This window comes from Alteromonas profundi (assembly GCF_010500865.1).
Classification (GTDB): domain Bacteria; phylum Pseudomonadota; class Gammaproteobacteria; order Enterobacterales; family Alteromonadaceae; genus Alteromonas; species Alteromonas profundi.
Genome location: NZ_JAAAWN010000019.1, coordinates 1 through 57,671, shown reverse-complemented (window position 1 = coordinate 57,671; position 57,671 = coordinate 1). Strand labels below are relative to the sequence as shown.

Below are 57,671 nucleotides of genomic sequence, written 5' to 3'. Positions count from 1 at the left end.
GCAAATTGCCCATGGTGGGCACAAAACCCACGCTGTTGCTATCGCACTTCCATTCGTGGGTAAGCGCGCGCATCCCCGCGATATTATCGATAACTTGCATATTAACCTCGTTACTCGAAGCTGTGTTCCGCAGAAGGGAACACGCCATTTTGGACATCAGAAATATATTGTTGAACTGCCTTACGCATGTCGCCAGTATCAGCAAGATAGTTTTTAGAGAACTTAGGCATATAGTTGGCGCTAATACCAAACATATCATGCATAACCAATATTTGACCGTCGGTGTCTTTACCTGCACCTATGCCAATAACCGGAATTGTCAGTGCTTCACTGATGGTCTTTGCAAGAGATGAGGGAACACACTCAAGTACCAATAGCTGAATGCCCGCTGCCTCAAGCGCTTTAGCTTCCTCAAGGAGTTGCTGGGCTTTGTCGGCTTCGCGGCCTTGTACTTTAAAGCCACCAAAAACATGAACCGATTGGGGGGTGAGCCCAAGGTGGCCGCATACGGGTACGCCCCTTAATTGTAGCCCTGAAATAGTGTCACATAACCAACGCCCACCTTCCATTTTCACCATGCTGGCGCCTGCGGCCATAAGTGTGGCGGCGTTAGCGTAAGTTTGTTCGGCACTGGCGTAAGACATAAACGGCATATCGGCTAGAACGAAGGCGCGCTCAGTCCCTGCGCGTACACAGCGGGTGTGATAGGCAATATCATCAATGGTGACGGGTAAAGTGTCGCTTTCGCCTTGCAGTACCATACCCAGAGAGTCGCCGATTAACAGGGCATCAATACCTTGCTCATCAAACATTTTGGCGAAGCTAGCATCATAGGCTGTCAATGAGGTAATTTTTTCTCCAGCTTGCTTTTTCTTTAGCAAACTAGACACAGTAACTTTTTTCATAGCAACTATCCGAGTGTGGGTATTGTGTGGCGAACTATACGGATTTTGCCGCTAATTGGAAGTACGCAGACGTTTTAGGCCGTCTAGAGAGCAGTTTGCCACCCAATGTGAAATAGGCTTCCCATCAGGCATCACCATGCTTGGGGCTATTTCAAACAAGGGTACCATAACAAATTCGCGATCAGCCATTCCTATGTGTGGAACCGTCAAATCAGCGGTTTTTATTTTCTGGCTTCCGTACAACAGAATATCTAAATCTAAGGTTCTTGCCCCCCAGCGCCGGCCGCTTCTATCGCGACCATTTTCAAGCTCTATACGCTGTAATTGCTTCAATAAGCTATGGGGTTTAAGCGCCGTCTCTATTAAGCATACGGCATTAATATAATCGGGTTGGTCTTGCGGGCCCATCGGCTTACTTGCGTATAACGACGACGTTTTAAGAACCCGTGTATCTTCTATACCCGCTATTGCCTCAAAGGCCTCGGTGACCAATTTCGTCGGGTTTTCCAGGTTGCTGCCCAGCCCAATGTAAACATGTTCTTTATGCATCTGGGGCTCGCTTAGCAGGGCGACGCTTACGTTTACGGGGGCCTTTACTGCCTTCGCTACGTTTAAGGTCGTTTAACATGGCTTTTTGCTTTCCGCCCTCGGCATGCTGAAAGTGGGTCCACCATTGCGCCAGTTCGAGCAATTCACCGCCTTCTATTTGGCCTCTTACTAATAAGAAGTCATAGGCTGCGCGAAATTTAGGATGGGTAAGCAATTGAAATGCGCGGCGGCCAAAGCGTTTCGGTAAACGTTGTTGTAATACCCAAATATCCCGCATTACCGTTGAAAACCGCTTGGGGATCATGATGCTTTTCGTTTGCTGGCCAATAACCTCACCCGATGCAATATTGAACGCATCATGGGCATTTAGCCCCGACTCTGCTTGTAATATTTGGCAACGCTCTTCAAGGGGATACCAAAGTAAAGCCGCGTACAAGAACGCAGGGGTAACCCGCTGTGCGTTGTTTATGCGCTCATCGGTGTTTCTTAACACTTTTAAAATAAATTGCATTTCCCGGCAAGAATCATCAGCCAGGAAAGGTTGAATTTGCGGAAACAAAGGAGCGATTAGGCCGTATTCCCGCAACATCATAAATGTCTTTTCACCTTTACCAGAAAGAAACAGCTTCAAGGTTTCTTCGAACAAACGCGCAGGGGGGATATTGGTCAGCAAGTTTGCTAATGGTTTGATAGGCGCTGCCGTTTGTGGGTGAAGGCTCATCGATAGCTTCACAGCAAAGCGTACTGCACGAAGCATTCTCACTGGGTCTTCGCGGTAACGTACCTCAGGATCGCCTATTAGTTTTACTTCACGCTTTTCAATGGCTTCTAAGCCGTTAGCAAAGTCTTTTACCGTAAAGTCAGCCACGCTGTAATACATAGCGTTAAAGGTGAAATCACGGCGTTCCGCATCTTCTTCAATAGAGCCAAACACGTTATCGCGCACCAACTGCCCGTGCGCGTCACGTTTGCCGGTGGCTTTGGCCTTCGGGGTGGTTTCATCTTCGGCTTCTTCGCTGTGGTGTCCTCGCAGCGTGGCAACTTCAATTACTTCCCGGCCAAACACGATATGGGCAAGTCTAAAGCGTCGACCAATCAAACGACAGTTTCTAAATAAGCCTTTAATTTGCTCAGGCGTGGCATTGGTGGCCACGTCGAAATCCTTTGGCTCATGACCCATCAAAATATCGCGAACACAGCCCCCGACTAAATACGCCTCGAAGCCGGCTCCGTTAAGACGATACATTACTTTTAACGCATTAGGACTTATATCCTCACGAGATATGCCATGCTCCCCGCGGGTCATTACCCGAGGCGATAATGCGGAGTTAGCAGTGTTGTCCTTGCTAAAAGCTCGCTTAACAGAATTGAACACACGATGAATGATGACGGATTCTCCGATGATTATAAAGGTTCGCTATAATAAGTGGATTCGTTACGATGGACAATAATTTCAGCCGTATTTGGGACTAATTTTCTATCCCATTCGTTAACTGCCGCGCTAAGCAATGATTCATGGCTGTCATAATCTCCTTGTATAAGAGAGATTACGCTGCCCATGCCTAAAAAGTCTAGTGCCCGCAGAAGATTGCTCATCACCATTTTATTATCAATAGGCTTAGCGTGATTTTGCTTGCTGAGCTTTCTGCCTGGGGCTACGGCGGCCACCGGAATATGACAATAGTCTATTGGCGAGCACGCTAAAGTGCGGTAAACCAAGCGATGCAAAGGCGTTACGTCAAGTAAATCACTGCCGCGGACAATGTGTGTAACACCTTGGTAAGCATCATCTAGCGCCACCACTAGGTTGTATGAGTAGAGGCCATCTCTGCGTTTAATAACCACATCTTCAGGCGTGGTGGTAGTAGGGGATACCTGCCCCATAATACCGTCCTTAAACCCCGTTAATGGTTGCGCTAAAACGAGTCGCACGGCGCACTCTTTTGATGGCGGTAAGGCCAAAGCGCGACAGCGTCCGTCATAGCGACCGCCCATCGCTTTAATTTGTTTGCGGGTACACTCGCAGTAGTAGGCTCGGTTATCTTCAAATAACTGGTCAATTTTATGTTGATAACGTTCATGGTGCTGACTTTGATAGAGCACCGCGCCGTCCCAGTTAAGCCCGTGTGCCTCTAAAGTTCGTAAAATTTCGCTGTCAGCGCCTGCCACACAACGGGGGGCATCAATATCTTCCATTCTAACTAACCAGCGCCCATTACGCCCTCTCGCATCAAGATAACTTGCAAGCGCAGTAACAAGAGAGCCGAAATGGAGAAGTCCAGAAGGGGAAGGCGCAAAGCGGCCTACATATGACGAAGTGGGGTCAATGGGTGATTTCATGAAAATAAAGAAGCCGCACTGCCAGTGAGCGTGTTCACTAGCAGTGTGGTTATTACCAGGCGATTAACCTTGTAATTGTTTTTCTTTAATCTCCGCCATGGTCTTACAATCGATGCAAAGATCGGCTGTAGGGCGGGCTTCTAAGCGGCGAATACCAATTTCGATACCACATTGGTCACAGAAACCAAAGTCGTCTTCTTCAATCCGCTTCAGGGTTTTTTCAATCTTTTTAATAAGCTTACGCTCACGGTCACGTGTACGTAACTCAAGACTGAACTCTTCTTCCTGTGCTGCACGATCTACGGGATCGGGGAAGTTGGCGGCTTCGTCTTTCATGTGCGTTACAGTGCGGTCAACTTCTTCACGTAGTTGGTTGCGCCATGCTTTAAGTAGCAAACGGAAATGTTCCATTTGCGGCTCGCCCATGTATTCTTCATCCGCTTTGGGTTGATAAGGCTGCAAACCTGCAAGCGCTAAAAGTCCCAAGGATTTTGCTTCTTTTCCTGTTGGCATGTGCCACATCTCCTACACTACGACATCCATCTTGTCCCGAATGAATCGCATATCTATAGCAGACTCGCTCATTCCAGGCAATTACTCGTGTCTATGTAATTATTATGTCGAAGGGCGTTTTTACCACTCTTCAACACAGCTACCAGTAAACGCTAAGGTGCGTCCGGCTAGTAAAACAAGGCGCAAATATGAAGGTGAATTAAAAAAAATCAACCTATTTTTTACAATATAATGGGTAGCGATTGATTTATAAGTATTTTTTGTTCATCGATTAAACATGACACTGCCATGATATTTACTCCTGCTTGGGCGGCGTTCGCTACGGCTTGGGCATAATTAGGGTCGATATCATCTGCAATGTGCACGGTTTTTACGCCGCTATGCTGTACGCAAAAAAGTAAACTGGTATTAATACCCTGCAAAGCCAACTTGGCAAGGGTTTCACAGTGTTTGGCGCCCCTGGTGGTAACCGCATCAGGAAAGTAGCCTTGGTTGCCGCGGGCTAAGGTAAGCGATTTCACTTCTATGTAATGGGTGTGTCCAGCGTCGTTACCCGCAAAATCGAATCGGCTGTCAGCCCCCAAAGGGGTGACTTCTGCTTTCCAGCTATCGATATGAGAAAATGCATCTATGGCCTTGTTATTTAGCGCCTCCGCCACCAACTTGTTAGCATTGTGCGTATTAATGCCAATAAAGTCGCCATCAAAGGTTTGCGCTAATTCCCACGTGTACTTGAGTTTGCGTTTCGGGTTTGATGATTCGCTTAAATAAACGGGGTACCCAGGTTCAGCGCATCCGGTCATTGCACCTGTATTTGGGCAATGGGCGGTGACAAGGTCACCATTTTCAAGTTCTACGTCGGCTAAAAAACGTTTGTATCGTTTTATAAGTTTGCCACGTAGTAAGGGGGTTGAGAATTCCATGCTTACAGCCTCCTAGTACAATGGTTACCAGCATTTTAGTATTATTAATACGCAGCAACATAAAAGTACATCTAATAAATTTATAAGGATAAAAGCGCAATGGCAGAATTTACCGTTAGCCTGAGTTATGAAAAGGCAGGTGCTCCATGGGGAGACAACGCACGACTTTCTTTTACTGAAACCGGTGCGGTTATTCACCTTGCCGATGAAAGCCCCAATGAACGAGCCATATCACAAGCTGCGCGCAAACTTGACGGTCTTAACCTTGCAGGCGTTACCCTAACGGGTGAGTGGCAGAAAGAGCAGCAATGGGCGTTTGCGCTTAGCTTCACCCGCGCTCGTAATCCTGCCAGTATCGAGTGGGCAGACAATAGCGATAAAGCCACGTTAGCGCAAGAGTACGCAGCGCTGCTGTTTACCCGTCAATTGGTAAACGACACCCCAGAAGACCTTAGCCCAGAAACACTAGCCCAACGCGCTGCTAACTGGTTGCAAGAACTTGGTGCAGACAAGGTTACGTATTCAATGACAGTGGGTGAGGCGTTAAATGACGCGGGTTGGGTAGGTATATACAACGTAGGCCGAGGAAGTGAGCGCCCTCCTGTGATGTTAGAACTTGATTTTAATCCCACAGGCGACAGTGAAGCGCCCGTTGATGCCGTGCTTGTAGGTAAGGGTATTACCTTTGACAGCGGCGGTTATAGCATTAAATCTAGCGAAGGCATGTTAGATATGAAGTGTGACATGGGCGGCGCCGCCACGGTTACCGGCGCGCTAGGTTTAGCAATAACCCAAGGTATTCAAAAGCGTATTAAGCTTATTCTATGCTGTGCTGAAAACCTTATCAGTGGACATGCCTACAAACTTGGCGACGTACTTACCTATAAAAATGGGGTAACTGTGGAAGTGGTTAATACTGACGCAGAAGGGCGGTTAGTGTTGGCTGATGGCCTAATGGCTGCGACAGAAACCGGCGCCCCGCTTATTATAGATGCTGCCACCCTTACTGGCGCGGCTATGGTAGCACTGGGCTCAGATTACCACGGGGTCTTCTCCATGGATGACAACGCAAGAGCGCAGATGCTTGAAGCTGCACAGCAAGAGAACGAACGCTTCTGGCCGTTGCCACTAGAGCCATTTCACGCTGAGCGCTGCCCATCAGCCTTTGCTGACACTGCCAACAGTCGTCCGATGAAAGGCGGCGGCGGTGGTGGCGCTTCTAATGCGGCAGGCTTTTTATCACGTTTTGTAAACCCTGATGGAAAAGGCTGGGTGCATCTTGACCTTGCGGCCGCTTACCATGGTAGCCCAACGCCAGAGATGCCTGTAGGTGCAACAGCCAAGGGAATTCGCGCCATAGCGCGCATGCTTCATAACTTTAAGTAATCAAAAAAGAGATGCCAGCACAGTGTTGGTATCTCTTTTATTAAACCTTGTTACGCTGTTGGGTTGTGGCCAGCGTTAAAAATAAGATGTACTCGCTATCGGGTTGCCCACATTGCTTGCCCATATTGCGCCGTAACCCAGTGTGGCCTATTAAGTAGGGTATGCAACTACGCGAAGTGTACTACTAGGCGATAGGGATGGTTAAAGGCCACCTAACCGTTCGGCCAATTGTTTGTAACGCTCTACATCTGAATTATCAAACAAGGGGTTACCATCTACATCTTTGCCTTTAGCAACTAATAGGCTTTCTCGCTCTAATCGTTCTACTCGCCCTTCTTGAATATCTAAGTAGGCGGCAACTTCTTTAACCGTCATTAAACTCATTTTCGTATTCCCCTATGTTGGTATTTTTTAATTTGGTTCTAACATCACACACGCACAGGTGTTAATTGCAAAAATCGCGTATTTTTTCGTTTAAGTTATAGCAATGCTGAATTTCTGCGATACCATTAGAGCAAATGTGACCAGTAAATGGCACAGTTTTTACGTGTAATATAATTAGTTAAGCCTAAATTCCAGAATTTACGAGTCGTTTTTTTGCCATTGGTCTTTTCTTCAGGTTACACATAGTTTTATACGCATTAGCACTTACATGTCGGAGATATTGAATTAATGGACACTTGGTCGGCTGCGGTTATGTTATTTTTGATCATGGATCCATTAGGCAATCTGCCCGTGTTTATGTCGGTGCTTAAATCCATAGAGCCTCGACGCAGACAAATTATCTTGCTAAGAGAGTTACTGTTCGCTTTAGTCATTTTGTTTCTTTTTCTATTCAGCGGACAGTCGGTGTTAAATTTCTTAAATGTTGAACAAGAGACGGTAAGTATTGCTGGGGGGATTATTCTGTTCCTTATTGCACTAAAGATGATATTCCCGTCCTCAGGTAATCCCAGTGGCTTAGCAGTGGGTGAAGAACCTTTCCTTGTTCCCCTTGCAATCCCTATGATAGCAGGGCCTTCCACCTTAGCCGCACTTATTCTATTGGCCAATCAAAGCCCTGATAGAATGACAGATTGGTCTATGGCGTTAGGAGCAGCTTGGGGTATAAGTGCCGTAATTTTAATGTTTTCAAACGTTTTTCATAAGCTGTTGGGTGAGCGAGGCCTAGTGGCTATGGAACGTCTTATGGGTATGATTTTGGTAATGATAGCAATTCAGATGTTGCTGGATGGCGCAACTCAGTACTTTATGCACGCCACCGGAGTAGAGTAATGGCAAAGCAAAAACTAAACATATTCGCGCGAGTACGCGAATTAGAAGGCTGGAAGGCGGTTGCGTATAGCGCGGCGTTATTAGAAAGAATGATCCCAAATTATGCACTTTTTTGTGAAGTGTCAGAGTACGAAGAGGCAGCAAACCTTCGTGCCTGTCTTGATTTGATTTGGGAATCCGTAAAAGCACCAAAAAGTAAATTCAACGTTGCCGTGCAACTTGAAAAGGTAGAGCTCGGTACGCCCGATACGCAAGATTTCGATACTTATGGCGTGTATCCGGCCATCGATGCGGCAATTGGTGTGGCAGCAGCACTTAACCTTATTGGCGGTGACGACCCACAAGGGGCAGTAGTGGTAAGTAAACTCTCTCAAGGCAGTGTTGAAGCCTACTTGTTAGCCAGTGGCGAAGCGAGTGATGAAACCGTGAAAGAGCATCCACTAATGATGTTTGAAATAGCGGTTCAAGATGAGTTGTTATCTACTATTGAACAAGCCACCTCACCTCAGCAGGCAGCACAATCTCTTAAACAGGTAGCGTTAGAGGAAGGAATTTCAAATATAGGGCTAGATTTGGCCTAAGCCTCACTTAACCTCACCGAGGTAAAATTCAGCGTAAACTAACCGCTAAAAGGGTTAGTTTACCTGTACCAAGCAATAGCGCAGCGCAGTGGTACGTTTATCTTTTATTATCTGCCAGTTAGCGGGAAGTTCTACCAACGCTAAGTTTGCTTCATGTTCAACGTAAACCACGCTACCAGATTTAACGAGATTGTATTGCTCTAATGCATCAAGGGTAGGGCCGAGAAGACCTTGATTAAACGGTGGGTCAACAAATACCACGTCATATTGACCATTTTCAAGCTGTGCAAGGGTAGTAAGTGCATTGCTATTATAAACATGGGCGTTACGTGCGTTACCAAGACTGCTGATATTGGTTTTTAACTGTTGGCTTGCGGCCTTATCGAGTTCAATAAAGTCACAGGATTTTGCATAGCGAGATAACGCTTCTAGCCCCAAGCCTCCAGAACCTGCAAATACGTCTAAGCATTTTGCGTCGGTAATATGATGCATTAACCAATTAAACAAGGTTTCTTTGTTTCTATCTGTAGTGGGGCGAAGCCCTTGTGCGTTTAACACAGGTAATTTTCTACCGCGAAACTGCCCGCCAATAATGCGAATTTGCCCTGTTTTAGTGGCATTGTTTCGGGTATTTTTATTTTTTGTCGTAGATGTTGCCCTAGTCGGGCGAGAAACTCGCTTCATGGTAGCTGACAATGGTATCATTGGTTCATACAATAGCCGGCCAGTGTAGCCGAATTTGCGCAGAATTTATAAGGATTTGTCCTCACTATGTCGAAACTTTTTGGCTGGTTCAGCAAGAACAAAAAAGCAGATAAGAAAAAAGCTCAAGAAACCCAAGAGCAGAAAACGGTAGATGACGGTGTCATTGATGATTCCGCCCGTGCCGATAATAGCGATACGCGTGTAGACACCAATGTAGAAAGCGAAAACGCAGAACACGTTAACCCCTCTGAAGTAGCAAAGACACCTGCAGAAACCAAGCAGACTGCTACACAAGACGCAGATGAAAACCTTGATGCCTCAGCGGAAATTACCGCATCTGAGAATGTCACATCTGACAACGACAGTTCTCAGAATATTGCTTCTCACAAGAAAGAACAGCAAGATCACGCTGTGCCAGAGCAGGTGCATGAAGACGCCCAGCTTGAAGTTCCTGGCAGTGATGATGAAGACAAGGTATTGCCGGCAGAAGAAGCGGTAGGGCGGTTAGATGATGAAATTCCACCAGAAAATGATGTAACGCTCGCGCCCCCAGTAGAAGATGAAGTTAAGGCGAATAAGCCTGAGGTAGATGATGTCACACTTGATACCTCAAACGTTAGTGAGCAAGTATCTACCACCGAACGGGTAATTGAAGCAACGCCTACAGAAGCCGCCCAAGAGGCTATAAAACAAACGTCGGAAGCACCAATCGCACCGCACAAGCCAGAGAAGAAATCGCTGTTTTCTCGCCTCAAACAAAGTTTGTCGCGTACTAAAGCAAACTTAGGCAGTGGTTTTGTTAGTTTGTTTAAAGGCAAAACTATTGATGATGAGTTGTACGAGGATTTAGAAACCCAGCTACTAGTAGCCGATGTGGGTATGGATACAACCCAGAAAATCATCACCCACTTAACAGATAGTGCATCAAGAAAAGACCTTAAAGACGCAGAAGCCTTGCTTGATATTCTCAAGCAACAGATGTCTGACATGCTAACGAAAGTGCATCAGCCGCTACCCGATGTAATGGCAAGCCATAGTGCCGAAGACGGCCCATTTGTTATCTTAATGGTGGGCGTAAACGGGGTGGGCAAAACAACTACCATAGGTAAACTTGCCAAGCAATTTGAACAACAGGGCAAAAAAGTAATGCTTGCGGCAGGCGATACATTCCGCGCGGCGGCGGTAGAACAGCTACAGGTGTGGGGCGAGCGCAATAATATCCCGGTTATCGCACAGCATACGGGGGCCGACAGCGCATCTGTGCTTTACGATGCACTAGAGGCAGCGAAATCACGTAAATGCGATGTGTTAATTGCTGATACTGCAGGGCGTTTGCAAAATAAAAACCACCTAATGGAAGAGCTTAAGAAAGTGGTGCGGGTAATGAAAAAGATTACTCCTAACGCGCCCCATGAAGTGATGCTTACATTAGATGCGGGCACCGGGCAAAACGCCATTAGTCAAGCGAAGCTATTTAACGAAGCTGTCGGGCTCACAGGTATTACGCTAACCAAGTTAGATGGTACTGCAAAAGGTGGCGTTATCTTCTCTATTGCCGATCAATTTGGTATACCTATTAGATACATTGGGGTAGGCGAAGGTATTGATGATCTGCGTGAGTTTAATGGACAAGAGTTTATTGACGCCCTGTTTAGTGAAATTGAGAATGGTGAGTCAGCACAATAATAAGCCATTGATGGCTAAACAGTAGTGGTTTCACTGACGTCAGTAGGGACAAGGCATGATTAAGTTTGAGCAAGTAAGCAAGACTTACCCCGGTGGGCAACGAGCACTGAGTAAGGTGAACTTCCATATAGCCCCTGGGGAGATGGCTTTTTTAACCGGCCACTCAGGTGCGGGAAAAAGTACCCTACTGAAACTAATTAGTATTATGGAGCGTCCCACGGTAGGACGCGTGCTTATTAACGGCCACGACCTTAATGCTATCACTCGCCGCGACATAGCTTACATTCGCCGTGATATAGGCATGATTTTTCAAAGCCATCAATTGCTGATGGATAAAACCGTATTCGATAATATAGCGTTACCTCTTGTGATTGAAGGCTATACACACAAAGAGATTGGCAAACGTGTTGATGCCGCACTTGATATGGTTGACCTAAGAGACAAGAGCCGATGTTTGCCGATTATGTTATCGGGGGGGGAACAGCAGCGGGTGGGTATTGCCCGCGCCGTGGTGAATAAACCGCCATTGCTATTGGCCGATGAACCTACCGGCAATTTAGACCCTAAACTTTCCATGGAAATTATTCGTCTGTTTGAAGATTTTAATCAAGCGGGAGTATCGGTGTTTATTGCCACCCATGACCTAGGGTTAATTGCGCGCATGAAATACCGCACCTTGACGTTAAAGAACGGGCAAATGATAACCGATGGTCTAAATGACAACATTGATGAAGGTTGGCAATCATGAGTATTTTGTTTTCCAACCGTAGCCAAGGGGCCTCTAGAGTTAAAATTGGCTTGGTGCAGTCAATTGTTATGGTTTTTGTAAGTCATGTTAGGCAAGCACTTTCGAGCTTAGGCGAGCTATGGCGCCAGCCCGCCGCGTCACTCATGACCATTGGCGTACTGGGGTTAAGTATTACCTTACCCAGCACCTTGTATATTATGGTGAAAAACACCGAAAAGATAACGGCAGGCTGGGATCAGGCATCGGAAATTTCGTTATTTTTAAAGCCCAGTATCAGCGCTACTCAATCTCAGCAGCTAGTTGCTAGGCTTAATACGTGGTCAGAAATTGATTCGGTAGTTTATATACCCGCCGATGATGCGCTAAAGGAATTTCAGCATCTATCGGGGTTAGGTGATGCTATTGCTTATCTTGAAAGTAACCCGCTTCCTGATGTTGTACTCGTCACGCCTACAGAAAAGCATGGTGGACCCACATCTGCAAAGGCCTTGTTAGCAAAGCTTAAGCAGCAGCGAGAGGTGGACGTAGGTAAATTAGATATAGAGTGGTTAGAACGTCTTTATGCACTGGTGAATATTGCCGGTGATATGGTGACCCTTATCGGCTTGCTGCTATTTATTGCGGTGGTGTTAATTATTGGCAATACCATTCGTCTTAATATCTTAAACAAACACGACGAAATAGTAGTAATGAAGCTTGTTGGGGCTACCGATGCCTTTATCCACCGTCCCTTTTTATATACAGGGTTTTGGTACGGCCTTCTTGGCGGGCTATTAGCTTGGTTTTGTGTGATTATTATTTTGTGGTGGATGGACGCGAGTATAGCGACGTTCGCGGCTATGTATCAAAAAGAGTTCAATATTACTGGCTTAACCGGCGCAGCGTTACTCACAATGCTAGGCCTTTCCATTGCATTAGGGTTACTTGGCTCATTAATTTCTGTGCAGCGCCACGTAAGGCAGATCGAGCCAAGATAGGCAGAGAGCACCGCCGTCCCCATCGTTAAAGGTGACTACTGTGCTTTTACGGTAGCCTGCGGATAGTGTTCAGTAATGGCACTACGCACCCCATTACCCCATATAATGGCTTGATTGTAGAGGGCGTGCAGTTGCTTTTGCTCGATATCCAGTATCTTTGCTTGTTTAATTACATTCATCCATAGAGCGCTTTCAAAGGCTCTTACCAACACCATGTAATTCGCAAATTCGGCATTTTTACCCAAAAGCGCATTGTTTAGCTCATCTGATAGCGGCAATTGCTTCACAATGTCAGACATCGATTGGTCTAATAAACCCTCTAGCAGCGAAAATAAGCCCACTAAAAAGCCAATAGGCGGGTTCGCTTTTAACCCTCTGCGCTGAGAAAGTAAGTCAAAGAACTTAGCTCTTACAAGTGACATATGCACAATTTCTAGGGGCTTGTCGTCGCTTAAGTTAGTTAGGCTGAGTAAGGCGATAAATTTCTTAATCTCAACCTCACCCATATAATTAAGCGCATGCTTCAACGACGTAATTTTATAGCGCTTATTAATGGTGGGGTTATTGATAAACTTCAACAATAGATAGCTAAGAGAAGCGTCACGCTCAATAATTTGGCTAATACGATTGATATCGAAGCTATCGCTTGATATTTCACCCATCAAATCAACGATATTAATTTTAGAGGCGGGCAACTGGCGCACTATGCGTGCTTCTGGTTGCGCAAAGAAATAGCCTTGGAAAAAATCAAAGCCCAACTCTTTGCATGTGGCAAAATGATCTTGGCTATTCACCTGCTCGGCCACTAATGTCACGTTGGAGTCTAAATACTTGGGAATGTGTTTTTCGATAGTTTCAAAGCGTGTTTTAGTGACATCCACTTTAATAATATCGATTAGCGGAAGCAGGTTATGCCGTTCGCTCAACATCATAGGGTCATCTATAGCAAGCTTAAACCCCATTTGCTTAATATGGTTACACGCTTCAAGCAGGCCCGTTTGGGTGTATGGGTTATCTGTCAATTCCACAATAACCGACTCTGGGTTTAACGAGGTAGGAAAGCGAGAAATTAGCGTATCAGAGGCGAAACTAATAAACGATGTTTTCTCACCGCTAATATCATCAAGCCCAAGGCCGTGAAATTGTTCAGCAATTTTTTTACTGGTATCAATGTTATGCTCAGGATAGGTGCCCGCTTTGCCGTCTCTAAATAGCAGTTCATAAGCAAAAACGTGTTTACTCTTATCTAAAATGGGCTCTCGAGCGACAAATGCAAACATAGCGGTTTCCTGAGGTTACAGCCTATAACGATAATTTAAGTAGTCTTAAGCACCGTCATCAACTTTATTTTCATTATACTACGCCATAAACTCGCCTACTCACAAGTTATTAGCGTGCTTAGTGCCACTAAAGGTGCAGGCAGATCTCAACATAATCTGCTTCATCCTAGTCTTTAATCGAAGACTGCATTTGGTGCGCCCATTTCATCGCTTCCATAAAGCACTCATGGACCATGGCTTGACGAAGAGAGTACTTAGCAGCAAATTTTTTAACCCCGCCCCAACGAGCTTGTTCAAAACATATCACCAGTGTTAACGTATCTTTGAGTATGCCCGGTTTCCCGCACAGTGCATCTTTTACGTTATCACTCACCGGAACCTTACTGATCAGATCATCAATGCTTTGTTCCATCATCACATCTAACAAGGACAACAGCCCGGTTAAGAAACCAGTCATAGAATCGCCCTGTTGTTTTAATGAGGTAAATACCAGTTCGCAGAATTTAGCGCGTACTAATGCCATGTGCATAAGCTCAGAGGGTTTGTATTCGCCTAATTTAGCGAGGGACATGAGTGCGATAAACTTCTTCACTTCAACTTCACCCATAAAGTTAAGCGCATGCTTTAACGACGTAATTTTATGACGCTTGTTCACCAATGGGTTATTAATAAACCGCAGCAGTAAGTAGGTAAGCGAGGGGTCCCGCTCAATAATGCTGTTTACTTTTTGAAGGTCTATTGTGGCTTGTCCACTTAGTGTAAGTAGCTCCATCATGGTTAAGCTAGTAGGCCCGAGCCGTTTATGACGGACAATTTCCGGGCGTGCTAAAAAGAAACCTTGAAAGTAATCAAACCCCATTTCTTTAAATTTATGGAATTCCTCATAGGTTTCTATTCGCTCTGCTACCAACTTAATTTTGTGTTTATGAAAGCGCTCGATGAGCGCCGGAATCTCTTCATGCGGTATTTCTGTAGTATCAATCTTTATGACACTGGTAAATGGAATAAAGGCTTCCCATTTCCCTTGCATATCATAGTCATCGAGCGCAATGGGATAACCCAACCCGCGAATATGCTTACACGCGGCTACCAATGCGTCGTCAACATCAACGGTTTCTACCACTTCAATCACTACCTTGTTAGCGTCAAGTGAGGTAGGAAACCTATACATCAAGGTATCTCTATGAAAGTTAATAAACGCTTTCTTATCCCCGGTGATCTGTTCAATCCCAAGGCTTAAATGAGTAGATGTAAGTATTTTTGAGGTAGCTTCATCCGGTGAAATATCAGGAAAGCAGTTATCTTCCCCAATACGAAATAATAGTTCGTAGGCGTAGACCGTTTGTTCTCTATCGAATATGGGTTGCCTTGCAACATATGCGAACATTAAGTACCTCTTCGCTCCTAGCGCTCTTTACTGTTCGTATTAGTTATAAAGAGCGTGTTATCCCTATCACGAATGCTTCGCTTCACGACATTATTTGAATCGAATAATTCGAATATACCAATCTAATTGTTGCGGTAGCAAAAGTCGAGCGCCCTAGTGTATTATCATTACTACAGTGTCGTGTTTATTTAACATGTTTATCGCTAGACGCCTGCTGTATAAGGTGGGTGGTCTACCTATTTCAAAGAACTAAACGTATAATTAGTTCAACTTGCTAATAGTGCAAATAGCCCAGCGTAGAGGTGGTTTTTGTAATCTAGTGGGCATTTTAAATAACGCGACGACAATGGATGGCCGTGACTAATCCGTTAAAGCATTTGATAGAGCGTTGCCGTAAATAGCGCAGCGTTAAAAGTAGGAACTTTTTTTTAATATTGTGGTCTTGAAATAGAGAAATTCAGTATTATATCTTCAAATTGACTGGGTTCTGATCAAAATTAGGTCTCGCGCTGCTAATGTTAGTTTGATAACATCGAGTGGCAAAAAATGAGGTGAATAATGAGCAATAACTTACAATCCATGGCGCTATCAGTGCCGCATAGCGGTAGCATCGAAGGCTACATGCAAGCTGTAAGTAGCATTGATATGTTAACTGCGGAAGAAGAACGTGAATTGGCGGTTCGTCTTCGCGAGGATGAAGATTTACAAGCAGCGCGTAAGCTGGTTATGTCTCATCTGCGCTTTGTTGTGCATATTGCAAAGTCTTATTCTGGCTATGGCTTGCCTCAAGCCGACTTGATTCAAGAAGGCAACATCGGTCTGATGAAGGCAGTTAAGCGTTTCGACCCTACCGTGGGCGTACGTTTGGTGTCGTTTGCTGTGCACTGGATTAAAGCTGAAATTCATGAGTTTGTGCTTAAAAATTGGCGCATTGTTAAAGTGGCTACCACTAAAGCGCAACGCAAGCTGTTCTTTAACCTACGCAAAGCGAAAAAGCGTTTAGGTTGGTTCACGCATGACGAAGTACAAACTGTAGCTAATGAGCTTGGTGTAAGTACAAAAGAAGTGCTTCAAATGGAAGCGCGAATGAGCAGCCAAGATCAAGCATTCGATTTGTCTGCGGATGAAGACGAAACGAGTAACTTTTCCCCTGTACAGTTCTTAGAAGATAAGTCGTCTGACGTAGAAACCGATGTTATCAATAGTGATTGGGATGCCAATGCTAGCAAGCGTTTGTACTCGGCGATAAAAACCCTTGATGAGCGCAGCCAAGATATTATCGAAACTCGTTGGTTGGCGGATAATAAAATTACGCTTCAAGACTTAGCTAATAAGTATGAAGTATCGGCTGAGCGTGTTCGTCAAATTGAAAAGAACGCGATGAAAAAGCTGCAAGCAGCCATGGTTGCTTAAAAAGTTACGCATAGTAACATCGCTTTAAGACAAGCATCGATATTCAAAAAAAAGCGCCTAAGGCGCTTTTTTTGTGTCTGACTTGATAGCCCATGGGCTCGGCCGGGCTATTAGCCTATGAGCGGGCCTGTATTAATGGCTGTTGTTTTCTTCATCGGTCATCGGCAATACCCAGAACACGCCTTTAAATTCGGCCACCGCGTTATCACCATCGAGTATATTAACGGTAAGTTCAAACCGCGCTTTTTGACCTTTTCCTAACGGCGTAAATTTACCCGATAAGCTTTCAATATAACAAATAGCCCTAGGTTTCATTGTAATAGGCTTATGGTAATGAATATCGCCATCGCCTAATACTATATCACCTTCTAGCCCACGCTCTTTAAGCTGCAAATAAATCATGCCCCAACCGGTAAGGGTTGCCAGTGAAAATATGCTACCTGCGAACATAGTGCCGTGAATATTAATGTTTTTATTTAACGAAGCGCGGCTTTCTAGGGTTCTCCCCGTATACTGGTAGAGTTTTATACCCATATGTTCGGTAATAGGGATAGTATCAGACCACGTCTGCTGCAGTGCTTTGCACCATTTAGGGTGCATCACTAAGGTGTTGTTTTCAGTAAGCTTCTTTACCATTTGTTGACGCTTTAGCATGCCGAGTTCATTCGGGGCTTCTCGTTCGATAACAAACCCGCATGCGGTAAAGAATTCTATAGATATTTCACGGCTGTTAGTCACCGCACGCTCTGCGCCAAGCTCTTTAGCAACATTTTCCAGCGCGCTCATCATCATTTGCCCAAGCCCTTTACGTTGATGATGTGTATCAACCGCTATATGGCGTATTTGAGCTTCTTCGGCGGTATTTAAGTGTATTCGTCCACAGGCAACAATATTGCCTTTTCCATCGACGATCATTCGATGTTCGGCAACTTGCTCATATTCATCTTTTTCCGACCCCGGAGGGAAGTTCCATGGCTGACGTAGATGCGCCCACCGAAATTGGAAATAGGCGTCAAATTCGCTATCGCTTGTAGGGGTAACAACCTTATACACAGTATGCAAGCCTTATGGATGTGACTGAAAGCGAAGTAAAAATTAGCTTACCAAGCAGACAATGTTTAACATTATGCGGTAATTATACCTTAAACTGGAACGTAACAGGACCATCATTCACCAAGGCCACTTTCATATCGGCACCAAATCGTCCTGTTTTCACCTGCATCCCCTTTCGCGTAAGTGCTTCAACAAATGCTAAATATATTTTTTCGCCATGTTCAGGAGAAGCGCCGCGGGAAAAGCCGGGGCGGTTACCTTTTTGCGTGTCTGCTACCAAGGTAAACTGCGACACAACTAAGATTTCTCCGCCCACTTGTTCCAGGTTCAAATTCATCTTGCCATCATCATCGGAAAATAGGCGATAACGGCACACTTTGTTAGCAAGCTTTTCAATTTCATGCTCGCCATCTTCGCGTTCTACGCCAAGCAACAGTAAGATGCCTTGGCCTATCTCACTCACCATTTCGTCATTGACGGTAACACTGGCTTGAGATACACGCTGTATCAATCCAATCATTTTTTGCTTTCCTGAATAAACCTCGCCATATCCCGTGATGCCCGACACAATGCATAGGCAATACCTGGCTCTGATGTGCTATGACCGGCATCAGGTACTATCTGCAATTGGCTTCCGGGCCAGCCTCGATGAAGCGATTCTGCCGCTTCGGTTTTGCAAATCATATCGTATCGCCCATGAATGATAGTACCGGGTACATCACGTATTTTATCTATATTATCAAGAATATAGTTCTCTTCAATAAAACACTTATTGGAAAGAAAATGACATTCCAATGTGGCTAGGCTTGCCACGAGCGAAATAGGGTAGTGGGCCGTAGACTCTCCTGTGCCCGGCGGTAATGTAAGACGAGACAAGCGTTCTTCCCATTGATACCAGCGCTTTAACGCTGCATGTCGACGTACCTCATTATCGCTGTGCAGCACCTCGCTGTAATAAATGCAAACAGCTTCACTCGTTACAGGTTGAGGAACATCTTTAGTAAACTGCCTATAATGTTCGGGAAACAACTGGGCTGCGCAGCCAGAGGGCGCTAAAAACCAATCTCTGTCTTGTTTACGGGCTAAAAAGACCCCTCGTAATATAAGGCCATACACGCAGCGTGGGTATTCGAGGGTGTACAGCAACGCCAAGGTAGACCCCCAAGATCCACCGAATATTAGCCATTTATCAATATTGAGGTGCTGCTTGAGTAAACTTATGTCGTTTAAATTTTGCCACGTATCATTGTCGGTGGTCACGCCGGGGTGGGTGGACCGTCCGCACCCTCGTTGTTCGTAACCAATAATCCGATACCGTTGATGGTCGAAAAAGCACTTGTAATTAGGGGGTAAGCCGCCGCCTGGGCCACCATGGATAAAAAGTACAGGGATCCCGTCTGGGTTGCCACTTTGCTCGTAGAAAAGTGAATGCCCACTTCCTACATCTAAAAAGCCATCTTGGTAGGAGGTTACATCTGGGTAAAGTCGTTTCATTTTATTTCAACGCGTTGTGCGGGTGCCTGTTTTAGTTTAGTTTATGGTTAAGAAAATCTACATAATCATAATTTGATTATAAATGCGAGGATGTTTGTATGGCAGGTCAAGGATCAGGCGGTAACGTTATCGCTGCAATCTGTAACTTTTTTATTCCAGGTTTAGGTCATTTAGTACAAGGGCGTATTCTAGGGGCATTGTTTTACTTCATCGTAGTGGGTGTTTGTTATGCATTAGCGGCAACGGTGGTATTAGCTATTGTATTTTGGCCACTAGGGGTTATTTTCCACTTAATTGCTATCATTAGCGCGGCTAGATACAGCAGTAGGAATTCGCTATGAAATTAATTATTGGTGCGTGTGTAGCACTGCTTGCCCTAACCGGTTGTCAATCGGCGTATTACGCTGCTTGGGAAAAAGTCGGTGTTGAGAAACGCGACATATTGGTTGATAGGGTAGAGAACGCACGGGACTCACAAGAAGACGCACAAGAGCAGTTTAGCTCGGCGCTTGAAGCCTTTAGCGCCGCCGTGGCTTTTGACGGTGGCGAACTGGAAGATGTTTACAACAAGCTAAACGGCCAGTATGAAGACAGTGTAGCAGCGGCAGAAGACGTCACTGCGCGTATCGACAAAGTAGAAAGCGTAGCAGAAGCACTCTTTGACGAGTGGGAAAGCGAGCTTGAGCAGTACCAAAGCGGTGCATTAAAGCGTGATAGCTCAGCAAAATTGCGGGAAACCAAACGCCGTTATAGCGACTTAATTTCAGCTATGCGCAAAGCAGAAAGTAAAATGCCGCCGGTACTCGAAGCCTTGCAAGACAATGTGCTGTATTTGAAGCATAACTTAAACGCCAGTGCCATTGGCGCCTTGCAGGGTGAACTTTCAACCATTGAAACCAATGTGGCGCAACTGCTAAAACAAATGAATATGGCTATTGCTGAATCTGATGCGTTTATTTCGTCTATGAGAAACTAGTATAAGCGATATAAGTCTAGAGGCGCTTACCTTTGCGCCTTTAGGTTTTGTTTTTAAATAGGGGGTTACTCAGCTTATTCAACCGGTATTTTTCTCGGTTCTTCTTCTGCTTTGGTATGTTCAAAGGCCTCACCTAAACTACAGGTAAATTCGGCGCCGAATAATACTATTACCCACGATAAATAAACCCATAAAAACAAAATAGGCACTACCGCCAGTGCTCCGTATATAAGCTCGTAGGACGGAAAGTTTGTGACATACAGTGCAAAGCCCTTCTTAGATAGTTCAAAGGCAATGGTGGACATGAGAGCGCCGAATATGGCGTGTCTGAAATAAACACGGCGGTTAGGAACCACCATATACAAAATACTGAAGGCCAAGAGTGTTGCTACGCTAGGTACCAGGCTAAGTAAAAAGGTACCCAACCCAGGCGTGTATTCTTCGGTGAAAGCCGCTAAGCCGGTTAAATAAGAACTTACCACTACGCTTGAGCCAATCAACATAGGGCCTAAGGTGATAACCATCCAATAAATAGCAAAGGTATAAACAATTGGCCGGTCGCTTTGAGTGCGCCAAATACGATTGAGGGTTTTATCCACATTGGAAATTAGCATCAGGGCAACTAACAACAAAGATAAAATACCAATGGCGCTCATCTCAGAGGCATTGCCTACGAAATCGGTCATGTATTTATGCACGGTATCACTGGCAGTAGGTACAAAGTTACTAAACACAAAGTGCTCTAGCTTACTTCTCACCGACGCGAAGGCGGGGAACGCAGACATGATGGTAAAGGTCACCATGATAAACGGCACCAGAGAGAGCAGGGTAACGTAGGCAAGGTGCCCAGCAGAGATGGTGATTTTATCTTCTTTGCAGCGTTTGATAAAAATGGTGTATAGGGTTATAACTTGTGGTGAAACCTTGCGATACACCGCTGTAACTCGTTTCCAATCCACCCTATCGCTCCTAAACCTTATTAACTTCTAACGAATGCTTATTTGATAATCACAAATGGTATACCTTTGCACTGTCAGGTAGCAAAGGTTTAATGCCAAATAAGCTGAAATTCATCGGTTTATTAGTCTAAAGTGGGAACCTGTAGCTGAAAAGCGCGCTGGTTTTATTGTGCTATTTAGCGTCAGCGCGTACGCCAAGCATATGACAGATGGCATAACTTAATTCACTGCGGTTTAGCGTGTAGAAATGAAAATGTTTCACCCCTTCTTTAGCCAGCACCTTTACCTGATCCATTGCTATGTTAGCGCCAATAAGGTTACGGGTAGCTTGGTCGTCGGCGTCTAATCCATCAAACATTTTATGCAAAAAACCAGGCACATGAACATTGGTAAAGCCAGCAAATTTAACCAACGTCTGATAGTTAGTTACCGGCAAAATGCCAGGTACTAAGTCTAGATCAATGCCTGCAGCTGCGGCCCTGTCTCTAAAACGTAAAAATACACTAGTGTCGAAAAAGAACTGGGTGATTGCTTCACTCGCACCGGCTTCAGCTTTGCGCTTTAGATTAAGTAAATCAAACTGCGCGTTAGGGGCCTCTGGGTGTTTCTCAGGGTAGGCAGCCACAGATACGTCAAAATCAGCCACGTCTTTAAGCAAAGCCACTAAGTCAGAGGCGTACATTTCGGTTTTCTCGACGCCAGGGGGAAGATCGCCGCGCAAGGCGACAATACGACGAATGCCTGAGTCCCAGTAATCTTTAGCTATTTGGGTTAATTCTTCACGGCTGGCATCCACACAGGTTAAGTGAGGAACGGCTGCTACGCCTGTTTGCTGATGAATACGCTTCACAACATCGTGAGTGCGGTCGCGCTCGCCACTGTTAGCGCCATACGTCACAGACATATAACTTGGCTTTAGCGGCGCTAAGCGTTCAACCGATTTCCACAAGGTTTGCTCCATCTTTTCAGATTTCGGCGGGAAAAATTCAAAAGACACGTCGATATCACGCAGTTCCGAAAGGGACTGATTTAGTGCATCGACACCTTGGGCGTAAGAAACCATGACATATTACTCTACAATAGACGTTTAGACGTCTAAACTAAAGAATATATGTCTAGACGTCAAGAGGTTTACACTGCTCAATTGACCTTTTCGTGAACTTGTTTAGAATTTCGCTTTATAACATAAATAAAAGTAGACTGAGTTAGCACAATGGCAGAATGGAACGGTAAGTACATCCACCCCTACGCAGAACATGGTAAGAAGAGTGAACAGGTGAAAAAAGTCACTGTGTCTATTCCTATCACTGTTCTGAAAGCGTTGACCGATGAGCGCACTCGTCGTCAAATTAATAATTTACGTCATGCAACAAACTCGGAACTTTTGTGTGAAGCCTTTTTGCACGCGTTTACCGGGCAACCGCTACCTAACGATGATGACTTAAGAAAAGATAATCCTAATCGCGTGCCCGCAGAAGCAAGAAAAATTATGGAAGCGATGGGGATAGATTCAACTGTCGAGAACGAGAAAGCGAGCGAGAACGAGAAAGCTAGCGAGAACGAAAAAGCTAGCGAGAACGAGAAAGCTAGCGAGAACGAGAAAGCTAGCGACAAGCAAAAAGAAGAATAAAAAATGCGGCGCTAACCTAGTAGGGCGCCGCATATTTTAGCCTGAAGGGGAAATGCTATTCGCTTTCTAGCTCTGGTAGCCGGGCTACGCCCGATTCAATAGCGGCTTTTGAAACTGCCTTAGCAATGCGCTCACATAACCTAGGGTCCATAGGTTTAGGGATAATATAGTCTTTCCCGAAGGTAAGACTTTCACTGTTACTCGCAGATAGAACCTCTTTTGGCACAGGCTCTTTCGTGATAGCACGAAGGGCCTCTACTGCCGCTACCTTCATCTCATCATTAATGGCGCTTGCGCGTACATCTAATGCACCCCGAAAGATAAACGGAAAGCACAACACATTATTCACTTGGTTAGGGTAATCAGAACGCCCTGTAGCCATAATAAGGTCTTTACGCACATCGTGAGCAAGTTCAGGCTTTATTTCTGGGTCTGGGTTCGAGCAGGCGAAAACAATGGGGTTATCTGCCATTAAAGCTAATGTTTCCGGTGGCAATACATCGGGCCCCGAAACGCCAACAAAAATATCGGCGCCGTCCATTACGTCTTCTAATGTGCGCTTGTCAGTATTATTAGCAAATAACTTTTTATGTTCAGTAAGCTCTTCGCGGCGAGTGTGAATAACCCCTTTTCTATCGAGCATGTAAATACGCTCACGCTGGGCGCCACATTTTATCAGTAATTCCATGCATGCCACGGCGGCTGCGCCCGCGCCCATACATACAATTTTAGCGCTATTAATATCTTTGCCTTGAATTTCTAAGGCGTTAAGCATACCCGCGGCGGTAACAATGGCGGTGCCATGCTGATCATCATGGAACACAGGAATTTTGCAGCGTTTAATAAGCTCCTGCTCAATTTCGAAACACTCTGGGGCTTTAATATCTTCTAAGTTAATTCCGCCAAACGTATCTGCGATATTAGCAACGGTATTTATAAACTCTTCAGTGGTGCGGTGTTTTACTTCAATATCTATTGCATCTAAACCTGCAAAGCGCTTGAACAACAATGCTTTACCTTCCATAACCGGCTTAGAGGCGAGAGGGCCTAAATTGCCCAACCCCAAAATTGCAGTACCGTTACTTATTACGGCTATAAGATTGCCTTTGGCGGTATATTTGTAGGCGTTATCTGGGTCTTCTGCAATTTCACGTACAGGCTCGGCCACACCTGGGCTATAGGCAAGCGCGAGATCATCAACACTATCTGCGGGCTTCGACAGTTCCACACTAATTTTCCCAGGCGTGGGGTTAGCATGGTAATCAAGTGCGCGTTGTCTAAAATCTGACATCTGATGGTATTTCCTTAATGTAGGGTGGAAGTCATACTGTTATGCTACTAAGTCATTGGCGCCAATATTTATAATTATCTTTTTTTGGAATAGGCATGATGGATAGCTTAGTGGCTATAACAACAGGCAGCATGCGTTATTTTTGCTACGATTTCACTAATATTTACATGCATGTTACAACTGTAACATAGGCCATGAATAGGTACATATCTGATCAGCCTAGACAATTAAATGTAGGCGAGGCTAACTCGTAAGACCAGTAACCTTAACGAATATTAGTTATTCACTAAAACTATGAAGGAGGGGGATTTCATATAAATTTTCTATTGTGGTCAGAAGTGGAATGTCTTATTTAGTTGATGTGAGGAAAACACTATGTCTGAAGAACGCTTGGTACAAGAATTGACGGTTGTATGTGAATGGGCAAAAACCAAACAGGTGGGATTTAAATGGCTAACTCACATTGGGCATTGGCGGCGGCCAGAAATCGTGGTGGTATTTGAAACAGAGCAGCAAAAAGCGCAGGCGTTATCTAATGGATGGTCGAATGCATTTATCGAGGCTGCGGAGTTTGCCTGTGAAACCGTAAAAGGGGAGGCTAAAAGCTTTCGCTTTGAAAGCGAGCAAGCATGCCAACAATATAGCGGAGGCAATTGGCCTAAGCATTTGCAAAAGCAACCCCTTCACTAATGGGTTACTGCGCTCGTTGTTAGCTTTCTATAGAAACAAAAAAAGCGCCATATAGGCGCTTTTTGCGAAACGGTATTAGGCTTACTTTTTGCCCAATGCACCAAAACGCTTCTTGAAGCGATCAACACGACCACCAGTATCAACGTTACGCTGCTTACCAGTGTAGAACGGGTGGCATTCAGAACATACGTCTAGGTTGATGTCTTTACCAAGCGTAGAACGAATGTTCATTACGTTACCGCAAGAACAAGTTGCTTTAATTTCAGTGTATTCTGGGTGGATACCTTGTTTCATGGAGTTACCTCACGTATTAAGGCCGTATCGCTATTCAGCCCGAAGCTAAACACCATACGCAATATAATTCAAATAGCTGACCGCATTATTTGCAGTCTGCCGCAAAAAGAGCGGCGCATAGTAAAGGATGACGGCGTCTTGATCAAGCAGTTTTTGTATGCCATATGACCAATAGCGGCAGTGCTAACGCACTGTCACACACTACCAGAGGTTTGACTTTCTGCGTAAATACAAGATCATGGCGGCTTAACGTTTATCGATTTTGTCTTAGTATAGGATGTTTTCTAGATGACATTTATTCAGGTCGCTGTACCTGTACCCCTACGTCAGTTGTTTACCTACCAACACACAAGGTCGCTAAATAGTGGTGTGCGCGTAGAGGTTCCTTTTGGGCCGCGTACTCTGGTAGGTGTGGTGGTGGGCACCCAAGACCCCGCTGACATTGATAATATCGATAAGATAAAGCCACTGAATAGGGTTATTGATAACGAACCGGTAATAGCCCCAGTGCTACTAAAAATGGCCCATTGGCTATGGCAATATTATCATCATGCGCCAGGCGAAGTGATGCACGCAATGTTGCCTGTGCCCTTACGTAAGGGCGAAGCCGCCACCCCAAGTGCCCAACGTTATCTTCAATTATCTGATGAAGGCCGACAAACCGATAGTGACACATTAACCAGAGCACCTAAGCAGCATGCGTGTTTTATGGCCTTAAAACACGGTCAATTGTTGGCGGTGGAAGCGAGAAAACAATATTCCCCTTCGGCGGTGAAAAGCCTTTTGCAAAAAGCGCTAATAGAAGAAGTTGATCAGGTTCCTGAATTTACGCCCTTTGGCTATTTAGCCCAAATGCAGATAGGGCAAACGCCGGTGCCAGACAAAGAACAAGCCGTGGCTATTGCAGCGCTAAATCAGCAGCACAATAAGTTTGTGATTAGTCTACTAGAAGGGGTAACCGGTAGCGGTAAAACAGAAGTGTACCTACAAGCGATTGCGCCTTTACTTGAGGCGAAGCAACAGGTACTAATTTTAGTGCCCGAAATTGGATTAACCCCACAAACGGTAGCCCGGTTTGAAAAGCGTTTTTCAATACCCGTGGGAGTTCTGCATTCTCAGTTAACCGATGCTGCAAGGCTACTGGTATGGCAACGAGCAAGAGCAGGGGAGCTAGGTATCGTTATTGGTACACGCTCGGCCATATTTACCCCGTTTAAGCACCTAGGCATGATCATTGTTGACGAGGAGCATGACGAGTCGTTTAAGCAACAGGACGGGCTACGTTATCACGCCCGAGATTTAGCTGCCATGCGCGCCAAAGAGCACCGTATTCCTTTATTACTCGGTAGTGCAACGCCCGCTTTGGAAAGCTTGAACAATGCACTTACCGGGCGTTATACCCACCTTCAGTTAACACGGCGTGCAGGCGGGGCACAAAGTACACAACAGCATTTACTAGATGCCCGCGACCAACCCTTTCACTATGGCATAACCGAAGGTTTGCTCACCATAATGCGCCAGCATGTGAATGCAGGAAACCAAGTTCTGGTTTTTGTAAACCGCCGCGGCTTTGCTCCCGCCATGCTATGCCATCATTGCGGTGAAACGGTAATGTGCAAACGCTGCGATAAACCCTATACGGTTCACAAAGCGCAAAATCGTCTGCAATGTCACCATTGCGCAGGTACGCGCGCGATGCCTAGACAATGTGAAGCCTGCCATAGCCACGAGCTAGTTACCGCAGGCACGGGTACAGAGCAGGTAGAGCAAGGGTTAGCGCGGTTGTTTCCAGACGCAAAACAAGTACGTATCGACAGTGATACAGTGCGCGGAAAAGACAAATTGCACAACACTTTAGATGCAATTAATCGCCAAGAATATCAGATATTAGTGGGTACCCAAATACTATCGAAAGGTCACCACTTCCCCCATGTTACGTTAGTTGCGGTACTCGATTGTGACGGCGCCCTATTTAGCGCCGATTTTCGTGCCGCAGAAAAGCTTGCGCAGTTGGTAACCCAACTTGCAGGTAGAGCAGGGCGAGCATCTAAGCCAGGTGAAATGTGGTTACAAACGCATAATCCGCACCACCCATTGTTACAAGACTTGGTAAACAATGGCTATAGTCATTTCGCTCGACACGCATTGCTTGAACGAAAGGCGGCGGCGCTCCCCCCTTTTATTAGCCAGATTATTATTCGTGCTGAAGCCACCGATAGCGCTTTAGCCTTTGGTTTTCTGCAACAATGTAAAACGCAGCTATTAATGCCAATAGATAATATAGAAGGGCCTTCGGTAGGCGGCCCTTTTCCGTGCTTAATGGAAAAGCGACAAGGGCGTTACCGATTTATGTTAGTGTGCAACCATGCTAAAAGAGGCCCGCTACACGCCACACTGCGGCGTGCTTTACCCTACATGCAAGCATTACCAGAGGGCGCTAAAGTAAGATGGTCAGTGGACATAGACCCCACCGATTTCAGTTAGCACCCATGTTGGCTTTACGGTAATATTGCGCTAGCAAAGGTATACAAGCGTTTCAGGGTTGGGCACTATGGTGCGCTGCCCTTAAACAGATAATGATAAGAAGTAGGATGTTTGCCAACTATGGCTCAACGCGATTATGTTTCTCGTGGTAGACCACCACAAAAAAAGAAGCCCACAAATAAAAAAAATAACAACTCACGTGCAAAGCACGAGCCCATTGCGTCCTTCCCTAAAGTTCGGCTGCTGGTGGTCTTGCTATTATTAATAGGCTTTGGTGTTTTTCTTTGGTCAATTAAAGACAATAGCGACAACAAGGTAGATACCGAAGTTGTTCGCCCTGTCGCGCCTACCGAAGAAGCGCTGCCTGAGTTACCTGAAGAAGAGTGGGAATACATTCGCACCTTGCCAGGTTACGAGGTTGAAGTAGATGTAGCACAGCAAGAAAAATCGGACAAACGTTACCTTATGCAGTGCGCATCCTTTAGAACCCGCGCACAGGCAGAAGAAATGAAAGCAAAAATTGCGTTTCAGGGGCTAGAGGCGCTTATTCGTCATAGTAGCGGCGATAACGGCGACTGGTTCCGCGTTATTTTGGGGCCATTTGAGTCGAAAAGAGATGCTGAAAAAGCCAAGCACAGTTTGCGCAAAGTTAACATTGCCACCTGTCAAATATGGTACTGGAATTTATAGCCAGTAGGCGGTGGAGTGTAGCCAAACTTATAAACGAGTCGCCCACTTTCTTTGCTCTTGTGGCAATTTTTTAAGCGTTCCTTGCTACTTTATTTAAATCTACACAATTTGCGCGCTGGTGGAAAAATACCCTCAGCGTGCAGCTAAGTGTATGTTTATTAGTCGCGATAACGGTGAAGTCGTTTATAAATTCATCTTTTAATTTGTCTTGATATACAAAGGCCACTCTATTAATCTAATGCGGATTGCTAGGGAAAGCGACATTTGTATATGGACATTATACGCTAATCATTTGATTAACTTTCCTTAGTTGTGTCAATAAAAAAAAAGCACATCAACGGAAAGTACAATGATAAATAAAATCAGCTTTGCTGTTTCAACAGCGCTCGCCGCTAGCGTTGCCCCCAACGTTACCTTTGCAAACGTCACCGATATCTCGGTGGAATCGCAGCACAACAATCTAACTGTTACTGCACATAAAACGCAGACCCATGAGTCCTTTGAGTATCGATTAAAATATACTTCCTCTGATTCAACAAATACGGTAACCACCCCTTGGCAATCTTCGAACAAGTTTTCGATAGCGGCGAAGCACGGTAAGCTCTACAAGGTAACGCTAGAGGCAATGAATTTGTCAACTGGCGACATTGTGAGTTTGTCTGAGAATAATGTGTCACTGGCAAATACTCAGCGAGTTGTTCCCGTAGCCTCTAAAACGGCGGTGTATTTGTCGCGGGAATCGGCTTCTTCAACTTCTGAGGGGGCGTGGCTTAACGATTTTGTTGTTGATATTGACGCTTTCCCATTAATAAATATTACTTCTGACCTCATCTATAATGGCAAACCCTTTGACGGCAGTGCAGAAAACCTTCCGTTACTTAGTAGTTCCAATATAGAAGTTAGAGAAGATGGACGCTATGAAAATATAACCCGATTTGTTCAGCCCGATCCTAATTCCAGCCGTAAAATTGTGGATATTGTATTTGTTCACGATGATTCAGGCAGCTTGAATGATGAAGCAGCAAGTGTGCGCGCCAATATTCTTAATTTTGTACAGGGCTTGTCTGACGAAAACTTCGATTACCGAATTGGTCTAGTGCCCTATGGTGGCGGGGGTAGCTATTACAGCTTTAGCGGCCCATCTGGGACACTTCTTGATAACGGAAGCTTAACGTCTGATCCTTCCAAGTTTCAAGATTATATTGACCAAATGCGCTTCGATGGAGGCACAGAGCGCGCCTTTGATGCTATCAAACTGGCCGCAAATGGTATTCTATGGCGCCCTTCCACACAAAAAGTAGTTGTTCTTGTGACCGATGAGAATAACGACTATGGCTCAACATCTGAGTCAGAAGCAACGCAAAGTTTAGTTGCTAATAACATTCTATTTTATGGCCTCACTGCGGGCCATGACGAGTTTGATCGTATCGCTGCGGCTACCTCTGGTAAAGTATTTGACGTGCGCTCCGATTTCTCCTCTATTTTGTCTGAAATTGGTGCTGATCTCTCTTCTAGGTACCAAACCCAGTACGAAACCGACAACCCAAACCTCGACGGTGTAGAGCGGGTGATTAATTTCAGTGTTGCCGCCAGTGATAATCAAGCGAACCCGGTGGAAGGCGAGTTTGAACTGAGGTATACACCTCAACTGCCGGTGTCGTTGGAGCTTACTTCTGCTACTCAGGCATTAATGAATAGTGGACAACTACCAAGTAAACCGCTTCCTATTCGCGTGGTGGCCGGTTCAGAAGTGGCAATCTCTGGCATGAATCTAGGTTATCGCCACGATAGTGCATCGGGCTATAGCCTAGTGGGAATGACGCAATCTTCTGATGGCTCATGGTATGCAGAAATCCCTGAAACAGTGGTGCAACAAGGCGCGGTCAACTTCTATATCTCTGCTGTAACAGATATTGGCGTAAAAACACTGCCAGCAGCAGATCCTCAGGAAAGCCCCTTTATTGTTACTGTTCTACCTAATGTACCGCCAGAATTTCAGCATACGCCTGTAGCGGTAGCTGATGAAGGGATAGACGTTGTCATTGAAGCGAGCGCAGAAGACGCGACCAATGAAGTAGCCTCAATTTCACTATTCTATCGCCAAATAGGTGCGCCGCTTTACACCGAGGTAACCCAAGCATTTAATGTGCCTCAAGCAAATTTTAGCGCTACTTTACCTGGCACAGAAGTTACCCGTCAGGGAATTGAATACTACCTCGTGGCTAAAGATGATTTTGGTAGCGAAGTGTTTAGTGGTAGCCCTGAAACGCCTTATCAAATTACTGTTGGAACAGACGAAATCCCGGGTGGGTGTAATGACTACGCAAGTATAATGATCTGTGCTGATGACTTTGTCAGTTCAGACGACAGCACTGAAGTACTCGCTAGTGGTAACGTACACATAGGCGCTACGGGTGGAGCACCTGTATTAGGTTTCTCTGGCGCTGTAACTATCGATACTGTTACCAGTGAAGTACAAACTATCGGAATGGGTCGTCTTACGGCGCTCGATATGTTGGTCAGCTACGCAACAGCAAAAGATATTCCACTTGGTACTATGTCATTTTCCATTGACGGTAACCTAGGTTCACCTGAACTTACGCCCATCCATGTTTTTGACTACTCGCTAAATGGTATCTTACTCAGTGGTAGAAAAGTTACGATTGGCTCATCGCAAATAAAAGTCGATACAACAATGACATTACCATTGATGAACAACTATGCGCTTCCTCTCGAAGAGACACGCAATCCTTTGTCATTGGGTGATTTTGTATTGTCTCAAAGTAGTGGTGGCTCTAGTTTAGAAATGACTTTTGTTATGAAAGACTTACTAGGCGATAACCCTAGCCGCAGGGTAGGAAAATTTGGTAGCAGTGGATTGTCAGTGGAGCTAGACACACTCACATTAGACTTCTTATCCCCCGCAGTTAAGCTTAACGGCGCGGCCAATTGGAATCAAAGCCAATATGGTTTGGGCGTGGGGGTAGGTTTAAATCCAGTCAGTATCAACGCTTTCGAGTTTAGCTATAAGAATTATAAACGTACTTCATTTGCCACCGCGAAAAAAATTCCGCTTGGCACTACAGGCTTCGTTATAGCGCATAAGGGGACGTCGTTAAAATGGAATAGAACACCGAGTGCAGCTGTCGGTGGTAGTATCTCTGGCTATTTCTCAGATGCCCTAGGCGGCATGGCCGCGGCTGGCAATACAGCCGGTGCTGACCTATTAAGTGGGTCACTTGGTGTCACCATTAACAATATGGGAAAAACCTGGGCAGCTTCAGGGCGCTTAAGTTTACTGGAACGATTCCCACTAGCCTCTACAAACCTTACAGCTGGTATGCTTAGCTCCGGGCAATATGGTGCAAATTTAACCGGTAATATAAACCTTGCTGATATTATCACAGGTACTGCATTATTTAATGCGCAGTCTGGAAGCAGGTTCACCCAGCTAAGATCAAAAACCGATTTAAACGTACAGCTTCCACGTAAAATTCCGTTTGTAGGCGGAACGCGTTTAGCGGGTAAAAGCGCTGAATTGCTGTTTAGAACCGATCATACTAACAACAACGATCTGACTGCTTATTTCCAGTCGTTAGTAAAACTAGGCTCTATCGATTTAGGTGTTCGCGTTGACTTCTCAGACCCTAAAGATATCGACTTTGACTTGGTTAAAAAATCAAGCGTTTCAACGCCTGTCGCAACTTTCTCTACCAACGGCGTAGCGAATGAAGACCTCTCCTTTACACTGCCAGAAGGTGAAGCGGCGGTTCTCTTTGGCGCTATAACAGACTCTGGCCTACCTGACATCGAGTTAGTATTGCCGTCAGGGGAGGTACTGAAAGCGGCTGATATGCTGATTACGCTTGGTGATCCGGGCAACGATACGCTATCACAATTTGCCTTTACCAATGGCGATAACCAAACGGTAATAGGGTTGCAAGCGCCAATTGGCGGCGACTACACCTTGCGTGTTGTTAATAGTGCGGATTTAACCTCACTAGAAACCAATATGGTGATACCCAAAACACCCCCTGTGGCAAGCCTGTCTAACATACCCGCTAGCCTGAATACTGGCGATACATTGTCCTTTGAACTTGAAATTTCAAATATTGACGGTCCTGCTATCGCTGAAATTCAACTAAGAGATGAAGCTGAAACCATAGAGTTAACCCTTGATGAAGTTGCCGTTACACCAGGTGCAAACACCCTATCGGTTGCCCTGCCTGCTGGTGTTAATAGCGATGATTTTTATGTTGTGGGTGTAGTTAGATACGACAACATGACCGTCGAAACTACCTCTTCAAACAAACTTTCTGTTGAAAATACGGCGGCGCCAGATGCGCCTTCCAATGTTGCAGCTACCTTTAACAATGGCAGTACTACAGTAAGTTGGGATAAAAGTAGTACCGCAGACGTTGATGCATACTTCATTAAGGTGGTAAACGAAAGTCGAGACACTTCTTCGGTTGTGGCTGTGTCCGGCGCACTGGATAGCTTTGAGCTGGAAAACCTAACCAATGGCGATAACTATACAATTAGCGTAGCTGCGTCTGTAGAAGAGGGTCTTCGCAGTAACTTTGCAGGAAATGTTTACGGCTCACCTGTAGGTACCTTCGTATCTGGCTTTGCTGATGTAGGGTTTGCCAATGCATCGGTAGAAGTAAGTTCTGAGACAGAGGTACGCGGCGAACCTATTAAGGTAACCGCTACCATAGAAAACAGTGGTGACTTCACCGCGTATTCGTCTCGGTTGAACTGCTACTACGGGGAGGTAAGTGACGCCAGTCTTGTAAATAGTACGCTTATTGGAAACCTAGCGCCAGGTGCTACATTGGCGGTAAGTTGCGATATCGACCAAACCCAATTCGATGATATTGGTAACGAGGTGTACGTCACTATAACCGACGTGCAATTGCCGGACAACAAGCTTGCCAATAACCATGCAGTTGCAGAAAATCCTTTCTCTAAGAATGTCGCGCCGGTTGGCATTAGTGACGATATTGCGCTAGATGAGGACACCACTAAGGTGCTTGATGTTATCACCAATGATACCGATGATAACGGTGATACCTTAAGTATTGAAAGCTTTACTCAGCCCTCATTTGGTAGCGTAGAAGCAAATAACGGTGTACTTACTTACATCCCAGACAGCAACTACTATGGTATGGATAGCTTTACCTATGTGGTTAGTGATGGCGAATTGTCCTCTGAAGAAACGCTTGTCACCTTAGATGTACTACCGGTGAACGATGCGCCTATCATAGCGCCGATTGCAAGCAGCCAAGTATCGGAAGGTAAGAGTACTACGATCACGGCACAAGCTAGTGATATTGACAGCGATACGCTGACATATTCGTGGGCGCAAACCGGTGGTACTGAGGTAGTTATCAGTGGCGAAACCACAAGCGCTATTAACATACAGGCCCCGTATGTAAGCGAAGAGTCACAACTTACCTTTGTACTTAGCGTGTCAGATGGTGAATTAACCACTGACTCTCTTGTTGAAGTTACTTTGCTTAATGATAACAACCCACCGGAATTATCTATAGAAGCGCCGGCTGAAGTTAATGAAGGTGCAACTGTCGAGGTAGTCGCAAGCTACTCAGATGTAGATAACGATGAGCTAACGGTTGAATGGAAACAAACGTCAGGCCCGCAGGTGGATATTGCTCAGGTTGAAGGAACAACGCTAACCTTCGATGCCCCTGAGGTATCTGCTGATGAAACGTTTACATTCGAAGTATCAGTAGCCGACGGTGAACATACCATCACTGAGTCAGTATCTGTGGTTGTTCGCAATGTTGAAGTAACGCCCCCCCCTTCAGCAAAAAGTTCTGGCGGTGGTAGTACAGGAGTATGGTTTGGTTCGCTCGGCCTTCTTGCGTTGCTAGGCCGTCGCTTTAAGCGCAAATAAGGCGTATCTAAAAAAGCTCTAGATAATCTATCTAGAGCTTTTTAATTACACGCTTATGTCACTATATTTTAACCTTCATTGTCACCACTGTAATAATAATTTAATTAATGATGGTGGTTGACTTTGATAATTTTTAGATTATCTTAAAAAACAAAAAATCCAAAAATAATAAACATGGAAACATACCGAAGGAATGGATGTGATGTTATTACTGTCGCCCGTTCCTTTTTCTCACAAGGAACGCTCATGAAAAAAGTAGCTCTATTATCTCTTACCACAATTTTACTGGCAGGTTGTGCCTCTACCAGCGGAGAAAGTCCGTTAACCAGTCTTACAAATTCACTTAAGCCCGATTCTGAAATAAGTAAATTTGACCTTACTTTGGCTACTGGAAATCTTGCTGAAGCAGAATCAATTTCTCTAGATGAAGCTGATTACGACGAAGAAGAAAATATCTTAGATGATCAATTTTGGGGCATGCAAGCAGCGAGTATTTATCGTTTTAAGAAAGACTATGAAGCGAGCAATCAGTTTTTTGATTTAATTGAAGATGTTATGTATCAAGAAGATACAGAGGGCACGCTAACGAATATTTCAGAAACACTAACGAGCTCACTAACCAACGATACGTTTTTAGACTACGAGCAAAGTGTGTATGACTCGATTATGGTTAACACCTATAAAGCGCTAAACTTCACGGCGATGGGCGATTTTCAAAATGCTCGCGTAGAATGGAACCGGGCAGATGATCGCCAGCGCAGAGCCGCTGATTATTTTGCGAAGCGTATTAATGAAAAGCGCCAACAACAACAAGAAGAAGCAGAAAAAGAACTAGAAGAAAATGCCGACTCTGGTGAGATTGAAGTCGATCAAAGTTTATCTAAAGCAGAAGAATTACTGGCAGAACAAAATATTGATATGTCAGATTGGGCTGCTTATGAAGGTTATATAAACCCTTTCTCAACCTTTATGCATGGTTTATTTTTCATGCTAAATGCGCAAGACAATTCAGATTTAAATAAAGCTATTGATAGCTTTAAACGCGTAAGTGAAATTACACAAACAAATGTTGCTTCCAATACGTTAAGCCTAGCTGAAGACATTCTACGTGGTAATAAATCTGTAAGTAATCTCAGTAATGTGTGGGTTGTTTTTGAAAATGGCGAGATGGCAAAGAAAGAGGAATTCAGAATAGATCTACCTGTATTTATAGCCTCTGAAAATGTTAATTATGCCGGTGTAGCCCTGCCCAAAATTAAAGAAAATACAGATTACTTTAGCTTTCTTTCAGTAAATGGTCAGCGCTCAGAAATTGTTGCAGATATGGACAGGATATTTAAAGCCGAATTTAAAGAAGAATGGCCAATTATTCTTACCCGAGAAATAACCCGCTCAGTTATCAAGACTGTGGTGCAAAAACAAGTCAATGACAAAAATATTTGGTTAGGGATGGCTGCTGGTGCGCTTCAAGCGGTTACCACTCAGGCAGACACACGAACCTGGAGCACTTTACCAAAAAACTTCCAAGCGCTAATGCTTGAAAACGATGGCTCAGGTCAGCTTGTTATCGAATCACCAGGGTTTGCTCAAGCATTAACCGTAGACATCGACCCAACGAAGAAAAATATCGTTTACGTAAAAGCTATCAATCAAAGCTTAACACCCGCAGTAGAAGTTATTTCTATATAACACCCTTAAGGAAGTATCAAAGTGAAAAAAGTTTTATTAACCACTATGGTTCCAGTCATTCTTGCAGTAAGTGGCTGTCAAACTACAACTCAATATGTCGACAGTAACGATGAAAGTGTTGCGGTGTTAGGCCTTTCTCAAAGGGATTTTGATCAAGCGGCGAATCAGGCACTGAATGATATTATCGCCAGCCCCTTACTGGTTCACCCCGAAGCGGATAAGGGCGGAAGATATGTATTATCCATTTACAACATTATTAATGACACGTCACAGCGTATCGATACCGATCAATTGGTAAAGAAAATCCGTGTGGGCTTGCTTCAAAGCGGAAAATTTCTTACCACTACCGCAGTAAGCTTTACCGGTAATGGCCCAGAAGACAGCAGTAGTGCGAAAGTTAGAGAACTGACTAACTCAGCCATGATGAACCAAAGTACGGTGAAGAAAAATGGCACCGTGATCTCTCCAGACTTTAGCTTAAGCGGCAAGATAATCCAACGTACTAACCGCGTAGATAGTTCAAAGCAGCTCGTTGAATATTACTTTCAGTTAACGCTTACGCAACTTGAGACCGGACTGGCTTACTGGGAAGGGGAATACCCTATTGCTAAAACGGGCAGTAATGATTCAGTAACTTGGTAATAATCGTTATAAGCTAAAGGTTTACCCGCCTTTTACCTCACATATAAAGGTAAAAGGTTGGGGGCCGATTTTTGCTTATAAGCGCGGTTATTCTTATCACGGAGACAGCCTTTGGTTGTATATCCAGCCCTTTAAAGAGAAAGGTTTGAGTAGCAACTAAAGATCAAGGAAATATAATGAAAAAAACACTTTTACGCGTCACTTTGCTCTCACTTTTCTTTCCTATCTTACAGGTTGGTGCGCAAGAACAAACCCAAGCCCCAGAGGTTGTAGATTTAGCGGTTGAAGATAAGCAAGCTGAACAACCTGCATCCACCAATGAAGAAACGGTACAAGCGAGTAAAGAAGTACCTGAAGACGCCTATGCCTATGTGGAAGAAAGAGCCAGGGAATACATCTCTGAGAAGCGCCGCAAATTCGCGTCACAAAATAGACAAGTATTTATGCACTCAGGTAGCGCGCTTATTAGACTAAAACCCACAGAAGCAGGGTGGGCGGATGCGCGTGTTTTGGCATACACAGAAGCACAGCAAAAAGCACGGGAAAAGCTTCTTAAGCAGCTGTACACAAGCGTAGCCTCAGAAACGATTAGAAAATCTTTTAAAACCAATAAACTGCCTACCTTCACAGAAGAAGAAATTCAAAATCAGAATATGTTCGAGGCATTGTTGGATAAGATCGTCGTCTTAGCGGATGCCACAATAGACTCCCAGTTAGAAGAGCTTGGCGTTGACCCAAGCGAATATAGCGCGGCATCGCCACGCAAACGAAAAGTGATGATGCAAAAAGCGATTACCCAAACAGTATCGACACGCTCAAAAGGCGATATTACAGGGTCGCAAATTATGAAGTCTTTTGAGAAGACGGACGCTAACGGCAACACGGCAGTAACCGTTGTTATCGCGACCTCAAATAAGAAGAAAAACTTCCTCGCTTCGCTTCGTAAAAGTAAAGGCAATATAGAGCCAAACCCAGCAAAAGCAAAAATGTCGGTTGAAGATTACTTAGCAAAATACCGCGCAAACTTTATGTATCAAATTGGTACAAAGCTGCACTGGGACGAGCAAGGCTACCCCGTTATTCTTTCATTCGGCATGTCTGGCAACGATTGTAATATTACTGACTACGAAGAGTGTGTAGACAATAGAGAGTTTAGTTATTTAGATGCAGAATTAAACGCCTGGGCGCATATTGCAGAAGCCTATAACCTTACGGGTAGCGTTGAAGCCTCAAGCTCGACCACAAGTGATAAGTCACGAACCGCCACTGCAACCTTAACGGAAGACAATACCACTGAGACCCAAGAAGAAACGGTCGCAAAAGTGATAAAAGAAACCTCTCAAACCTCAAGGATGACGTCGAACGTTAAAGGGTTAACTGGCGTTCAAGAAGCCACACGGTGGAGTGCGAAACACCCCGTAACCAATCGCGAAGTTAACGGAGTCGTGTTGGTTTGGCATCCTTTGGCAGAACAAGCCACACGTTCATTTAAAGCCAATAGAGACATTAAAAAGAAAGGGCCAGCGGGACGTGTAAGCTTCGACGCTAAGTCTGGTGAGAGTATAGAGGAAGATGATGACGACTTTTAAACTTCTAGTCTTCGCGCTTTTAGCTGTTCCCGCCTTCGCGTTTTCGGCAGAAAAAATTGTTGAAGTTTCAGCGAGTGGCGCTACAAAAGAACAGGCTATAGAAGCCGGTTTGGTACGCGCTATCGCGCAGGTAAAAGGTATAAGTATTGATAGCGATACATTACGCATTGCCAATCAAGTACGCGTCAACGGCGAGTCAAATACGAGCGTGGCAATGTCGAGTGTAACGGCAATGAAGACGAAGGGGCTAATTTCTAATTACGAAGTATTAGAAAGTGAGTGCTTTGACAGTTGTGAAGTCTTTCTTCGGGTGACGGTTCCGGTATATAAAAGTCCTGGTTTATCTACCGATCGGCGGCGTAAACTTGTGGTAATTCCCTTTGCAGGTGAACATGGAAAACGTTTTTCAGATAGTCTACAAAGCGCCTTGGTACAGGCAAGACGCTTTGCGGTATTAGACCGTGAACACAATAGTGAGTATGAAGCGGAAAAACGTCTTCTTATGAGCAGCGATACGGCACTTGAAGAAAAAATGCGTCTTGGTCAGGTGCTTGGCGTTGATTACCTTGTAGTGGGTAGTGTGTCGTTTGAGGACAACTCTTTTCAAGGCACCTCATCTTATACAGGCGAGTCTTCTTACGTGGAAGATATGCGTAGTGAGGTGAGCTATAAAGTTATCAACTTAGCCACCCGTCAAGTGAAGTGGCAAGATACGGTATTAATCGAAGAGCATGTTAATAATCCGTTTGTAGCACAGACAATTTCAAGAAGCATTACGGGGGCTATTTACCCTATGAAAATCGTGTCTAACAAAAATGCCACTGTAGTGCTCAACCAAGGCGGCACAAGCGTTATGGTTGGTGAAAAGTATGACGTATTTAAGCTGGGTGAAAAGCTTATCGACCCCTATACCAAAGAGTCGCTGGGGAGAGAAGAAATCTACATCGGCCAAGTACAAGTTAACAAGGTGACCAGCAAAGTTGCTTATGCTATTGCGCTTGAAAGCGACGTGAACGCAATGGCGGTAGGCTCTATAGTTCGCCCCAGCGCTGCGACTTCACAAGCAGTGCACGCGACGCCCGTGGTGCAGTCAACAGTTCGGCCTTCCGCTGAAGGTGGGATACTATTACCTTTGCCCGCAAAAAACGAACCTAAAGCTTCTCCTGAAGGTGGTGTGTTAATAAACAAGTAATCGTGAAAATGCTGGGCACATTAAATATCGTGCCCAGATTTTCCTCTCCCAGCCTAAATCCCCTTGAAATTCTAACGCTTCACCCCACTTTACTTTTATTGTATTTAAACGTTATCGCGCTTCACAACGTGGACGCGGCGGTAGCACCCAACAAAAACGGGGAAGAAACGTGACAACGATTGTATCTGTACGGCGTGGAAATCAAGTGGTAATGGCTGGCGACGGTCAGGTCTCACTAGGTAACACCGTTATGAAAGGAAATGCGCGCAAAGTACGCCGTCTCTATCACGATAAAGTGTTAGCAGGCTTTGCTGGTGGTACTGCTGATGCGTTCACGCTTTTTGAGCGTTTTGAAGCTAAACTTGAAGCGCACCAAGGGCATCTTACCAAAGCTGCCGTAGAACTGGCTAAAGACTGGCGTACCGACCGAATGTTGCGCAAGCTAGAAGCCTTGCTTGCCGTTGCCGACGAAACGGCATCATTTATCATCACGGGTAACGGCGATGTGGTACAGCCAGAGCAAGATTTAATTGCAATTGGCTCAGGGGGCAATTATGCCCAAGCTGCGGCCACTGCGTTGTTGGACAATACTCAGTTAAGCGCTAAAGATATCGCTGAGAAAAGTTTGACCATAGCAGGCGATATCTGCGTATTTACTAACCACAGTCAAACCATCGACGTCTTAGATTATTAAGCACGAGTTAGGTACCCCTCTCGTGTCAATTTGCCTAGCGCAAATGATTTATTTATAAGGGTTTATTCATGTCTGAAATGACACCAAGAGAAATAGTTCATGAACTGGACCGCCACATTATCGGTCAGCAAAATGCTAAGCGCGCTGTTTCTATCGCGCTGAGAAACCGGTGGCGACGTATGCAGCTTGAGCCAGAACTTCGCCAAGAAGTTACGCCAAAAAATATTTTAATGATAGGGCCAACTGGGGTGGGTAAAACTGAAATTGCCCGTCGTTTGGCAAAGCTGGCTAATGCGCCTTTTATTAAAGTAGAGGCAACAAAGTTCACGGAAGTGGGCTATGTCGGTAAAGAAGTTGAAACCATTATTCGGGATCTTGCTGATATCGCGGTTAAGATGACGAAAGAAAACGAGATGAAGAAGGTGAAATTCCGTGCTGAAGAAGCTGCGGAAGATCGCATTCTTGATGTACTTATCCCACCGCCAGAAGACGCATGGGGTAAAAAGGAAGACGTTGAAGATAGAGGAACGCGTCAGGCATTTCGTAAGAAGTTACGTCAGGGCGACCTAGATGACAAAGAAATTGAAATTGATGTGGCGCTTCCCCAAGTTGGTGTAGAAATCATGGCGCCTCCGGGGATGGAGGAAATGACCAATCAACTACAAGGTATGTTCCAAAACTTGTCCGGTTCTCAAAGTAAAAAGAAGAAGCTTAAAATTAAAGAAGCATTCAAATTACTTATTGAAGAAGAAGCCGCGCGGTTAGTAAACCAAGAAGACTTAAAAGAAAAAGCTATTGAGTCTGTGGAACAGCATGGCATCGTCTTTGTTGATGAGATTGATAAAATCTGTAAGCGTGAAGGCAATACATCAGGTGATGTGTCGCGTGAGGGTGTGCAGCGTGATTTACTGCCGTTAGTTGAAGGCTCAACGGTATCGACCAAACACGGTATGGTTAAAACCGACCATATTTTGTTTATTGCCTCTGGTGCATTCCAGATGAGTAAACCCTCTGATCTTATTCCGGAGCTTCAAGGCCGTTTGCCAATCCGCGTTGAACTTTCGGCGTTAAAAGTAGGCGACTTTAAACGCATCTTAACCGAGCCTAATGCCTCGTTAACAGCTCAGTACAAAGCACTTATGAAGACCGAAGGTGTAAACATCGATTTTGATGAGTCGGGCATTCAACGAATTGCCGAAGCAGCGTGGCAGGTAAATGAAAGCACTGAAAATATTGGTGCTCGTCGTTTACACACTGTACTAGAACGTTTGATGGAAGATATCTCTTTTGACGCGTCAGAAAAAAGCGGCGAGTCGGTGCTTATAGACGCCGATTATGTAAATAGCCACTTAGAAAGCTTGGTTGATAACGAAGATCTATCACGCTTTATTCTATAAGCCTTCTTTCTTGAGAGTAAGGCGGGCGCGGATTAAGTTAGTAACTTAATCAAGCGCCCAGTAATGTCTACCCCTGTAACGTTTTCTACATGCAAAAAGAACGGGCAGGGGTTGGCTTCTAAAAAATAATACTTTCCTTTGGCGGTTTTGCGCCAGTCTATGGCACACCAGTACATGCCAAGCTCACGGCATATAGCCAAGGCTAAATCTTGCATGTTTTTTGGCAATAAAGTTAAGCATGGTTGCGCACTTTCATCATCGCGAAAGTCAACGCTGTCACTGTCTATTTGTATGCTAATAACTTCATTACCCAATACATAACTGCGTATATTCGTGCCCTCAATGTAGGCTTGAAAGGTAACGGGTTGGGTGGCTAAAAACTGAGAAAGATGGCGGCGGAGGTGGCGATGTTTCTGAAGGAATTGGGTGGTCTTTCCGCCTTTCACCGGCTTATAAATAACCTCTCGCATATTACAGCAAAATTGATACGCAACCTGTTCACAATTGCCCACAAAGGTGTAGGGAATATTTGCCCCTATTTTTGCAGCCGCGCGCATCTGCGTGGGCTTGCATTGATGGGCTCTTATGGCGGCAATACTGTTCACCCAGCGGGTCTCGCTAAAATTAAACCAACACAGTAAGGTACTGGTAATTTCTTGGGTTAACCATTGGGTGTGGGCGTCATCTTCACCTTTACAGGTAGGAGGAAGATATTGATGCCAATACACCGCAGATATTTGTGACATGGCCAAACGCTCAACAGTTGGCACAGCCAGTATCGCAGATGCAGGGCCAAAATGAAGAATGCCATCGTTAAAGTCAGGGTCGTAGCTAAGTTGCCAACGTTCGCCGAAGTGCTGGGTATTAACCACCACTGTTTGTTGGCCTTGTGCTTGTAGCGCTTGCATTAAGTGAATAATCTGTGGCTCATTCTCGCTACCGAGTAAGGCTATGTACATGGTATCTCCTTGCTAATATGTGGTTTCTATAAAATCCCCCTTAATGTCACCCCTGTTCAAAGTGTGGCAAGGCAAGAATGTGGCTTAAAATGGTAGATAAGCAGTTCGCTCAATCACCATGAATAAAAAGGAAGGAGGACTGCATAACCTCCTTAGTCGTTAGCTCAAGGGATCGGGCAATTTACCGCCATCTTCTCCTATTGCTAAGGTGATATAGATAGGCGCCTTAATGGGTGTAACACTAAACTTAGGTTTTGCTAAATCGGCCATTCCTACAGTCGTTGTAGGGTTTATTCCGCCGCAAACAGCAATAAAATGGCCTTCGCTTAAGAGTTGATTGGTGTTGCTTTTTTTCATAGTAACGCTCCTTTGGTGCGTTGGTGGGTGATAAGAGGGCGTACGTATTAGTCGCCTCTTGGTGAATAAAGTGTCTTAAAACAGGCAGCAATTAATGCTGTTCGACTGTTTATATTGAGCTTTCGATAAATGTTGGCGCAGTGAAACTTCACTGTTCTTTCGCTAATAAAAAGCTCGGTGGCAATAATTTTGTTAGGTAGGCCTTCCATTATTTTACTTGCTACCTGTAATTCGCGTTTTGACAAGGCGTCTATGGGTAGAGGAACTGGCATACCCGAATGAGCATATAAATAAAGCGGGTTGCCATTAAGGCTTATGGTAGGTTGGGTTGCTTCTCTTACTTCTGACATGATGATTCTCCGTTTACGCTATTAAGTGGTGTGGCTGGGTTTGAAGGGTATATATAGGGTGTTAGACGGCCATCGCTAAGCCGATATACAGTGTCGGCTTGCGCAATAGACTGAGGCCGATGGGCCACCATAATTCGGGTGATATTTAATGCTTTAAGGTGGTGATTAATGTGGCGTTCGTTGTCTAAATCTAAGTGGCTACTCGCCTCATCGAGAAATAAGATATCCGGCTGTTGGTAGAGCGCTCTTGCAAGTAATAGCCGTTGTTTTTGGCCCCCACTTAAACTGCTTCCCATATCGCCTACCAAGGTGTGGTATTGCATGGGCATAGCCAATATTTCATGGTGAATGCACGCCATTTGCGCTACCCGTACTAACCGTTCATGATCAACCACTTCATCAAAACAGCTAATATTGTCGGTAATAGAGCCACTTAAGCATACATCTTCTTGTAAAACTGACGCGACTACGGGGGGCTTTTGTATACCTTGAGAGTGGGGATTGAGTGAGTAATGTGCCACTTTTCCTGCGCTAGGTTGATAAAGGCCCATTAAGCACTTAAGCAATGTACTTTTACCGTTTCCGCTTGCCCCTACGATGGCAATAAATTCGCCCCGCGTAACCGTCAGTTCGATATCGCTGATTACAGGGTCACAGTTTTCGCCATAACGATAGGTTAGCCCGTGTGCCACTAGGTGTGCCTGTTTGCATCTATCTGCTTTTGTCGAAAAGTTAGCGCCTGGTGTGGGTTTGCTTAAGGTGTTTTTTTGCTCAACCGGGGTTAGCAGAATATCACCAATACGCGAAAAGTGAACGTCTAGCATGCGCAGTTCTATAACACTGTTGATCACATTGTCCAGCGCGCTGCTAAAGCGGCCTTTATAAGCGATAAAAGCCAACATCATGCCCACCGTTAACGTGTTATCCATCACCAAGGAAGCGGCAATATAAATAACCAGTAGGTTTTCAATACCAAATAGAAGCTGATTAACGGCATCGTTGCCAATGCTTACTTTGCCTAAACTAAGATCTTTATTAAGCGTAGAAACAAGTTTGTTTTGCCACTGACTTTGGCGCTTCGTTTCTTGCTGATACACACGAATAGGCAACATGCCTCTTACGCTTTCCATAAAATGGCTTTGTTCATTCGCTGCCAACCCAATACGCTCACTCGTAAGTCGCCTCATTAATGGAACAAGACCCAAACGAATAGCAAGATAAATGGCCATGATCATGAGCACCGTTAGGGTAAGTTCAACGGAATAAACAAACATTACAGCTAGGGTTACTAAGGTCATCACCCCGTCAAGCAACGCCGCTACCAGGCCGGTAGTAAGAAATTCGCGAATGCTAGAGAGCGAGCCAAAGCGTGAAACGACATCGCCTACATGGCGCTTCGCGAAGTAATCGAGAGGGAGTGACAGTAAATGGTTAAATACCGAGGCCGATAGCTGCAATTGAAGGCGGGTAGAAACGGTTAATATAAGTAGTCGACGTACTATATTGGTGGCTATTTCTATTACCAACAGCAAACAAAAGCCTAGCGCCAGCGCTTTTAGTAGCGCGTGATTATTTTGAATAAGTACGTCATCTACCACGGTTTGCATATAGTAAGGCGCGGCCAGTGAAAATAACTGAATAAGCGCCGACAATGTAAGCAAGGTAAATAAATTTCGTTTAACACCAACAGCGTTACTAAAAAAGTCTCGTAGTGATAAGGCCGCAGGTGCACAAGAGGGTTTAAATGTGTCGTTGGGTAAAACCTCAAGAGCAATACCTGTTACGTGCTGGCCTGCTTCTGCTAGTGGCAAAGTACGCTTGCCAAGGGCGGGATCGTTAACGGTAATAGCGTGCTTTGTCACTTTGGTCAGCACCACAAAGTGCTGCATATCCCAATGCAAAATGGCCGGGCAAGGTAACTGCTTAAGCTCGCTAAGCTCCACTTTTAGTGCGCGACATTGGAAGTTAAGCTTAGCCGCAATGTTCATCACATCCATTAAGGTGGCCCCGCGCAACGAAACAGATATCTGCTGGCGTAAATGGGTGATGTCGCGGTTATCGCCGTAATATTGGGCTATCATATTAATACATAGCAGTCCGCACTCAGCCGCTTCTGCCTGCAGTAACACTGGCACCTTTTTCTTACTACTTAAGCTTGTTAAGTTAACCATGGCTATAGCCTCCCCGAAACACTAAACAGGGGCTCAAGTAACCACTCAAGCAAGGAGCGTTGGCTTAGCGCTACATCGGCAGAAAAGGTCATGCCCGATTTCAACGGCACGGTTTTACCGTATGCATCTATGGTGGCCCGGGAAAGCTGTGCTTTAACTAAATAGGCAGGCTCGTTAAGGGAAATAGGCGCATCTTTCCATTCTCCGGGCAGCACTAAGCCCTTCGATATACTCACTATGTTGCCTTGTTGCAGGCCAAATTTTTGGTAGGGAAAAGCATCATAGCGAATGTCTAACGCCTGTCCGGTTTGAATAAATCCTGCAGCGCTAACGGGCACTAAAAGCTTTGCTTCTATTGTGCTATTCGCTGGCAGTATGCTGAGTAGCGGCAGGCCGTGAGAAACGGTTTTTCCCTTGTAGGCCTGCAATCCAGAAACCACGCCATCTGTCGCGGCATATAAAATATGTTTGTGTTCTCGGGCAATGGTAAGAGATTGACGGCTAAGCTCGCTTAGCTGGTTTTCAATAGTGGCAATATCGTTCGCTAAGGTTTGAGGAAGTTGGCGTAATTCGAACTCAAGCTCACTAATCTCAGTGTGTTTTTGTGCGCTATTACGCTTTGCTTGTTGCCACTGTCGACGGGCGTTTATTGCCTGTATTTTGCTATCGTTTAACGCCGCTTTGCTAATATTGCCACTGGAAAGTAGCCTTGTTTTAGCATCATACTGCTCACTGGCTAACAAGTATTGTTGTTGGCTAAGGGTACTAATAGTATCAAGGGCAAGTGCGTCTGCGTTGGCATTGCTAAGACGATTATTAAGGTGCTGTTGTTTACTTTTGTGCTGACGTTTAAGGCGGGCTATAGTCGCTTCTAATCGGCCTGCATTGTTTTCAATTTCGCGAATAAGGCTATCTTCAATATTGCGATTAAAGCTTTCTTGCACACCGTAGTTTATCGCCACAAGTGGTGCACCTTTTACCACCCATTGGGCTTCGCTTACGTATACGTTTGAAATAACGCCCCGACGCTGATCTGCGTATACTTTTTGTATGCCTTGCGCGGGCTCTAGCCACCCTGTTACCGTGGTTTTTCTTGCATAACTGTTGGTGCTTAAAAACAAAGCTACTATCACTACCCACATAATCAGCACGCCGGTAGCAAGCATATAACTTGGCTTCGGGGTCATCAGTAACCCGCCTCGAAAACCTAAGCGTTGGTGTGCTAGAGCTTGCTGCCGAAATAGTCCGCGTCTCATGGTAAAATCCTAGTAATAAAAAAAGGTATCTCGCTGCCAATTCCCTATGGCGTTTCGTTAAATTTGCTGCCTAAAGCAAGTGTGTCCATGCTGTGTGCCGAGATACCAAAAGGTAGTCAGGGTGACCACATAACGTTATCTAGAATAGGGGGTAAAAAGGGGGGCTTCCTCGCAGGGCAAGTCAGTATTTTTATGCAAAATCAGCACTTAAAATCGATGGCGCAATTTTAAATGTATCGGCTCAAATTTAAATATTGACCCAAGACAATGAAAATGAAATGGTTACTTAAACTGTACGAAGATTGTGCTATAAAGAATGAAGCGCGTGTGAAAAAACAACGTTCCCAGCCTTAATGAAACAGGAAGTCATATGTTTGTACCCAGCATTTTGCTTAAGCAGTTGTATACCCACGGTAGCCTAACGAAAACAGACAACGGCATTTCTTTCTCGCTTAAAAATAGGTTAAAGGATGCCACCATAAAAGAGCTTAAATGGATTTCACTTGATGGTGAAAAAATCGCCCCACATAAAATATCACTGCAGCTTTCAACCGATAATTCGGTGTCGGTAAATGAGCTTAATGAAGGGCCTGGTACCCCTTTTTCGCTTCGCCAAACAATTACGGTTCATGTTGCGCTTGAGCAAGAGGTAAGCCCTGAAAAACGCAAATTAGGGGTGTGCTTTTCAGCATCGCCGTTTGGAAAGTTAAAGTTTGAAGTAGAAGATAATGTAACCGAACCGAGTTCGCGCACCACCCACATACCACGGGACGATTTAGACGACTACAGCGAAACTATGGTGAAAAAGCGTCAGGCGTATTTTGAAAGCGCTACCGGCGCTAAAGTTAATCACGTGGGAAAATACTCCATTAACCCTAACGACTTAAAAGGAAATATTGAGCATTTTATTGGTGTTGCTCAGGTGCCCATAGGTATTGCTGGGCCGTTGAAAATTAATGGAGAGCATGCACAAGGTGAGTTTGTGGTACCTCTTGCGACCACCGAGGGTACGTTAGTGGCTTCGTACAACCGGGGAATGAAGCTATTAAATATGAGTGGAGGGGTAACCGCTACGGTAGTTGATGACGCCATGCAGCGCGCACCGGTATTTATATTTTCAAATGCCCGTGGTGCCAGAGACTTTGTTAAATGGATTAAGCAAAACATCGATAAAATTCGCGAGGAAGCCGAAGCTACCTCTAGCGTGGCAAAGTTAACCTATATTGATAACTTTTTATCTAACAAATTTGCGTTTTTACGGTTTAATTTTAGAACCGGCGATGCCGCAGGCCAAAATATGGTAGGGCGGGCGACGTTTGCTGCCTGCGGGTGGATTTTAGACAACTACGAAGGTATAGAGAATTTCTATTTAGAGTCTAATTTCGCTACGGATAAAAAAGCATCACAAATTAATATTATGCGCACCCGGGGCAAAAGAGTAACCGCCGAGGCAACCATTAAGCGGGAGCACCTTTTACAGGTTATGCGGGTAGATCCTAAGCAAATTGACTACCATGGGCGGGTGGCCGCTGTTGGCTCGTTTTTATCAGGGGTAAATAACACCGGGTTACACTCGCCTAATGGTATTACTGCTATGTTTATTGCTACCGGGCAAGATGTGGCCAACGTGTCTGAGTCGTCTGCGGCAATGATGTATTCAGAACTTACCGATGATGGTGATTTGTATGTCTCTATTACTATCCCTTCTCTTATTGTGGCAACCTACGGCGGGGGAACGGGTATTGGTACGCAGCGAGAGTGTCTTGAATTGATTGATTGTTACGGCCGCGATCGCGTGTACAAGTTTGCAGAAATTGTGGCCTCTGTAGTGTTGGCAGGAGAGATATCACTGGCCTCAGCAATCAGTTCGTCCGACTGGGTATCGTCGCACGAAGAGTATGGGCGCAACCGGTAACGGCCAATCGATTACGCTTATCCACCTAGGTCTTGGCGTGCTCTATAGAGGCTAGCCTCTATAGAGCAGTGCCTCGTTTGACGCTTCTTTGCAATAAACGCTCATTATTAACACCGACAAAAGCGTAACTAACCAACATGGGCGAAGGGAAAAATTGTCCTTCCCCCATGTGGCTATGTCTTTGTCTTAAATACGACTAGTGCTGCCAATGATAATGGTGGGCTTTCGCTTCCACTTCATCAGCGGTTTGTTGAGGCATAAACGTTGCGTTATCTTGCTCGAAGAAGAACGGCTGACGTTGTGTTTTACTGCCTACTTCGTTCATCGTAGCTGCCTCATATACTCGCCCGTTTAACACCGTATATTCAACGTATTCACTTCTACGAATGTCGCTAAGTACATTGCCTTCGATAACCACTAAGTCGGCAAGTTTACCTTTTTCAATACTGCCAATATCGTTACTCATTCCAAGGTGAGTAGCGCCATCAATTGTAGCGCCTCTAAGCGCTTCGAACGGTGTAAAGCCACCTTGGGTCATTAGCCATAGCTCCCAATGGGCCGCTAAACCCTCACGCTGCCCGTGCGCGCCTATATGCACGCTTACACCGTTATCACGCAGTTCTTTAGCATAACTGGCTACATTCTGGTGGTTGTACTGGTTTTCGGGTGCACGAGGACGGCGGATCGCACGTCGGTCTACAATACTTGAAGGGGTGTAGCGAAGTAGGCGCGGGTTTTTCCATACTTGCGTTTTGTCATACCAGTATTCTTCGCCCATCATACCGCCATACGACACGACAAACGTAGGGGTATAGCCAAACTCAGTGGCTTTCCAAAGTTGTGTAACATCGCTATAGCCCCGTTCTACAGGCAAGCTGTGCTCAAGCCCCGTATGGCCATCAACCAACATGGTAAGGTTTTGCTGTAGTTTGCCGCCCCCCTCAGGAACCACCATCATATCTTGGTTTTTAGCGGCCCAAAGTACTTGCTGGCGCTGATCGCGACGGGGCTGGTTATAACTTTTTACCGATATTGCGCCGGCTTCTTTTAAGCGCTCAACATGAAAATAAGCATCGTCGTAATTGTTAATAATCGCTTTATAACCTAACCCTTCGGCGCCGTACAATATGGTGCCGGTAGAGTATATCCGTGGCGCCACTATTTTACCTGTGCGCTGAAGTTCAGCAGCGGCAAAAATTTCAGTGGTATCATTAGATGGGTCGTGAATTGTGGTTACCCCAAACGCAATATTTGAAAATTGCTTCCAGTTTTGTTGCGGTATTATCTCATTACGACCTTGTGAGCCATGAGCATGCGCATCTACCAAACCTGGAATAATGGTTTTTCCTGCGGTGTCTATCTGCATGGCGCCGGTGGGAATTGTCACCTCGCCCCGTTTGCCAACCGCTTCAATACGATTGTCTTTAATAAGCACCACACCATCTTCAATTACTTCCTCGGTGTTGTTGGCATCACGCATGGTTACCACGGTGCCGCCTATTAGCGCCTTATAACCCGTTGGCTTGTCAGCGGCCGTGGTAAACGACAAATCAATACCGCTTGTCACGGGCTCAGGAAGGCTTTCAGCCGCGCCATCAACAAAGGAAAATGCCTCGTCTAACGAACGAGTAAACAAGGTAGGGCCATTAAACCAGCTTACCGTGCGGTTATCTGGCGACCAAGTAAGGTATTCCCCGGCCCGTGATGACAGTTGAGTTACCGGCAGCGATTTCATATTGGGGCCTATGGTAATTTTCTTGCCATTTTCTACAAAGGGCGCCACATAGGTTTTAAACTGATACACAAAAGCCACCCACTTTTTATCATGAGAAAGTTTGTACTCACTAACTTTGGTGGCTCCGTATAAATGGGTGCGTTTGTCGTTACCCTGTAAATTAACGCTGGATAGCTGGCTTTCATTATAGGGGGTGCCGCCCACTGACTCGGTAAAGTAAACTCTGTCGTTGTTACCTGCAAAGTGGGCGTTATAACCCCCTTGGCTAACTTTTGTCACTGTCTCGTGCGCTAAGTCAGCCACATAAATACCGGGCTCTACCGAGTACTTAGGGTCTAGTAGGTAGCCGCCAGTAAACTTGCGGTATACCACTTTTTTACCATCATTCGAAAAAGAGGGCTCAATATAATGACCTGGTGCGGGGGAGATAACGTCGCTGCGCCCGCCACGTGCAGATATTACCCTCACTGCACCTAACTCTTGGTCGTTCCAGCTGGTATAAACAATTTTTTTGCCGTCATTTGAAAAGCGAGGGTAATATTCATCATGCGCGTTTTGCTTTGTCAGGCGTTTAACCTTCCCCGACTCAACATCCCTAACATAGAGTTTACCTAACGCTTGAAACAAAATGGTTTGCCCGTTAGGCGACATTTGTGACCAACGGATGGTTTTCACATCAAACTCATCTGGCGCTACATCTACATCAAAACGCAGTGCATCAGCGTATTGAACACTAGCATTAACGTGAATATCTAGGGTCTTTGTGGTTTTACTGGCTACATCAATAGTGTGAAATTTACCGCCAGTCCAATACACAATTTTGTCGCTATCTGGCATCCAATCGAAATAGGCAAAATAGCCTTCAGAGCCAAAACCTTCTTGCATGTCGCGCTCTAACGCTAGCGTAAGCGGTGTTTCAAGGCCGGTCTTCACATCTTTAATAAATAAACCGGTTCTGTCTTTTACTCGGCGAACAAAAGCAACGTATTTTCCATCAGGTGAGGGCGTTGGCACCACAGCGCCCCCTGTACCACTGATATAGCGGCTCTCTTTACCGGTTTCACGGTCGAAGCGCGTAATGGCGAAAATGCCCTTCAACGGGTCTCGATTGTATTCAAAACGACTGCCCGGTACCGTATTTTCGGTATAGTAAATGTATTGCCCATCATGGGAGAATACAGGGTCGGCGATATTTTGCTGATCCCGCTTACCATTATTGCGCGCCTTTATTTGCAAGCCTTCACCGCCGGTGTGGTGATACATCCAGATTTCACCAGCAGGAATACTGCGGCTAGACATAATACCTTTTGTCGCTACCAAGTATTCGCCATCTGGGCTCCACTTTGGTGAGTGTATTGTATTGTTTTTTTCAGTGGTTATCTGATGAAGATTTTCACCATTTATATCCATTACCCATATATTGCTTAACCCGTCGCGATCAGAGACAAACGCCACTTTAGTGCCGTCAGGAGAAATAGTCGGGTGAATGTTCCATGCAAAGTCTTGGGTTAACGGTGTGGCTTCGCCTCCTTCTAGGCTAACGCGGTAAAGGTCGCCAAGCATGTCAAACACCATAAACTTGCCCTTAGGGGAAATAGTCAAACTAGACCAGGTTGTTTCGGTGGTAGATATTGCCACTTCAATTAAATCAAATGGAGGCTTAGTTACCTCCCAGCTTTCTACGTCGTATTCTGCTTTTTCTTCACTGTCGTTTAGCGCGAACGAGGCGGGTGCTATACCCAAACCCAAGGCACCTACCAGCGTGATAGCCGGTAAACTTTTTTTTATAGTTATCATAAATGTGCGTCCAATTATGTGTTTGTTATCTTCTTTTTACACCGAAGCACATAGGTAATTAGCTACATGTGTACTTCAGTAGGGTAAAACCAAGTGTAACCTTACTGTAAAGCCAAAAGAATCATGTAGGTTATACGATTGTAAGCACAATTTTAACGTTTAACTTTCGTTGAAGTATTTTCGATAATCGTTACTATTCGCATTTACCCTAAAATGTGAGAGCGTTATTTTGAAACTTTGGATACGACGAGTGCACCTTATGCTTGCTTTAGTGTGCGGTTTGTTTATCGCATGTTTAAGCATTACCGGTGCATTGCTCATTTATGCTAAAGATATCCAAACGCTCCTCCAGCCTGAAAAGTGGACAGTACACAATCAAGGGCCTGTATTAACTTTCTCCCATATAATTGATGGGCTAGAAGCTAATACTGGCCACCAAGTGAAACGTTTAATGCCTGAAGATGACCCCCACCTTGCGTGGCAAGCTACGCTTGATAGCGGTGAATACGTAAGCCTAAACCCCTACACAGCAAAAATACTTTATCGATACGACTATTACAGCACGCTTTACGGGTTCACATTGGGCATTCATCGGTGGCTATTATACCAAGACAACGACAATACAATGCCGCTTCGAAACTGGGTTTCAATAAGCGCGTTGGTACTTATCCTAGAAGTGATAGTAGGCTTTTATCTTTGGGTAAAACCTAAAAATAGAATAAAACGTTTAGCAATAAAAAGACGTGCGAAGTTTCGCACCCTCATGTATCAGTTGCATACTGTTTTAGGCGTTTATTTGGCCATACCCCTTATTCTAATTGCCTTCAGCGGTATCGCGTTCAATTGGAAAAGCGTCACGCAGGGAGTAGTTGAAGCCGTTACTTTTTCTCGAGTAGAAGTTCGACCCGTGCCCGCCCCCTTACCAAAAAGTGATAGTTTATCGGTAATCGCAATTGATAACGCTTATCGCAATGCTATTGCCACTTTTCCTAATGCTAGGTTGTTTCGAATTTACTTGCCCACAAAGCCTGGGGAGCATATTGGGTTTAGGTTGCAGAACCCGGGTGAATCTCATGCTTACAGTTGGGTGTGGACCAACCCGCTAAACGGAAAAGTAACGGGTTATTACGATGCCTCAAAAGCGAATACCGCCACTCAAGTGTGGAACTTTAAATACAAATTCCATATCGGCGGTTTCGCCGGCCCCATACTCCAGTTGGTATGGCTTTTTATCGCCTTATTGCCTGCTCTGTTAACATTTTCAGGTTTTTACTTTTGGTATAAGCGGCATTTCAAGTAGCGCCTTATACAAATACACTTTTATTTGCAATAGCTAATGATAATCGTTTTCATTACCTTTACATTCGTCTTTTACATCTTTAGTATAAAGCGCCTGTTTATCCTATTATTCTTAAAAGAGTTTCCATGTTTAAAACCTTACTTTCGCTTACCGCACTCGCAACGAGTGCGTCCTCTTTTGCAAATGGCGCCCCAAATGATATGGAACGAATTGTCGTTTCGGGGAGCCGGGTAATAGAAAGTATTGATGAAGTACCTGCATCAATCACCGTTATTTCAAAAAAGCAGATTGAAGCGCATTTAAAGGTTAACCCTGAGCTCCAGAGCCTATTAGCGCAAATGGTGCCTGGCCTTGCACCTGATACGGGAAGCTCGAGCAATACCGGACAATCATTGCGCGGTCGCGCACCTTTGGTAATGATTGACGGCGTACCTCAATCTACCCCACTTCGAAATGGCTCTTTAGGCGTGAAAACCATCGACCCAAGTGCATTGGCAAGAATAGAAGTTATTAAAGGTGCAACTTCTGTATATGGTAACGGCGCTTCCGGCGGTATTATCAATTACATTACAAAACAGGCCACTACGAAAGATACGCACGAAGGGCTAGTGAGTGTGTCATCACGATTTAGTGCGGTAAAGGTGGAAGAATCAGCGGGTGCACGGGTTTCGGCTGCTGTGAATGGAAAAGTAAAGAGTTTTGATTACCTCGTCACCGCAAGCTATGAAGAAAATGGTGTACAGCGTGATGCACAGGGCGATATTTTAGGTTTACAGTACGGATTATCAGACGCAGAAACACAGAATTATTTTACTAAGCTAGGCTACGAGTTCGATGAACAAAAGCGTTTAGAGTTCAGTTATAACTACTTTAGCTCTCAGCAAAAAACGGACTTAGGCGATGTGCCTGGTGACATCAATCAAGGGCAAAAAACCTATGCCATTCATGTGCCTGAGGCGCTACAAAAGCGCGGAAAGCCCCAAGGCCCCGACGGCAATGAGAACATTACCGTTAAATATACTGACACCAATATCTTTGCCAATAGTCAAATGACCTTAGATGTTTACTCACAAGATATTGAAAACGTATTTTTCTTCTCTTTAAATCTAGCTAATCCTGATGAAGGATATGAGGGTGGGCAGTCGATTATCCGCTCGGAAAAGCGCGGTGCACGGGCAACGTTCAACAGTGTTTTCGACTTTGAGAACGTCGAGGCAAGGTTTATTTACGGTATCGATGCACTTCAAGATACCACATCACAGCCCTTAGTAGATGGCCGCGTATGGGTACCAGAGATGGATATGGACAGCGTAGCAGGTTTTTTACAAACAAAGTGGGTAATTAACGATGATATAATTGTTAAGGCAGGCGTAAGAAGAGAAAGTATCGACTTATCAGTGGATGACTACGAAACCTTAAAACTTTGTATCTCAGCGACTCAATGCTCAATTCCTTTACAAGTAAAAGGCGATACCATCGACTATGATGCCACCACCTATAACGTGGCGGTAAAGTATAATTTAAGCGATGCGTTTAGCCCGTTCTTCAATTATTCGCAAGGTTCTGATATCACTGATGTGGGGCGTTTATTGCGGGCTGCCACGGTGGATGATATCGGCCTTATTCAGACCGAGGCGTCAATCATTGATAATTACGAAGTGGGCTTCACCTCCATTTTCGACCAGGTTCGTATTGAAGTTGCTGCTTATAGAAGCACATCAGAGTTAGGTACCACCAATAGCTTTAACGAAGTGACTGGGGTGTATGAACCGGTGCGCGCCCCTCAAGAAATTTGGGGATATGAAGGTATTGTAGACTATCGCGTTTCAGACACTTTAAGCCTAATGGCAACCTATAGCTATGTAGAAGGCAAAGATACCCAGTCGGATACATATTTAGGGTCGCGACAAATTAGCCCACCTAAAGCCACCGCAAATATTAATTGGCAGCCTTTAGATACCTTATCGTTCACCGTTAGCTATTTGCACGTAGGTGATCGTAAGCGCTTTTCACCTAACGCCGATGGCGACTATGTGGGCGATCAGGGGCCTATATCAAGCTACAACCTCATCAACCTTAGTGGGCAATATCAGCTTGCTGAAAGCTGGAACGCCTTCATGGGTATAGAGAACTTATTTAACAGCGATTATTACCCTGCCCGCGCGCAAGCCTATACGTATGGCGGGTATAACATTAAGGGCTTAGGCACTACTGCCACACTCGGTGTAAGCTATTCATTTTAACCCCGCCTACCGCCAGCCTGTGCTACCTCGTAGTAACAATACGAGGTAGTGTTTTTGTCCTAATTACCTTACCAATGCTCGTTTAAACCTAAAGGATTATACTTAGAGCATGTAAGTAACAGAAGGTGCTGCATTTGTATGAAGTCAGTCTCTAATGACGGCTTCACCCGTTCTATTTTACTAAAAAGAAGCTAGTGTGCTCTCGAAGCTTTTCGGCCAGTTCGGTGAGGTGCGCCGCAACGGCTTGATTTTTTTCATACAGATTTATAGAGGTTTCACCCATTGTCGTAGCTGTCGATATAACCTCACTTAGGCTATCACTTAGTGTACTCATGGTTTTTAGTTGTTTAGAAGAGGCACTCACTACTTGGCTTATGTGATCGAGTGATTGTTTCGACTGCTGTTCTATTAGCTCGAGAAAACGGCTAGATTCGTCAGAAAGCTCTATTCCGCGATCTACTTGCGGGAGGCTAGAAGACATAATGTCCATTGTCATCGACGTTTCTTGCTGAACCTCATTTAGCATCGATGAAATCTCTGCGGTAGCTTCACCGGTCCTAGACGCTAAGCTACGAACTTCATCTGCGACAACAGCAAAACCGCGACCTGATTCTCCCGCCCGCGCAGCTTCGATGGCTGCGTTTAAAGCAAGTAAGTTGGTTTGTTCGGAAATTGCACTAATGGTGTTCGTTATTCCACTTATTTCTTGCGTGCGTTTTTCGAGCTTACGGATATTATCTACCGCTGAGTTAACTGTCTGCGCTAAGCTTCTAATTTCACTGGTCGCATTAGAGACGGCACGTTTTCCGCGTTGAGAGGTTTCAGAAGCTTCAGCAGAGTTGCTTTTCGTTTGTGTAAGTAAATCTTCAACCGTACTGGCTTCGTCTCTTAGGCTATCCATAATAGATACGATTTGTTCACTTTGCGCGGCTTGCACAGTAGCGAGTGAGTCTAAATTTGAGCCTTTATCTTTTTTATTCGACTGTTTAGTAATATTCTCAGCAGCACTATTAATGCCACTTACTGTACTTCTAAGTTGCTTTTGAAGACGAGCGACAGAGTGAAGAACGCTACCTTGATGCCTACTTTCAACATGAATCCCAAGATCGCCATTTGACATACTTTGTAGGATTTCAGCGATTTCGTGGGGCTCCCCGCCTAATTGCCTTTGGAAGTACGAAATTAGTAACCATGTTACTAAGATTGCAATTGCGATTGCTACAGCCGTTGCTACGTGCATCATTCCCGAAAAGTCGCCGGTGGCTTCTCGTACAGTCATTGTTTCTATCTGATTTTGTTCTTCTTGATAGTCGATAAAAGCGTTTATTGCAGCGAGCCAATCAATAAACAGGACTTTCGCTTGGGAGAGCAATAGATCTTTAGCCTCTTCAGTGCTTCCGTTAAGCCTGAGGTTAATAATGCTATCTACAAGGGGAAGGGTTTTAGTTTCTATCTGCTCGATTCGGCGAATCATTTCTCGCTCTTTTTCAGAGCTGTTTTGTGCAAGCATCTGAGCCATTGGCTTAGCCGAAGCCTTATAAAAATCAGCCAGTCTATTTATCTCTGCAACTGTATTTTGAACTTCAGAATCTGACTCGATGAGAACTACATCTCGAATTGCTATCGCTCTATCGTGTACAGAACCACGAAAGTTAATTGCATATCGTTGTTTTACACTATTGATGTCATTGATGGTTGTCATTTTTTCATCAATAGACTCTACCTCACGGGTACCGGTGACAGTAACTAAGCCTAGCATGGCGATAACTAAACCAAAGCCAACAAGCAAACGGTGACTGACTTTCAAAGAATTCAACATTCAAACATCCATATCATGAAAATTGATCAACACTTACAACCTAGTTTACCAATAAGCGTGAGTGCAAGCGTATTTGGTAAAAACTATCGAGAGTATTGGTAACTGCAATTGGTGTAGGGTAAAAGGAAAACAACGATAAGGCTAATAATAAAAATCTATTGTTGTTAATCGGAATTTTTGATTAAGTGAGTTTAGATTTATCGGGCTTAGTATAAAAACCGCTTTTTATCGATAATTAAGCGCGAAAAAAAAAGCGTTTACCCTACAAGGGTAAACGCTTTTTTTATAACCACTGACCCATCCTAAATAGCGTTGACACTTTTCAAACTTAATTTGGAGAGTGCAATGAAATCAAATAGCAAAAGAACTCAACGTGATTATTCACTCGCTTTTAAACTGGCAGTTGTAGACCAAGTTGAA

Annotated in this window: 47 protein-coding genes and 1 pseudogene (1 of these 48 running past the window's edge); 23 read left to right on the top strand and 25 right to left on the bottom strand. The window is 44.9% G+C overall.

What is annotated here, in order from left to right; translation table 11 throughout:
• From panC to sfsA, 7 genes are all read right to left on the bottom strand, one after another.
• Positions 1 to 100, bottom strand: partial view of a pantoate--beta-alanine ligase gene (gene panC / locus GTH32_RS13765; RefSeq protein ID WP_163086720.1) — the beginning only. It extends 749 nt beyond the left edge of the window; only the first 100 of its 849 coding nucleotides appear in the window; its start codon is at positions 98 to 100; its stop codon lies off the left edge, out of view.
• Between the two features lie 10 nt (positions 101 to 110).
• A complete protein-coding gene (gene panB, locus GTH32_RS13760) occupies positions 111 to 905 on the bottom strand; it encodes a 3-methyl-2-oxobutanoate hydroxymethyltransferase (RefSeq protein WP_163086717.1) in 795 nt (264 codons plus the stop codon).
• A 51-nt stretch (positions 906 to 956) separates the two neighbouring features.
• A complete protein-coding gene (gene folK / locus GTH32_RS13755) occupies positions 957 to 1,454 on the bottom strand; it encodes a 2-amino-4-hydroxy-6-hydroxymethyldihydropteridine diphosphokinase (protein WP_163086714.1) in 498 nt (165 codons plus the stop codon).
• The gene (gene pcnB / locus GTH32_RS13750) at positions 1,447 to 2,760 is read right to left on the bottom strand and encodes a polynucleotide adenylyltransferase PcnB (protein ID WP_163086711.1); all 1,314 of its coding nucleotides are present in this window, start codon (positions 2,758 to 2,760) and stop codon (positions 1,447 to 1,449) included. Before pcnB ends, folK begins: the two co-directional genes overlap by 8 nt.
• A gap of 98 nt (positions 2,761 to 2,858) precedes the next feature.
• Positions 2,859 to 3,794 (bottom strand): tRNA glutamyl-Q(34) synthetase GluQRS, encoded by a 936-nt coding sequence (gene gluQRS, locus GTH32_RS13745; protein ID WP_163086708.1) that lies wholly within the window; start codon positions 3,792 to 3,794, stop codon positions 2,859 to 2,861.
• A gap of 63 nt (positions 3,795 to 3,857) precedes the next feature.
• Positions 3,858 to 4,307 (bottom strand): RNA polymerase-binding protein DksA, encoded by a 450-nt coding sequence (gene dksA / locus GTH32_RS13740; RefSeq protein ID WP_163086705.1) that lies wholly within the window; start codon positions 4,305 to 4,307, stop codon positions 3,858 to 3,860.
• A gap of 221 nt (positions 4,308 to 4,528) precedes the next feature.
• Positions 4,529 to 5,230, bottom strand: coding sequence for a DNA/RNA nuclease SfsA (sfsA, locus tag GTH32_RS13735; RefSeq protein WP_163086702.1), 702 nt, complete (start codon positions 5,228 to 5,230; stop codon positions 4,529 to 4,531).
• 99 nt (positions 5,231 to 5,329) lie between these two features.
• Between sfsA and pepB the strand changes: the two genes are divergently transcribed.
• Positions 5,330 to 6,616: an aminopeptidase PepB gene (gene pepB, locus GTH32_RS13730; RefSeq protein ID WP_163086699.1), complete on the top strand. Its 1,287-nt coding sequence runs from the start codon at positions 5,330 to 5,332 to the stop codon at positions 6,614 to 6,616.
• 201 nt (positions 6,617 to 6,817) lie between these two features.
• Here pepB and GTH32_RS13725 read toward each other — a convergent pair whose 3' ends face one another.
• The gene (locus GTH32_RS13725) at positions 6,818 to 7,000 is read right to left on the bottom strand and encodes a helix-turn-helix domain-containing protein (RefSeq protein ID WP_163086697.1); all 183 of its coding nucleotides are present in this window, start codon (positions 6,998 to 7,000) and stop codon (positions 6,818 to 6,820) included.
• A 288-nt stretch (positions 7,001 to 7,288) separates the two neighbouring features.
• Here GTH32_RS13725 and GTH32_RS13720 point away from each other — a divergent pair, with 288 nt between their 5' ends.
• Complete coding sequence (locus GTH32_RS13720) at positions 7,289 to 7,891, top strand: YhgN family NAAT transporter (protein WP_163086694.1); 603 nt, start codon at positions 7,289 to 7,291, stop codon at positions 7,889 to 7,891.
• Complete coding sequence (locus tag GTH32_RS13715; protein WP_163086691.1) at positions 7,891 to 8,472, top strand: YjaG family protein; 582 nt, start codon at positions 7,891 to 7,893, stop codon at positions 8,470 to 8,472. The genes GTH32_RS13720 and GTH32_RS13715 overlap by 1 nt, the downstream gene beginning before the upstream one ends.
• Before the next feature lie 54 nt (positions 8,473 to 8,526).
• On the opposite strand, the gene rsmD is transcribed toward GTH32_RS13715, so the two are convergent.
• On the bottom strand, positions 8,527 to 9,177 hold the full coding sequence (rsmD, locus tag GTH32_RS13710; protein ID WP_163086688.1) for a 16S rRNA (guanine(966)-N(2))-methyltransferase RsmD: 651 nt from the start codon (positions 9,175 to 9,177) through the stop codon (positions 8,527 to 8,529).
• Positions 9,178 to 9,243: 66 nt separating this feature from the next.
• Between rsmD and ftsY the strand changes: the two genes are divergently transcribed.
• The 3 genes from ftsY to ftsX are packed head-to-tail and all read left to right on the top strand — an operon-like array spanning position 9,244 to position 12,588.
• Positions 9,244 to 10,863, top strand: a complete 1,620-nt coding sequence (gene ftsY / locus GTH32_RS13705) for a signal recognition particle-docking protein FtsY (RefSeq protein WP_163086685.1) — start codon at positions 9,244 to 9,246, stop codon at positions 10,861 to 10,863.
• Between the two features lie 55 nt (positions 10,864 to 10,918).
• The gene (ftsE, locus tag GTH32_RS13700; RefSeq protein WP_163086682.1) at positions 10,919 to 11,611 is read left to right on the top strand and encodes a cell division ATP-binding protein FtsE; all 693 of its coding nucleotides are present in this window, start codon (positions 10,919 to 10,921) and stop codon (positions 11,609 to 11,611) included.
• Positions 11,608 to 12,588 (top strand): permease-like cell division protein FtsX, encoded by a 981-nt coding sequence (gene ftsX / locus GTH32_RS13695; RefSeq protein WP_163086678.1) that lies wholly within the window; start codon positions 11,608 to 11,610, stop codon positions 12,586 to 12,588. The genes ftsE and ftsX overlap by 4 nt, the downstream gene beginning before the upstream one ends.
• A gap of 35 nt (positions 12,589 to 12,623) precedes the next feature.
• On the opposite strand, the gene GTH32_RS13690 is transcribed toward ftsX, so the two are convergent.
• Both GTH32_RS13690 and GTH32_RS13685 read right to left on the bottom strand, forming a co-directional pair.
• A complete protein-coding gene (locus GTH32_RS13690; protein ID WP_163086675.1) occupies positions 12,624 to 13,868 on the bottom strand; it encodes an EAL and HDOD domain-containing protein in 1,245 nt (414 codons plus the stop codon).
• Positions 13,869 to 14,034: 166 nt separating this feature from the next.
• Positions 14,035 to 15,255, bottom strand: a complete 1,221-nt coding sequence (locus tag GTH32_RS13685; RefSeq protein WP_163086673.1) for an EAL and HDOD domain-containing protein — start codon at positions 15,253 to 15,255, stop codon at positions 14,035 to 14,037.
• A gap of 558 nt (positions 15,256 to 15,813) precedes the next feature.
• On the opposite strand from GTH32_RS13685, the gene rpoH reads away from it, so the two are divergent.
• Positions 15,814 to 16,668 (top strand): RNA polymerase sigma factor RpoH, encoded by an 855-nt coding sequence (gene rpoH, locus GTH32_RS13680; RefSeq protein ID WP_163086671.1) that lies wholly within the window; start codon positions 15,814 to 15,816, stop codon positions 16,666 to 16,668.
• Positions 16,669 to 16,800: 132 nt separating this feature from the next.
• On the opposite strand, the gene GTH32_RS13675 is transcribed toward rpoH, so the two are convergent.
• From GTH32_RS13675 to pip, 3 genes are all read right to left on the bottom strand, one after another.
• The gene (locus GTH32_RS13675; protein WP_163086669.1) at positions 16,801 to 17,721 is read right to left on the bottom strand and encodes a YiiD C-terminal domain-containing protein; all 921 of its coding nucleotides are present in this window, start codon (positions 17,719 to 17,721) and stop codon (positions 16,801 to 16,803) included.
• 82 nt (positions 17,722 to 17,803) lie between these two features.
• Complete coding sequence (gene dtd / locus GTH32_RS13670; protein WP_163086667.1) at positions 17,804 to 18,241, bottom strand: D-aminoacyl-tRNA deacylase; 438 nt, start codon at positions 18,239 to 18,241, stop codon at positions 17,804 to 17,806.
• Positions 18,238 to 19,215 carry a prolyl aminopeptidase gene (gene pip / locus GTH32_RS13665; RefSeq protein ID WP_163086665.1) on the bottom strand — a complete coding sequence of 326 codons (978 nt, stop codon included), beginning with the start codon at positions 19,213 to 19,215 and terminating at the stop codon, positions 18,238 to 18,240. Before pip ends, dtd begins: the two co-directional genes overlap by 4 nt.
• A 98-nt stretch (positions 19,216 to 19,313) precedes the next feature.
• On the opposite strand from pip, the gene GTH32_RS13660 reads away from it, so the two are divergent.
• Both GTH32_RS13660 and GTH32_RS13655 read left to right on the top strand, forming a co-directional pair.
• Positions 19,314 to 19,556, top strand: a complete 243-nt coding sequence (locus GTH32_RS13660) for a hypothetical protein (protein ID WP_163086663.1) — start codon at positions 19,314 to 19,316, stop codon at positions 19,554 to 19,556.
• On the top strand, positions 19,553 to 20,191 hold the full coding sequence (locus GTH32_RS13655; RefSeq protein ID WP_163086661.1) for a DUF2959 domain-containing protein: 639 nt from the start codon (positions 19,553 to 19,555) through the stop codon (positions 20,189 to 20,191). Before GTH32_RS13660 ends, GTH32_RS13655 begins: the two co-directional genes overlap by 4 nt.
• A gap of 74 nt (positions 20,192 to 20,265) precedes the next feature.
• Here the strand turns inward: GTH32_RS13655 and GTH32_RS13650 are convergent, their stop codons facing one another.
• Together GTH32_RS13650 and metF are read right to left on the bottom strand one after the other, a co-directional pair.
• Positions 20,266 to 21,150 carry a virulence factor BrkB family protein gene (locus GTH32_RS13650; protein WP_163086659.1) on the bottom strand — a complete coding sequence of 295 codons (885 nt, stop codon included), beginning with the start codon at positions 21,148 to 21,150 and terminating at the stop codon, positions 20,266 to 20,268.
• Positions 21,151 to 21,322: 172 nt separating this feature from the next.
• A complete protein-coding gene (gene metF / locus GTH32_RS13645) occupies positions 21,323 to 22,213 on the bottom strand; it encodes a methylenetetrahydrofolate reductase (protein ID WP_163086657.1) in 891 nt (296 codons plus the stop codon).
• 150 nt (positions 22,214 to 22,363) lie between these two features.
• On the opposite strand from metF, the pseudogene metJ reads away from it, so the two are divergent.
• Positions 22,364 to 22,678 (top strand): annotated as a pseudogene (metJ, locus tag GTH32_RS13640) (met regulon transcriptional regulator MetJ); the annotation flags it as partial.
• A 157-nt stretch (positions 22,679 to 22,835) separates the two neighbouring features.
• Here the strand turns inward: metJ and GTH32_RS13635 are convergent.
• Positions 22,836 to 24,071: a malic enzyme-like NAD(P)-binding protein gene (locus GTH32_RS13635; protein ID WP_163086655.1), complete on the bottom strand. Its 1,236-nt coding sequence runs from the start codon at positions 24,069 to 24,071 to the stop codon at positions 22,836 to 22,838.
• A gap of 375 nt (positions 24,072 to 24,446) precedes the next feature.
• Here GTH32_RS13635 and GTH32_RS13630 point away from each other — a divergent pair, with 375 nt between their 5' ends.
• A complete protein-coding gene (locus GTH32_RS13630) occupies positions 24,447 to 24,761 on the top strand; it encodes a hypothetical protein (RefSeq protein ID WP_163086652.1) in 315 nt (104 codons plus the stop codon).
• Between the two features lie 81 nt (positions 24,762 to 24,842).
• Here the strand turns inward: GTH32_RS13630 and rpmE are convergent, their stop codons facing one another.
• Entirely contained in the window at positions 24,843 to 25,055 is a 213-nt protein-coding gene (gene rpmE, locus GTH32_RS13625; protein ID WP_163086649.1) for a 50S ribosomal protein L31, read from the bottom strand.
• A gap of 288 nt (positions 25,056 to 25,343) precedes the next feature.
• Here rpmE and priA point away from each other — a divergent pair, with 288 nt between their 5' ends.
• The 9 genes from priA (at position 25,344) to hslU (ending at position 41,349) form a co-directional block, all read left to right on the top strand.
• On the top strand, positions 25,344 to 27,539 hold the full coding sequence (gene priA, locus GTH32_RS13620) for a primosomal protein N' (protein WP_163086647.1): 2,196 nt from the start codon (positions 25,344 to 25,346) through the stop codon (positions 27,537 to 27,539).
• A gap of 120 nt (positions 27,540 to 27,659) precedes the next feature.
• Complete coding sequence (locus GTH32_RS13615) at positions 27,660 to 28,229, top strand: SPOR domain-containing protein (protein WP_163086644.1); 570 nt, start codon at positions 27,660 to 27,662, stop codon at positions 28,227 to 28,229.
• A 349-nt stretch (positions 28,230 to 28,578) separates the two neighbouring features.
• Positions 28,579 to 34,146 carry a tandem-95 repeat protein gene (locus tag GTH32_RS13610; protein ID WP_163086641.1) on the top strand — a complete coding sequence of 1,856 codons (5,568 nt, stop codon included), beginning with the start codon at positions 28,579 to 28,581 and terminating at the stop codon, positions 34,144 to 34,146.
• A gap of 246 nt (positions 34,147 to 34,392) precedes the next feature.
• Positions 34,393 to 35,835, top strand: a complete 1,443-nt coding sequence (locus tag GTH32_RS13605; RefSeq protein WP_163086638.1) for a COG3014 family protein — start codon at positions 34,393 to 34,395, stop codon at positions 35,833 to 35,835.
• Positions 35,836 to 35,856: 21 nt separating this feature from the next.
• Positions 35,857 to 36,477 carry a penicillin-binding protein activator LpoB gene (lpoB, locus tag GTH32_RS13600; RefSeq protein ID WP_343033435.1) on the top strand — a complete coding sequence of 207 codons (621 nt, stop codon included), beginning with the start codon at positions 35,857 to 35,859 and terminating at the stop codon, positions 36,475 to 36,477.
• 176 nt (positions 36,478 to 36,653) lie between these two features.
• Positions 36,654 to 38,066: a DUF6844 domain-containing protein gene (locus GTH32_RS13595; protein ID WP_163086635.1), complete on the top strand. Its 1,413-nt coding sequence runs from the start codon at positions 36,654 to 36,656 to the stop codon at positions 38,064 to 38,066.
• A complete protein-coding gene (locus tag GTH32_RS13590; RefSeq protein ID WP_163086632.1) occupies positions 38,050 to 39,258 on the top strand; it encodes a CsgG/HfaB family protein in 1,209 nt (402 codons plus the stop codon). Before GTH32_RS13595 ends, GTH32_RS13590 begins: the two co-directional genes overlap by 17 nt.
• Positions 39,259 to 39,427: 169 nt before the next feature.
• Positions 39,428 to 39,952 carry an ATP-dependent protease subunit HslV gene (gene hslV, locus GTH32_RS13585; RefSeq protein ID WP_163086630.1) on the top strand — a complete coding sequence of 175 codons (525 nt, stop codon included), beginning with the start codon at positions 39,428 to 39,430 and terminating at the stop codon, positions 39,950 to 39,952.
• 68 nt (positions 39,953 to 40,020) lie between these two features.
• Positions 40,021 to 41,349 (top strand): ATP-dependent protease ATPase subunit HslU, encoded by a 1,329-nt coding sequence (hslU, locus tag GTH32_RS13580; protein ID WP_163086627.1) that lies wholly within the window; start codon positions 40,021 to 40,023, stop codon positions 41,347 to 41,349.
• A 32-nt stretch (positions 41,350 to 41,381) separates the two neighbouring features.
• Here the strand turns inward: hslU and GTH32_RS13575 are convergent, their stop codons facing one another.
• From GTH32_RS13575 to GTH32_RS13555, 5 genes are all read right to left on the bottom strand, one after another.
• On the bottom strand, positions 41,382 to 42,308 hold the full coding sequence (locus GTH32_RS13575; RefSeq protein WP_163086624.1) for an ATP-grasp domain-containing protein: 927 nt from the start codon (positions 42,306 to 42,308) through the stop codon (positions 41,382 to 41,384).
• A 159-nt stretch (positions 42,309 to 42,467) separates the two neighbouring features.
• The gene (locus tag GTH32_RS13570) at positions 42,468 to 42,665 is read right to left on the bottom strand and encodes a hypothetical protein (protein WP_163086621.1); all 198 of its coding nucleotides are present in this window, start codon (positions 42,663 to 42,665) and stop codon (positions 42,468 to 42,470) included.
• A gap of 47 nt (positions 42,666 to 42,712) precedes the next feature.
• Positions 42,713 to 43,015, bottom strand: a complete 303-nt coding sequence (locus GTH32_RS13565) for a helix-turn-helix domain-containing protein (protein ID WP_163086618.1) — start codon at positions 43,013 to 43,015, stop codon at positions 42,713 to 42,715.
• Complete coding sequence (locus GTH32_RS13560) at positions 43,003 to 45,186, bottom strand: peptidase domain-containing ABC transporter (protein ID WP_163086614.1); 2,184 nt, start codon at positions 45,184 to 45,186, stop codon at positions 43,003 to 43,005. The genes GTH32_RS13565 and GTH32_RS13560 overlap by 13 nt, the downstream gene beginning before the upstream one ends.
• Positions 45,187 to 45,188: 2 nt before the next feature.
• Positions 45,189 to 46,442, bottom strand: a complete 1,254-nt coding sequence (locus GTH32_RS13555) for an HlyD family secretion protein (protein WP_246223259.1) — start codon at positions 46,440 to 46,442, stop codon at positions 45,189 to 45,191.
• A 370-nt stretch (positions 46,443 to 46,812) separates the two neighbouring features.
• On the opposite strand from GTH32_RS13555, the gene GTH32_RS13550 reads away from it, so the two are divergent.
• A complete protein-coding gene (locus GTH32_RS13550) occupies positions 46,813 to 48,357 on the top strand; it encodes a hydroxymethylglutaryl-CoA reductase (protein ID WP_163086612.1) in 1,545 nt (514 codons plus the stop codon).
• 196 nt (positions 48,358 to 48,553) lie between these two features.
• Here the strand turns inward: GTH32_RS13550 and GTH32_RS13545 are convergent, their stop codons facing one another.
• Positions 48,554 to 51,889, bottom strand: a complete 3,336-nt coding sequence (locus GTH32_RS13545) for an amidohydrolase family protein (protein WP_163086609.1) — start codon at positions 51,887 to 51,889, stop codon at positions 48,554 to 48,556.
• 229 nt (positions 51,890 to 52,118) lie between these two features.
• On the opposite strand from GTH32_RS13545, the gene GTH32_RS13540 reads away from it, so the two are divergent.
• Both GTH32_RS13540 and GTH32_RS13535 read left to right on the top strand, forming a co-directional pair.
• On the top strand, positions 52,119 to 53,189 hold the full coding sequence (locus tag GTH32_RS13540; protein WP_246223258.1) for a PepSY-associated TM helix domain-containing protein: 1,071 nt from the start codon (positions 52,119 to 52,121) through the stop codon (positions 53,187 to 53,189).
• Positions 53,190 to 53,314: 125 nt separating this feature from the next.
• A complete protein-coding gene (locus GTH32_RS13535) occupies positions 53,315 to 55,432 on the top strand; it encodes a TonB-dependent receptor (protein ID WP_163086605.1) in 2,118 nt (705 codons plus the stop codon).
• 172 nt (positions 55,433 to 55,604) lie between these two features.
• On the opposite strand, the gene GTH32_RS13530 is transcribed toward GTH32_RS13535, so the two are convergent.
• On the bottom strand, positions 55,605 to 57,251 hold the full coding sequence (locus GTH32_RS13530; protein ID WP_163086602.1) for a methyl-accepting chemotaxis protein: 1,647 nt from the start codon (positions 57,249 to 57,251) through the stop codon (positions 55,605 to 55,607).
• Between the last annotated feature and the right edge of the window lie 420 nt (positions 57,252 to 57,671).

What these genes read in the sequence shown, in the direction of transcription:
- GTH32_RS13690 (WP_163086675.1), bottom strand. Translation starts at nt 13,868, where the DNA reads ATGTTTGCATTTGTCGCTCGAGAGCCCATTTTAGATAAGAGTAAACAC.
- dtd (WP_163086667.1), bottom strand. Translation starts at nt 18,241, where the DNA reads ATGATTGGATTGATACAGCGTGTATCTCAAGCCAGTGTTACCGTCAAT.
- GTH32_RS13595 (WP_163086635.1), top strand. Translation starts at nt 36,654, where the DNA reads ATGAAAAAAACACTTTTACGCGTCACTTTGCTCTCACTTTTCTTTCCT.
- pip (WP_163086665.1), bottom strand. Translation starts at nt 19,215, where the DNA reads ATGAAACGACTTTACCCAGATGTAACCTCCTACCAAGATGGCTTTTTA.
- GTH32_RS13635 (WP_163086655.1), bottom strand. Translation starts at nt 24,071, where the DNA reads ATGTCAGATTTTAGACAACGCGCACTTGATTACCATGCTAACCCCACG.
- rpmE (WP_163086649.1), bottom strand. Translation starts at nt 25,055, where the DNA reads ATGAAACAAGGTATCCACCCAGAATACACTGAAATTAAAGCAACTTGT.
- GTH32_RS13565 (WP_163086618.1), bottom strand. Translation starts at nt 43,015, where the DNA reads ATGTCAGAAGTAAGAGAAGCAACCCAACCTACCATAAGCCTTAATGGC.
- GTH32_RS13535 (WP_163086605.1), top strand. Translation starts at nt 53,315, where the DNA reads ATGTTTAAAACCTTACTTTCGCTTACCGCACTCGCAACGAGTGCGTCC.
- rsmD (WP_163086688.1), bottom strand. Translation starts at nt 9,177, where the DNA reads ATGATACCATTGTCAGCTACCATGAAGCGAGTTTCTCGCCCGACTAGG.
- pcnB (WP_163086711.1), bottom strand. Translation starts at nt 2,760, where the DNA reads ATGACCCGCGGGGAGCATGGCATATCTCGTGAGGATATAAGTCCTAAT.
- GTH32_RS13655 (WP_163086661.1), top strand. Translation starts at nt 19,553, where the DNA reads ATGAAATTAATTATTGGTGCGTGTGTAGCACTGCTTGCCCTAACCGGT.
- GTH32_RS13725 (WP_163086697.1), bottom strand. Translation starts at nt 7,000, where the DNA reads ATGAGTTTAATGACGGTTAAAGAAGTTGCCGCCTACTTAGATATTCAA.
- GTH32_RS13550 (WP_163086612.1), top strand. Translation starts at nt 46,813, where the DNA reads ATGTTTGTACCCAGCATTTTGCTTAAGCAGTTGTATACCCACGGTAGC.
- GTH32_RS13610 (WP_163086641.1), top strand. Translation starts at nt 28,579, where the DNA reads ATGATAAATAAAATCAGCTTTGCTGTTTCAACAGCGCTCGCCGCTAGC.
- metF (WP_163086657.1), bottom strand. Translation starts at nt 22,213, where the DNA reads ATGGTTTCTTACGCCCAAGGTGTCGATGCACTAAATCAGTCCCTTTCG.
- gluQRS (WP_163086708.1), bottom strand. Translation starts at nt 3,794, where the DNA reads ATGAAATCACCCATTGACCCCACTTCGTCATATGTAGGCCGCTTTGCG.
- GTH32_RS13720 (WP_163086694.1), top strand. Translation starts at nt 7,289, where the DNA reads ATGGACACTTGGTCGGCTGCGGTTATGTTATTTTTGATCATGGATCCA.
- GTH32_RS13545 (WP_163086609.1), bottom strand. Translation starts at nt 51,889, where the DNA reads ATGATAACTATAAAAAAAAGTTTACCGGCTATCACGCTGGTAGGTGCC.
- GTH32_RS13630 (WP_163086652.1), top strand. Translation starts at nt 24,447, where the DNA reads ATGTCTGAAGAACGCTTGGTACAAGAATTGACGGTTGTATGTGAATGG.
- GTH32_RS13715 (WP_163086691.1), top strand. Translation starts at nt 7,891, where the DNA reads ATGGCAAAGCAAAAACTAAACATATTCGCGCGAGTACGCGAATTAGAA.
- panB (WP_163086717.1), bottom strand. Translation starts at nt 905, where the DNA reads ATGAAAAAAGTTACTGTGTCTAGTTTGCTAAAGAAAAAGCAAGCTGGA.
- sfsA (WP_163086702.1), bottom strand. Translation starts at nt 5,230, where the DNA reads ATGGAATTCTCAACCCCCTTACTACGTGGCAAACTTATAAAACGATAC.
- priA (WP_163086647.1), top strand. Translation starts at nt 25,344, where the DNA reads ATGACATTTATTCAGGTCGCTGTACCTGTACCCCTACGTCAGTTGTTT.
- GTH32_RS13530 (WP_163086602.1), bottom strand. Translation starts at nt 57,251, where the DNA reads ATGTTGAATTCTTTGAAAGTCAGTCACCGTTTGCTTGTTGGCTTTGGT.
- GTH32_RS13575 (WP_163086624.1), bottom strand. Translation starts at nt 42,308, where the DNA reads ATGTACATAGCCTTACTCGGTAGCGAGAATGAGCCACAGATTATTCAC.
- ftsY (WP_163086685.1), top strand. Translation starts at nt 9,244, where the DNA reads ATGTCGAAACTTTTTGGCTGGTTCAGCAAGAACAAAAAAGCAGATAAG.
- hslU (WP_163086627.1), top strand. Translation starts at nt 40,021, where the DNA reads ATGTCTGAAATGACACCAAGAGAAATAGTTCATGAACTGGACCGCCAC.
- GTH32_RS13555 (WP_246223259.1), bottom strand. Translation starts at nt 46,442, where the DNA reads ATGAGACGCGGACTATTTCGGCAGCAAGCTCTAGCACACCAACGCTTA.
- dksA (WP_163086705.1), bottom strand. Translation starts at nt 4,307, where the DNA reads ATGCCAACAGGAAAAGAAGCAAAATCCTTGGGACTTTTAGCGCTTGCA.
- ftsE (WP_163086682.1), top strand. Translation starts at nt 10,919, where the DNA reads ATGATTAAGTTTGAGCAAGTAAGCAAGACTTACCCCGGTGGGCAACGA.
- GTH32_RS13685 (WP_163086673.1), bottom strand. Translation starts at nt 15,255, where the DNA reads ATGTTCGCATATGTTGCAAGGCAACCCATATTCGATAGAGAACAAACG.
- GTH32_RS13560 (WP_163086614.1), bottom strand. Translation starts at nt 45,186, where the DNA reads ATGGTTAACTTAACAAGCTTAAGTAGTAAGAAAAAGGTGCCAGTGTTA.
- rpoH (WP_163086671.1), top strand. Translation starts at nt 15,814, where the DNA reads ATGAGCAATAACTTACAATCCATGGCGCTATCAGTGCCGCATAGCGGT.
- GTH32_RS13660 (WP_163086663.1), top strand. Translation starts at nt 19,314, where the DNA reads ATGGCAGGTCAAGGATCAGGCGGTAACGTTATCGCTGCAATCTGTAAC.
- GTH32_RS13605 (WP_163086638.1), top strand. Translation starts at nt 34,393, where the DNA reads ATGAAAAAAGTAGCTCTATTATCTCTTACCACAATTTTACTGGCAGGT.
- folK (WP_163086714.1), bottom strand. Translation starts at nt 1,454, where the DNA reads ATGCATAAAGAACATGTTTACATTGGGCTGGGCAGCAACCTGGAAAAC.
- GTH32_RS13590 (WP_163086632.1), top strand. Translation starts at nt 38,050, where the DNA reads ATGATGACGACTTTTAAACTTCTAGTCTTCGCGCTTTTAGCTGTTCCC.
- pepB (WP_163086699.1), top strand. Translation starts at nt 5,330, where the DNA reads ATGGCAGAATTTACCGTTAGCCTGAGTTATGAAAAGGCAGGTGCTCCA.
- GTH32_RS13570 (WP_163086621.1), bottom strand. Translation starts at nt 42,665, where the DNA reads ATGAAAAAAAGCAACACCAATCAACTCTTAAGCGAAGGCCATTTTATT.
- GTH32_RS13615 (WP_163086644.1), top strand. Translation starts at nt 27,660, where the DNA reads ATGGCTCAACGCGATTATGTTTCTCGTGGTAGACCACCACAAAAAAAG.
- ftsX (WP_163086678.1), top strand. Translation starts at nt 11,608, where the DNA reads ATGAGTATTTTGTTTTCCAACCGTAGCCAAGGGGCCTCTAGAGTTAAA.